Origin of the sequence: Capnocytophaga sp. oral taxon 326 str. F0382, assembly GCF_000318295.1 — a bacterium.
GTDB classification, from domain to species: Bacteria; Bacteroidota; Bacteroidia; order Flavobacteriales; family Flavobacteriaceae; genus Capnocytophaga; species Capnocytophaga periodontitidis.
In genome coordinates this window covers 10,855-68,525 of the sequence record NZ_KB291418.1, presented here as the reverse complement: position 1 = coordinate 68,525, position 57,671 = coordinate 10,855, and the positions used below count along the sequence as shown (strand labels likewise).

Here is a 57,671-nt window from a genome sequence, read left to right as displayed (position 1 = left end):
TTGCTCAAAAGATTGAGAGAGTAAAGGAACTCTTAGTATATGACGAACTGACGCTTAGTGAAATAGCTTATCAACTCAACTATTCAAGCGTAGCGCACTTAAGCAATCAGTTTAAAAAAGTTACAGGACTCACCCCTAGCTTTTTCAAGCAGATAAAAGATAACAAACGTAAGTCTTTAGATGAGGTTTAAAATCTTACAAATTAAATACAAAATTGTGTAATATCCAAGTAGATGTTTTGCTGTATCTTTGCAGCGTAAAACAAATAACTTTTTAACATTTACAATTTATGGAATACAATATAGAAGGTATGGAGTGCACAGGTTGTGCCAATACCGTACAAAAAAAGCTCTCTGAAGTAGCAGGCGTAACAGCTGTTACCGTAGATTTCGCTACTAAAAAAGCTACTGTCGAAACCGATAGAGAAATCCCTTTTGAAGCTCTTGAAAAAGCCTTAGAGGGTACTCATTATAGCATTCATCAGGCTTCAAGCTCTAAAGGTTCTGGTATTTTCTATTGTCCTATGCACTGCGAGGGCGATAAAACCTACGATCACCCCGGTGATTGTCCCGTATGTGGTATGGATTTAGTAGAGCAAGTAGGAGGAGCTCAACAACAACATCATCACCACGAAGAGTCTCCCAAAAAAGTTAAAGGCAATGGAGTTTTCTATTGTCCTATGCACTGCGAGGGCGATAAAACCTACGACCACCCTGGTGATTGTCCTGTATGTGGTATGCACTTGGTAGAACAAGTAGGAGGAGCTCAGCAACAACATCATCACCACGAAGAATCCCCAAAAAAAACTAAAGGCTCTGGTGTTTTCTATTGTCCTATGCACTGCGAGGGCGATAAAACCTACGATCACCCCGGTGATTGTCCCGTATGTGGTATGGATTTAGTAGAGCAAGTAAGTACAGAGGCTCCTGAAGGTGAAAGTGCGGAAGAGCAAAAACGAAAAAAGTTACGTCGTCATTTTTGGGGTGCTGTAGCCTTTACGCTCCCTATCTTTATCATCGCAATGAGCGGAATGTGGCACAACAATCCGCTGTATGAGCTAATGCCCATAAGTACTTGGAATTGGGTGCAGTTTGCGCTTTCTTTACCCGTCGTATTCTATTTCTGTTGGGTATTCTTTGAGAGAGCTTGGCGCAGTATCCGTACCTTGCGCTTCAATATGTTTACCCTCATCGGGATAGGTGCTGGCGTAGCGTGGCTTTTCAGTGTTGTAGGTCTCTTAGCCCCCGATATCTTCCCCGAGCAATTCAAAGAACACGGCTCAGTGCATTTGTATTTTGAAGCAGCTACTGTGATTCTTACTTTGGTACTTTTAGGGCAAGTGCTTGAAGCTGATGCCCATAGTCGTACGCAAGGGGCTATCAAAAAACTGTTGAATTTAGCCCCTAATGAGGCTACTAAAATTGTTCACGGCGAGGAAATAAGAGTCTCTATAGAAGAAGTAACCTTAGGCGATTTGCTTCGTGTAAAACCTGGTGAGAAAATCCCCGTTGATGGTGTAATTACCGAAGGCAATACAAGCATAGATGAGAGTATGATTACAGGAGAGCCTATTCCTGCTGAAAAAGAAGTAGGCAGTAAAGTGTCGGCGGGCACGCTCAACGGCGCTCAATCGTTTGTGATGAAAGCCGAAAAAGTAGGTAGTGACACCCTGCTTTCTCAAATAGTGCAATTGGTACAACAAGCCAGCAGTAGTCGCGCGCCTATTCAAAACTTAGCCGATAAGATAGCCTCCTATTTCGTGCCTATTGTTATCACCATTTCGGTAATTACCTTTATAGTATGGTCTGTATTGGGTAGTGAAAACGCTTACATATATGCCTTGCTCAATGCGGTTGCTGTGCTCATTATTGCCTGCCCTTGTGCGCTGGGGTTAGCAACTCCTATGTCGGTAATGGTAGGCGTAGGTAGAGGAGCGCAACATGGTATTTTGATACGCAATGCCGAAGCTTTAGAAGTGATGAACAAAGTAAACACTTTAGTCATCGACAAAACAGGCACACTTACTGAGGGGAAACCCAGTGTGAGCGAAGTATTTACCTTTGGCAACAGAAGTGAAAAGGACTTGTTACAAGTGCTCTATAGTCTCAATCAGCATAGTGAACACCCTTTAGCAAAAGCTACCAATGCATACACTCAAGCACAAGGTGCTACTCCCCTACCCTTTACTAACTTTGAAGCCTTGGCGGGCAGAGGGGTAAAAGCCTCTTACGAAGGAAAAAATTATTTCTTTGGCAATGAACGATTGATGGAAGAAATCGGTGCTCCTTTATCCGAAGAAATACAAACTGTGGTAAAAACAGCGCAAGCAGCAGGAAAAACCGTTTCACTTCTCGCCATAGAAAAAGAAATCATTGGTGTAGTTACCATTACCGATAAAATAAAAACTTCTACCGTTAAAGCCTTACAAGAGTTGCAAGGTTTAGGAGTAGAAATCGTAATGCTCACAGGCGACAACCCTATTACTGCCGCTGCGATAGCCAACGAAATAGGCATCAGCAACTACAAAGCTGGTATGCTCCCTCAAAACAAACAAGCTGAAGTAGCGCGTTTGCAAGCTGAAGGAAAAATCGTAGCAATGGCAGGCGATGGTATCAATGATGCGCCTGCTTTGGCACAAGCTAACGTAGGCATCGCAATGGGCACCGGAACTGATATCGCTATAGAAAGTGCTGAAATCACCTTAGTAAAAGGCGATTTAAATGGTATTGTAAAAGCCAAAAAACTCAGCAAAGCGGTAATGAAAAACATACGCGAGAATCTATTTTTTGCTTTGGTATACAACGCTGTAGGTATCCCCGTTGCTGCAGGAGTGCTATACCCTATCTTTGGCATTTTGCTCTCCCCTATGCTCGGAGCTTTAGCTATGAGCTTTAGCTCGGTAAGTGTCATTAGTAATGCTTTAAGATTGAGAAGAACCAAACTCTGACACCTGACACCTGCCCCCTAACACCTAATAATACAATGGAAATAACAAAAGAAAACAGAAAGTGGTTAGACAATTTACACCTCAACCACCCCGTCGTAATTGCGGGACCTTGTAGTGCCGAAACTGAAGAGCAAGTGCTAAAAATAGCACACAGCCTCAAAAATACCGATGTATCTTTCTTCCGTGCCGGAATTTGGAAACCTCGTACCCGCCCTGGTATGTTTGAAGGCGTAGGTGCCTTAGGACTCCAATGGCTACAACGTGTAAAAGATGAAACAGGTTTAAAAACCGCCACCGAAGTAGCTAATAAAGACCACGTGAAGATCGCCTTAGAACACGATATTGATATGTTGTGGATAGGCGCGCGCTCTACCGTGAGCCCTTTTATCATTCAAGAGATAGCCGATGAATTAGAAGGTACTGATAAGATTATCTTGGTAAAAAACCCCGTAAACCCCGACCTCGCTTTGTGGATAGGAGCTTTAGAACGCCTGCAACGTGCGGGCATTAAGAATTTAGGGGTGATACACCGCGGTTTCTCTACTTACGAAAAAACCAAATATCGCAATATTCCTGAATGGCAATTGGTGATTGAACTGCAAAACAAATACCCTAATTTGCCAATTATCTGCGACCCTTCACATATCACCGGCAAACGCGATTTGATTTTCGATGTATCGCAAACGGCTCTCGACCTCAATTTCGATGGCTTAATGATTGAAACACACTGCAATCCTGATACCGCGTGGAGCGATGCCGCCCAGCAAGTCACCCCCGAACGCCTTGTTAAAATAATGAATGATTTACGTATTCGGAAAACATCTACCTCTGAAGAAGATTATGTGAGTCAGCTGGGAAATTTGCGTTCACGTATCGATATTATTGATGAACAATTATTGGATTTACTCAAAAAACGAATGGATATCGCCGATGAGATTGGCACTTTAAAAAAAGCCAACAACGTAGCCATTTTGCAAAATACCCGTTGGCACGAAATCCTCGGCAAAATGATTTTAGAAGGCGAACAACGCAACCTCAGTGAAGAGTTTGTTATTCAGGTATTCAAAGCTATTCACCAAGAGTCTATCAATAGGCAAGCTAGAATCGTGAGGTAATTTGCTAATTTGCTAACAACTAAAAATAAAAATAATGAATTATCAAAATGTAACTGATTTGCCTAATAACAATACTGTATTTTTGGTATGGGCATTTAAGAAGAATATAACAAAAAAACTGCTAAACAGCACTTTTGAAAAAGTATGTGGGTTGGTAGGCAACCTCAACAACTCAGTAGCCGACCGCTTTCCCGAAGGTCGTGCCAGTGTAACCATAGGCATTAGCCACAGCGCGTGGCTTGCTTTGGGGCTACCCAAACCGCTCCCAAAAGAACTCAAAGATTTTCAGCCTATCAAAGGAAGTAAACACACGGCTGTAGCCACTAAAGGCGACTTGCATTTTCATATCCGCGCGCACAACCAAAGTTTGGCTTACGATATGGCAGCTGCCATTAGTGAGGTAATGCAACCCATTGCCGACTGTATTGTAAACGTACAAGGGTTTAGATATTGGGATGGGCGTGCTATCATTGGCTTTGTAGATGGCACCGAAAACCCTCGTGGTGCAGAACGCGAACAGTTTGCCGTAGTAGGTGATGAAGACCCTGATTACCAAGGAGGAAGTTACCTATTCGTACAAAAATACGTACACGATATGAACGCTTGGCGTGCGCTCCCCGTTAGCGAACAAGAAAAAGTAATAGGGCGTAGCAAAGAAATGGACATAGAAATGGATGACGATACCAAACCGTCAAATTCCCATTCAGCACTTGCTAATGTAGGCGATGACCTAAAAGTAGTGAGAGACAATATGCCTTTCCACGACCCTATAAGTCACCAAATGGGTACTTACTTCATCTGCTATGCCAATACGTTTAGTACAGTAGAAAAGATGCTTACCAATATGTTTATAGGCAATCCCGCTGGTAATTACGACCGTCTATTAGATTTCAGCACAGCCGAAACAGGAACACTTTTCTTTGTACCATCTTTGGATATGTTAGATGAATTTGCAGGATAAAGGGAACTATTCTACTAATTATCTTTAACTATATACCTAAAAAACTATGAATATACTAGTACAACCTTTAAACACAGAAGAGCTACTTTTAGTGGAAGAATGGCTCAAGGAACAACAAATTTCTTTTAAAAGGAGTGAAACACATTTCACTGAAGCTCAATTATCTTCCATAGAAAGAGGTATTGAACAAGCTAATAACAGATTGTTAAAACCTTATACTGAAGTTAGAAAAAAAGCGCGTGAAATAGTATGTGGAAATTAGAATGGACACCAGAAGCAGAAATGCAGTATTATGATATTTTGTCTTATTGGACAAACCATAATAAATCAAACTCTTATTCTATGAAAATTATGAATGAAGTGGAGAAAAGTGAGGATTTGCTTATATATAATCCCTTTATTGGACAAGAGCATTATTTGAGCACTCCATATTTCAAGATAAGAAGTCTATTAGTTCTTAAAAACTTCTCTATTATTTACCGCATAACTGAAAAAATCGAAATACTTTCTTTTTGGGATAATAGAAATGACCCTACAAAATTAGAAAGATTAACACTATGAAACTCCTTTTTACAACCTTACTATTAGTTTATTTTATGACCACTACAGCGCAAGAAGTAGTGCCTGAAACTCCTTTGGATACGATTGTGCTCAGTGAGGTAATTGTAAAAGCACAGCGCAAAACACAATATACCGATAAGGCGAGTTTTACCTTTGAAAAGAAAGCTGTGGAACAAGCACGCTATGCCAAAGACCTCTTGCGCAGTTTGCCCAACCTGCACCTCAATCCTGTAACCAACCAGATTGCTACCCTTAAAAGGGGTACGCTCTTGGTATTAGTGAACGGTGTAGAGGCAACTGACTTGCAAATACGCGGTATTGCTCCTCAAAACGTAGCACGCATAGACTATTACGATATTCCGCCTGCGCGCTGGAGCAATAGGGCTGACACAGTGGTGGACATCATCACACGTTCGGCTGAAGAGGGGTATTCGGTAGGGGTAGATGGGCTTTCGGCACTTACTACGGGTTTTGTAGATGCTTCGGCTTATGGTAACTACACCAAAGGCAAGCATACGTTGGGAGTGGAATACAAATTGGAGTTTCGCAATTACAACGATAGATACTATGAAAAACACTCCGATTATGAACTATCGGGTGTCCGTTATGCAAACGACCAACTGTCAAAATCAGGGTTTAGCTATAATGCACACAACGCCTCAGTGCGTTATAGCGCAGTAGTACCACAAAACTACAATTTTCAAGTTAAAGCAGGAATGGAGCTTTTGAATCGCTCTGCACATAGCAATGGCATAAACCTATTTACACAAGGTACAACAGTTAGCCATCACACATTATCAGGTAAAAGTCACGACCACTGGTTGCGCCCCAAAGTAGACCTATACTTCTCTAAAAAATTAGGCAAACGTGATGAATTGAGCGTAAACGCCGTGGGGAGTTATTACAACACTACCAGAGAGAACCTCTCAAAAGAATGGGAGACCACAACTGCACAAAATGTATACAACGATGATATGGATTTGAAAGTAAAACAACGCGGTTGGGTAGGTGAAGTAGCACATACTCATCAGTTTACTATAGGCAAACTCAATTCAGGCTACCGCATTAGCAGTACTTTTATCGACAACGACTTACGTAACTTAGCAGGTACTTCGGCTTACGATGTTACCTATACCAATCAGTATTTGTACACCGAGTTTGTAGGCAAAAAGGCTAATTTTATGTACAGAGCCAGTGCTGGGCTTACCCACACCCACAACCGTAGTGCCGAAAATACTTTTACCGAATGGGTATTTACCCCAAAAGTAGTGTTGGGTTATGAACTCGCTAATAACCAGAGTTTGCGCCTCACAAGTTACTATGTACCCCGCAGTCCGCGTAGTGCAGAACTCAGTAGCAATATAACACAACAAGCGCCGAACATTTTGGAGACAGGAAATCCTTACCTAAAATCACAACATATATTTTGGACTGGACTCTCTTATACTTTCAACAATGAGTACACCGATTTTAACCTTCAACCCTTCTACAAAAACACCCAACGAGTAATTACTGATATTTATATCAAAGACCCCATACGCAACGGACTACTCAGCACTTATGAAAATAGTAAATATCACGAGGAATTTGGTTTTTCATTAGATGGCACTTTTAAACCATTAAGAAATGATTTATTTGTATTTTCAGCTAATATAGCCCCTACACGTGAAACTTTGGTTACTGATGCTGGACTACGTGCCCGCAATGATTATATCGACAACAACCTATCACTTACTTTCACCTATAAAGATTTGAGGATTGATTACAGTTTCAACTTTCCTATTTATTACATAGATGGGAATACGATGAGCACTTATGAAAATAACAATGATATTTTTGTAGAATACCAGTTAGGTAATTGGACACTTAAAGGTGGCGTGTTTTGGTTAGGAATGCCTTCGGAATACAAGATGAAGAGCAGTTACGAAGGTTTGGTAAACCAACATAGCTATACCCACATAGAGAACAACCGGAATATGTTAGTCTTCGGTGTTAGCTACGATTTCTCTAAAGGAAAAAACAACTCTATAGACAAAAAACTCAATAATGATACTGCTCCTGCAGCACAGTTTTAACAATTAACAAATGACTGAACCAGCAAATTATACTATATACAACGCCTCGGCAGGCTCTGGAAAAACCTATAGCCTCGTAAAGGCTTACTTGCAAATTATCCTCAGCAGCAAATACCCCGATTTGTTTAGGCAATTGCTCGCTATTACTTTCACCAATAAGGCGGTCTTTGAAATGAAGAACCGCATCATTGAACTTTTAGGCGTATTCAGTGAGGACAAAATGCTCACCAATCCTCACCCTATGTTTAGCGAGTTAGCAAAGGATTTGAAGCTCCCCGATGAGGAACTGAGAATGCGTTCGGCTAAAACTTTGGAGCATATACTGCACAACTATGCTGCTTTTAATATCAGCACCATTGATGGCTTCAACCACCAACTGATACGCCGCTTTTCACACGATTTGCACCTCAATCCTTTCTTTGAAGTGCAATTGGATAGCAAGGCTTTACTGGAGCGCGCGGTAGATAATTTGATGAGTAGAGCAGGAAATGACAATGAACTCACCCAACTACTCATCGATTTTGCCAACGAAAAAATAGACGACGACAAGAATTGGGATACTACTAAAGAACTGCTTGACGTAGCCGAAATGCTCACTAACGAGAACTATTATGAGCCTTTACAATTGCTGAAAGACAAGGAAATATCTAATTTTAAAGCCCTCAAAAACACCCTACTCAACCAGCGCAACAATGCCCTAAAAACGATTAAAACTTCCGCCGATGACTTTATGCAACTGATGCACGACCACAGTTTAGACAGAAGTGCTTTTAACAGAGGTTATTTATACGATTTCTTCGATAAACTCACCGCCAACAACCCTAAGGAGCCCTCGTGGGGCGTTGGTTGGCAAAACAATCTATTACAAGGCGAACCACTTTATGCTAATTCGGCAGCTAAGAAGTACGATACCGCCCTTATTGATAGTTTGCAAGATACGATTGCCAACCTGTTTTTGGCTATCAAAGAGGCTTTTGGCACCCTTGCCTTTGCAAACAACGCGTTGAGATATGTTGTGCCTTTGGCTTTGCTCAACCGCATACAAAAAGAAATAGAAAACATTAAAGAAGAAGAAAACATCTTGCCTATATGGGAGTTCAACGGGGTGATTTCTTCAGAACTCAGCAACCAGCCCGTACCTTTTATCTACGAGCGTATTGGCGAGAAATTCCGTCACTATTTCATCGATGAGTTTCAAGATACCTCAGTGCTGCAATGGCAGAACTTTATACCGCTTATCCTCAATGCAGTACAAAGTGAGGTAAACAAACAACGCGGGTCGGTATTGCTTGTGGGTGATGCCAAACAATCGATTTATCGTTGGCGAGGAGGCAAGGCTGAACAGTTTATGAGTCTGTATAACAATGAAGTAAACCCTTTCCTCATCAAAGGAGAAGTAAAAGACCTCGACAAAAACTTCCGAAGTTTAGAAGCTATTATCGATTTCAATAACCTCTTTTTCAACTTTGCAGCAGACCTTTTCCAAAGTGAGACTTACAAAAACCTTTACAAAAACGCTGCTCAAAAATATCCCAAAAACAAAAAAGAACAATCCTTACCCAAAGGTTATTTCAATCTCACGTTTATCACTACAGAAGAAGAGGATATGTTTACGGAAGAGGATAACAACAGCAATGCCGTTATACTCTCACCGCGCGAACACAGCTATTGTGAAGCTATTTTAGAGAAAATAGAACACGCTAACCGCGCAGGGGCTGCCGATAAGGATATTACGATATTGGTGCGCACTAACCGCGAAGGAGCTGCCGTTGCCTCTTTCCTTTCAGAACACCAAAGAAATGTGATTTCCCCCGATTCGCTATTGCTGAAAAACGTGGCATCGGTACAGTTTCTCGTCACCCTATTACGCTTGCTTTATCACCCCGAAAGTGAAGAACTCAAACTGCAATTACTCTTTGATTATCTGCGTTTTAAATCGACTAAAGACCCTCACTTATTCCTCAGCAAATATGTAGAGGAACCCGTAAATACTTTTCTTGCCGATTTTCAGTTTTCTATAGAGTTGTTCAACCAATATTCTCTGTATGAAGGAGTCGCTTTGGCAGTAAATTGCTTTGACCTTGCCCGTCCATCTGATGCTTATCTCACTCATTTTATGGATATTGTATTCGATTTTAAGAATGCGCGCAAAGGAGGTTTAGCCGATTTTCTGGAGTTTTGGGACGACCAGCAAGAAAAACTCAGCATCAGCTCACCCGAAGGGTTAAACGCTATTACCGTGATGACAGTTCACAAGAGCAAAGGGCTTTCTGCCCCCGTGATTATCTACGCTTTTGCCGATAGCAAACTCATTGATACTCACACTGAAAAACTTTGGTTTCCCGTAAACCACGAGCAGTTTAACGGTTTTGACTATCTGCTGGTAAACAGCAATAAAAGTTTAGTGAACTACGACCCGCAAGCCGAAGAACTGATGACACAATTGCACGAACAAAACCTCCTCGACCAGCTAAATGTGCTATATGTAGCAATGACGCGCCCCGAATCGTTTCTTTATGTAATCACCTCACTCCCCAAAGGCAGTGCTGGAACGTATGGCACGCTCTTTAAAGAGTTTTTAGAAGAAAACAAACAGTGGAATGAGAATGTAGTGGAATATACCTTTGGAAACCCCGTATTTCCTGAGAAGAAAGAGAAAGCAGCAGCTGAAGAATCACCTATTCCTTTTCAAAAAGGTTGGCAGCAGCCGAACTACAAGATTGCGACGGGAGCTTCCTTGCTATGGGACACTCACCAACAAGAAGCCTTGGAGCGCGGTAACCTCATTCACGAGTTATTCTCAAAAATCACTTACGCCACCGACCTCAATACTGTGCTCAACGATGCGTTACAAGAGGGCACACTCACTGCCGAACAATACAAGCTATTGCACCCCCAAATGGCGCGATTGCTTAGCAACAGCACTTTAGCACCCTTCTTTAGCAAAGACTACGAATACTTTATGGAACGCGAGTTTATAGATGCTAACGGCAACTATTTCCGTCCCGACCGACTTGCCTACAACCCCACCACTCGTGAAGTCTATATCATAGATTACAAAACAGGACAACCCAACGACCAATACCGCACCCAACTACAGTATTACCAACAAAACCTAACAGCCATAGGTTGGCAAGTAAAAGGAAAATACTTAGTATATTTGGACTTGGGAAAAGTGGTAAGTGAAAAGTGATTTTGTTGATTGACAATTATTTCGTATTTTTGCCAAAAATTCTAACTAATAATTCTATAAAAGATGGCAACAAGTATCCAACCTACTCCCACCTTACTTGGAAAAGAAGCCGAAGCTTTTTGGGAGAAAATAGCTAATTACGACAATTATCTTAAAGAAAAAGGTATTGTTCTAAACCGTAAAAAAATAGAAGAAGAAGCCGCACGCTTTAGAGAACTTTTTAAAAGAAAAGATGATGATGACAAATAACCCTAATAATGGCGGTATTTTGTTACTCACAGAAAACCATACCATTAAACCTTTTGATTGTGAAGACGATGATTTGAACGACTTTCTGTTTAATGAAGCCATACCATACACTAAAGAAATGCTCGCGACTACATTCATTATAGAAAATGATGAGAGAACTTTAGGTTATTATAGTCTTTTAAGTGATAGTTTTCGAGTGGAAGAAACAAATTTTGTTTCTAAAACACAATATAAAAACTTCTTACGCGAATTAGTACCACATCCCAAACGTCATTTAAAAGGTTTTCCTGCTATTAAAATAGGACGTTTAGCAATTGACAAGACTTTTAAAGGAAAAGGACTTGGAGCATTGATTGTCAATGCAATTATTGCAGATTGTATTCATATAAACCAGAAACACGCCTGCCGATTGATTACTATTGATGCTTACAAGAAAGCTATTCCTTTTTATGAAAGATTTGGTTTCCAATTCCTAACAGAAAATGATAAAGACCTAAATATACGCCAAATGTTCCTTGACCTCAGCAAGATAAAGGATTTCTAAACACTCTTACCAACTCTTCTTTCCCACTACGCCCCTCATATTGTGTAATAGAACGATTCCACCACGCACTATTAGGGTGGGCTTTGGCAAGTAGTGTTGTAATTATTTCTGATATTTTTCATCAATGTACTTGTTTAATTCTTTCATTCGTTTTTTTTCAATACCGAGTGCGGAAGCAAGAGAAGAAAGTTCCTGCTTTAAATCTATTGAGCTAGTTGATACTGATTCCTCTTGGGTTGGAGATTCTAATTCCTCTTGAGCAGTAGATGCTGATTCCTCTTGGGTAGTGGGTGCTGATTCCTCTTGTTTTGAAATATCTATTTTGCCTAATTCTACTAAATATCTATAAGCATCAAGGTAAATTTCTTCTCTTTCTGTAAATAATGGTGGTACTTTACCCTCTGTTTCATATATATTCCGTAAACATTTTAAAAGATCAAAATTATTATCCATAATTTCTTCTATATATTCTCTATCCTTATCTTTTCCTTTTACTATTTTTTTAGATTTTTCTTTACTAACAATTCTAAGAAGCTCCCTTATATATCTTTCTTGATTACTTGGAGATAGATAAGAACTTTTTATATACTTATGACAAAAGAAAATCAAAATTAAAACCGATATTCCAATAATAAAAGAATATCCACTCAATATATTATTTATTATTTTTAAATCAATAAGCATATGAAAAATAAAACAAACAATCCACAACCATAAACTCACTTGTCCAATTAGAATATTGATTTTAGAAGGAGAAAATTTACCTGCTTTAGTACTTAACGGATTATCATCAAATTCTATTTCATTATACCTCAATGTTCCCATTGCATAACCATAAGGAATGTTTAATTCTCTTTGTTCATAATTAGCAATAGCTCTCTCGCAAAGTTCATATTGTGCTTTTGACCCTTTAAACATATAAATCCACAACATAGAGAATATAGCACTAACAATGGATAGTGCTATACATAGTATATTTGTTTTGAGTGAAAAACTCTCTCCTTGAAATAATTTATCCAATAGAAAACCATACCCAGTAAAACACAATATCAAAAAAGGTCCTAAAAATATACTTTTTTGCCACAGATTATTGAGTTCTAAATCTCTACATCTATAGAGATTTTCTAAGATCATTTTTTCTTTATCACTTAAATCTTTACTCATTTTTAAATCTTTTATAAATGATTATATGAAAAAAGTTTAAACACGTTTATGATAATGATTTGTAGGAGCAAAATAATTTGCCCCTACAAAAAATTACTTCACTGACACATTCCCCCTTCTATTTTCTTCTATAGTTTTATAAGAAGAATTGTTGTATTGACTTTCACCATACCATTTTGTTTCTACTTTATCAGTAGGCACTCCTTCAGCAATAAGGCTGTTTTTGATGGCTTCAGCACGGCGTTCTGAAAGGCGATCATTGAGTTTATCGGTACCTAAATCGCAAGTATAGCCCTCTACTAAAAGAACTGCCTCCTTGTTAGTTTGTAGGTAAGTTTTAGCAAACTCTTTTAGTAAATCTTGGGTTTCTTGTTTTAGGACATAAGAACCTTTTTCAAACAACATTCCAATTGACGGAATAGCTATTTGGGCACTCTTATTTGCCTCAGCATTTTTTAGATTCTCTTCCATTTGGCGTTTAAAAGAATCTATGTTGTCTATTGTACCTCCTACATTAGTAAGCGGACTACTAATAGCTAAAGAAGTTTGCCAATTGAAGGTAGGTTCTTTTGGAGTTTGAGCATCTATATTATCATCAGCTTCTCCTGCTCCTACATAGTCATTAGAAATGTTAGGTTGTTCTTGTGTGTTAGTCTTCTGCTGACTATTGTAATACCAATATCCTCCACTACCTAACAGCGCAACGGCTATTAAAGCACCTGCTATTATTCCACCTTTATTTTTGCGACTACAATTCGCACATACAAACCCTTGTGGAGTTTGTTTTCCGTTTGACACCTGCTCATCTGGTATCATTTTAGAGCATTTGATGCATTTTTCTGACATAATATTTAAGTTATTTAAAGATTCTACTTAAAATTGATTCTTTTTTTATTTCACAAGGTTCAAAATCTATTCCTATAAAATGGTTCTCTTTAATAAATTCTGCAAAACTTGTTGTTACAAAAATAGAGGTATACATTTCAGGGATTTTAAACATACTTGCTCCTATTTCATTAGGATAAAATACATATTTTGAAACCCACATTATTTCTCCGTTAGAAAAATAATCAATCTTAGATTTCTTTTTATTAAGTATCCCCTTTATAGAAAGACAAGGATTCATAATATAATACAATTTATTTTCTATCTTAATAGGAAGAAATTCTATACCTTCTAAATTGAGTTTTTCTTGTAGTTTATGATATACTTTTAAACTGCATAAAGGTATTGTTCCTAACAGAAAAGGAAAATCACAAATAAGATCTCCTCTTTCTTGGTGCCATTTTGCCTCTACTTCTTTCCATTTATTAGATAATTGTGTTCCAAAGTATTCCTCTAAAAGAGATAAAACATCTTCGTCTTCAATTAATGGCTCAACACAATCAATATCTTGTTTTTTTACTAAAAAAATACTCATAATTTTATCGTCTTATATTATTAAAAGAGTTCCAAAGCCTATTCACATAATGTTTGTCTTTTGATAGGAGCTGTACATTCCCTTTATACAAGTCACGTTTTATATTATCAAGAGCTTCTTCCACTCCTTTTTTTCCAGTTTTTTTATAGGCTTCTAAAATCCTCTGATAAACTATTTCGTCATATTGTCTGATATGATTCCCGTGAAGACTACCTTTAAAAATACTTTTAGGATGCATTGGTAAGAGTATACCATTTCGAGCGTCATTTATATCAATACCACATTTCTCTAACATTTTTCTTGTTTCTTTTGCTGTTGGGCTATTTCCTGCTACTATATGGTGTGCTTGAATACCTTTTTCTCCTAATTTTCTACTTAATAATTTTTCTTTTAGTATAGCTCTTTTTTCTTTGCCACTCATAAAAGACATCAAATTTTTTAGTAAAATTGTTCCACTTGCAGACTTCCCTAAATCTTGATTTTTGACAAACTCAGCATTACGATCATATCGAGATTGTGTAATAAATTGATTATCAAACTTCTTAGCCAAACGTTCTGTAAAAATGTGAAGTTTTGAATTGATCCATACTTTATCAACAATTTGAACCCATTGTTTTTCAATCGCTCCACTACTATTCTTTGCTAATTTTACTACTTTTCCAAAAGTCTTGTTTTTAGCAAAATATATAGTTGATTTGCCTACTTGTCGGGCAACAGTACTAAGTTTGACAATACTTTTCCTAATAGGAGATGTTTTAGGTAATTTTACATTTACTACAGCTCCTGCTACCACAGCCCCAGCCGTAAGTAACATTCCATTTTTATCCTTTTTGATAACAGCTTCAGTCATATCAATAACATCTTGTCCATCAATATTTCTGAGCATATTTTTTCCAGCAGTTTTTAAACCTTGCTTTGCACTTGTTTTCATAACTCCTTTTGCAGAAGTCTTTCCTATTTCAGTAGTAGCTCTGGCGCTACTTGCATAACCTACTGTTAAAGCAGAAGCTATATTCACACCATTATCTAAAAGTTCTGCATTTCGTTCTGCTTTTATCTGTGCTATTCGTTCCTTATCATCACCTGCATTTTTAATTTCTATTTCGGAATGAGCTACAGCAACTCCTGCATCTGCTACATTTATTACTACAACTGTTGCTACTGCTGCTACAGCTATAGGCGTTACCGCTACTGCTGCTACAACTATAAGAGCTGTACTTGTATAATTAACAATATTATTCCAAGTGTTTTTATGTTTCTTATAAAACTCATTAGCTTTATCTGTATTAGAGATTTGTTTTTCTCTATCCTGAGCTGTTGTCCAAGTTCCATTTTTGGTAGGAAAACCATTATTATCTAATTCTCCTTCATAAAGATCACCATTTTCAAAGAGTATACTTGCTTTTTTAGGAAATTTGGAAGAACCATCCCAATTAGCAGTAATGGCAATTGTTTCTTTACCTTCTTTTAAGAAAAGTGTACCATCTCCTTTTATTTTACCATCTCTAAACTCCCCTTGATACCTACTACCATCTTTAAAAGTAAAAACCCCTAATCCATTGAATTTATTATCTACAAATTCACCATCATAAGCATTACCATCCTTGAAATGATAATAACCTATTCCATATTTTTGGTTTTCTACAAAATCACCTTCATAATAATCACCATTTGGGTAGGTTATCTTACCCTGCCCATTAATCCATCCTTCTGCCCAATTACCAACATAAGTAAACTCTTTACAAATGTATTTACCTAAACTATCTTGTTGTCCGTTTTTCCAATGTCCATCATATATTTCTCCTGTGTGGTAAGTATAACGTCCTTCTCCACTATATTGGTCATTTTCCCAACTCCCCATATAAGTATCGCCATTGCTAAGGGTTATATCACCATAACCACTTTTTTTACCCTTAGCCCAAGTGCCAGAATAAAAAGTTGAATCAGATAAAAGCATATATCCTTCACCATTCAGATTATGATTCTTAAAATTACCTTCTAAAAGAACATAAGGTGTTTTATAGAGTCCATAACCATTGAGTTTCCCTCCTGCCCATTCACCTATAATAGTATCAGTAGCCGATGTAAAAGAACCCTCACCGTGCCATTTGCCTTTATCCCAATTACCACTATATTGACTACCCGAAAAATAATTTAATTCTCCATACCCTTGAGGTAAACTATTTCTCAATAACCCTCTATAAATTCCATTAGTTGTAGTAATTGTAGTATCAGCTTCAAATATTTTGTTGTCTTTCCAAATTCCTGATACTACTTTTCCATTTTCTTTATAATTAGTACCTCTGCCTGAGCGCTTTCCTTTTTGCCATTCTCCTTTGTATGATAGTTTTCCATCTTTATAATAAGATAAATAGCCGTTGGGCTGACTTTCTAAAAATTCGCCTATATAGATTTCTTCAGGACGTACCCATACTCCAAAACCAACAAATTTTTCTTCTTTTACATTCCCTATATACTTATGATTATTGCTTTTCACGATGTCTTGCTGAGAAGTCGCACCATAATAGGCTTCTATAACACTTGAACTTACCTTTTTTCCGTTGTAATAGGCAGAAAGAGTTCCTTTTCCGTGAATTACATTTTCAAAAACACCTCCTTCCCAATGATAAGAAAGACTATCATTAGGTTGAGTAAGTAGTAAGTAATTATTATCTGTAGTTACCCACTTCTTCTCAATACTTATTTTTTTATTACAAGAAAACAGACTGATAATAACTGATAGTATGAATATATACTTTTTCATAAGTTGTTTATTTTTCTGTAGAAAGAATACTATTTGTTTTTTAAGTATTCAAAATTACACCCTCACTCTGCCAAAAGCAACAGTGTAAAAATTTTCTTCTTTTTCAGGCGACAAATGTAAAAAAATATTCTTTAATAATTCCTAATAAAATCTTAATTTTAACATTTTAAGCAATTTGCCATTCGTATTTTGTATTTCGTCATTCGTAATTATCCAATGCTTGTTTGAGTCGCATCACAATATGTTCGCGATACCACTGTGGTTCAATTACTTGTATACGGTTACCTAACGATAATAACTTTTGGTCGAAATCGTAGGAGGGGGTAAGATGTAGGCGTATTACGAGCTCTTCAGCGTTGTCAGTAAGGATTTCTTGGGAGGGATGCAAAGGGCGTACTTTGGCATAATTACCTTGATGACGGTCAAAACGGAGAATAATATCTTCAGGTGGGTCAGGTAAGGCTATCACTCCATAGGCATTGCGAAAATGTTCCTCTACATTAAAAGGTGCAGGTGTGAATGTTTTTTTGAGAATATCAAGGTCGGTAATGCGGTCGAGTGCAAAAACACTTATAGAGGGTAAGTCGTTATTAGGCGCAGTATCACAAGCGAGGAGATACCAATGGTAATCAAACTCTTTGAGAGCGTAGGGTTGTACGGTATGAGACAAATAGGTATCTTCGCGAAATTTGTGATAGGTGAATTGCAGCAGTTGGTGATTATCAATAGCATAGATAAGTCCGTAGAGCCAATTGAGTCCGCGTGTGGGACGTTTTTCAAAGTGTATAAATTGTTTTTGATACGGATTTTGGCGAAGCGCTTCTTGTAGCCAGTCGTTTTCGATCTGGAAGTTTTGTTCCTCGCTAAGCTCGTCCCAATTGATGGTATAGATATTGCTAGAACGAGTGTAGTTAAGCTGTATATCGCGTTCAGTGAGAAGGTCGCATTTGTCGCGTTCAAAGGTGCGTTCCTTATAATCGTAAGGAATATCCTTATCCTCGAAACGGCGTTCGATATAATCTTTAATATCAGCGAAAGAAGCTCCACTATCGCCTCTGTTTTTTAAGAGCTCCAATAGGAATTGAAAACGGAGATTTTTGTAATTTGCCATAATGTTAATGTATTAAGTTGTCGGTACATTAATAGGTACAAACAAAAATAATTTATAATGATTGTTGAAATTCGGTTTGGTATTTATTGAAAATTTGGAAATAGCGTTTCATATTCTCAAGTTCCCACCATTTAGATAAACTTACAGGGTGGGTATCAAGATTGTATATTTTTGCATTGGGGATAGAAAGCAAAAAGGGCGAATGTGTTGCAATAATAAACTGTGTATTAAAAGCACGTGCTGAAAGCTCAATGAACTCTACTAATTTGAGTTGCGTTTCGCACGACATACTGTTCTCTGGTTCGTCTAATAAGTACAACCCTGGGTCGGCTATCTGCTCCATAAGGTACATTAGCCCTGTTTCGCCATTAGAAAATGAAGGTTCTACTCTGCCTATCGTTTTTTTGAGGTATTGGGTATAGCTACTTTTCCGCATAGTGTAAAAATCATTAAATTGCTCTACACTTCTCTCATCTTTCAAATTAATAGATTTAGGTACTACTCCTTTTGCTACTGTCTTTTCTTTAATAAGCATCTCGCTTTTAAAGCGTTTTTGGTCCTCTTTAAGGCGTTTGTCTATCATTTTTTTAAACACATCATCGCTGGTAATCATCTTACTAATTTCTAAAATATCGTATTTGTGATTAGTCCTATCTACAAGGTCTAAATCTTCATCTGTATGGCGAAAATCAGTCTTAAAAGAACACATTTTTACGTATTTTTCCATTAAATAAGACGAATTATAAGGAGCCTCTCTTGAAATATTCAATTTGTTTGAAATTACATTTAAAATTGTAGACTTACCTGAACCATTACCCCCATATAGAATAGTGATAGGTTCAAAATCCAAGCAGGTAAGGCGATGGGCTAAAAGGCTAAATGGATAAACTTTTTCAGCAATGTAATTAAGGGCTGGCTCTATAGGACGCCTATCTTCTTTACTATAGAAAAACCTCTGTAGTTCTTCTTCCTCTTCTTCTACTGAAGGAAAATAAAAAGTTTCTAAGTATACCATTTTTTATTAGTTTTTTGGTTTCACGGTGCAAAGGTAAGGCGCTACTCTGACAAATAGCGTCAGTGATAAAAAAACACATCCTTTTTTTGTTATTCCAAGCAAAAACATTATCTTTGCCTTTGTTTATCACTGATGTATGAAACATATTGCTATTATTTTTATATTGTTTTGTCTTGGGGCGTGTAAGCACTCCAATCCTTATAAGGACACTACTATCAAATTGGTAGAAGTAAAGTCTTTTCCATTGGAGAAAATAAGCGTGCGTGCAATGGTGCTCTTAGAGAAAAACGTGGCTTTTGCAGGCTCCGACGCTACCTTTGGTTTTATCAACACTCAAAACCAAACTATTGCAACTTCTAACTTGAAGAATCGCGGGGTGATTTCCGATTTCCGTGCGGTGGCAGCTACGAGTCAGAACTTTTTTATGCTCTCTATCGGCAACCCTGCATTGCTCTACAAAGCTGAACAAAGTGGTATGGAGGAAGTGTATCGCGAGGAACACCCCGATGTTTTCTACGATGTATTGCGCTTTACGGACGACCAATTTGGCATCGCTATAGGCGACCCTATCGACAATCGCCTATCGGTAGTAACAACACTCAATGGCGGACAACAATGGACGAAACTCACGTGGTCACAATCACCTAAACTTGAAGAGGGTGAAAGTGTATTCGCCGCTAGCAACTCGGCTTTGGCACACTATGGCAACAAACTATGGGTAGTAACAGGCGGCAGTAAGAGTAGGGTGTTGTTCTCGGACAACAAAGGCTATAAATGGCAAGACCTTGCTACCCTACCTCTCACCCAAGGTTCGGCTACTCAAGGGGCTTTCACCATAGCTTTCTACAACGACCAGCAAGGCATCGTTCTCGGTGGTGATTACAAACAACCTACAGAGCGCAAGGGCTCTGGCGCACTCACTTTTGATGGAGGTAAAACTTGGCAGCCTATCGCAACCGATAAGGCTATTGGCTACGCGAGTTGTGTGCAATACATTCCTGATAGTGAGGGGAATGCTTTGGTGGCAACTTCGCCTAATGGTCTTTTCTTCTCTAACGACCAAGGCAAGAGTTGGCAACAACTTTCGGATAAATCCTATCACGCACTCCTTTTTATAGATGAGCAAACTATGGTTGCTTCGGGCAATGAGAAAATCACCCTTTTTAGAGTTGTAAAGAAATGATGGTAAGTGAGGTAACAGCTTTGCGAAAGGCAGGTGAGTTGGATGAAGCATTGCGTATCGCTTTGGAAGAATTTAAGGAAAACGATAGCAGTATCAACAAATATTCGTTGGGCTGGGTGTATTACGATTTTTGCAAGAGGGCAGTAACCGAAAACGACTTAGATGTTTTCCTGCAATATGTACAAGCCCTGAAAGACCTGCATTTCAGTTCTGAAGAAGTACTCATCACCGACCAACTGCTTTGGCAATATGTAAAACTCTTCGCTCAGTTGCGCAAAACGGGAAGAATAGCACTCATTGATGTACTCTACGAGAGTTTGAAAGGTATGTATTTCACGATGCCTTCTGAAGCGTTTTCTGCCTTAGCGGAGCAGTTGCACAAAGTTTATAAAGACCGCGATGAATATTTAGAAGTAATTACTGATGTAATGCCTTTTCTGCGCGCTGAGGATTTGGCACCTAAATCATACCAAGGTACACTTATAACGCCTTTAGCAGAACAAATTTACCGAACTTATAGCAAACATATATTAAAAAGTGGCGATAAAGAAATTATCACCACCTTTATACCTATCTTGCATCAGTGGATGCAGGCACATCCTGAATACAATTCACTTATTTATTACTATGTGGAAATGTGCAATTTTGCCAATATACCAATGTAATAATTATTAGTTGTTCATTGCCGAACATTGGTTGTAGAGTTCACGCCACGATGCTCCGCGTTTCTTCATTACATTTTCAAGGTATTCCTTCCACACCATTTTATCTTTATCTTCATCTTTCACTACAGCGCCTTGCAATCCCGATGCTAAATCTTCATCGGTAACAGTGCCGTTGCCAAAACTACCTGCTAATGCCATACTATTGGTGATAAGCGAAATAGCTTCGGCAGTAGAAATAACTCCACTAGGCGATTTGAGTTTTTGTTTTTCGTCTAAAGTAGCTCCTTTGCGCAATTCGCGGAAAATTGTTACAATCTTCTCTATAGCTTCATTGCTTGGCAAGGCAGCTTTCAGCTTGTAGTTGTTAGAAATTTCGGCTACGCGCTTGGTTACGATAGATACTTCAGTTTCTAAAGTAGCAGGAGCCGGTAGCACGATGATGTTGAAACGTCTTTTAAGTGCTGATGACATTTCGTTTACACCACGGTCGCGGGTATTAGCTGTGGCAATAATAGAGAAACCACGCTGAGCAGGCAGTTCTTCACTGAGTTCAGGAATGGCTATATTTTTCTCCGATAGGATAGAAATCAATGCATCTTGTACTTCGGAAGCACAACGCGAAATCTCCTCAAAACGAGCTACAGTTCCTGTCTCCATTGCGCGATAAATAGGTGATTTAAGTAAGGCTTCGTGCGATGGACCGTTAGCCAAAAGCATTGCGTAGTTCCACGAATAGCGTATATGCTCCTCACTGGTACCCGCAGTACCTTGAATCACTTTGCCTGAGTCGCCACAAATGGCAGCTGTAAGGTTTTCGGAAAGCCACGATTTGGCAGTTCCTGGCTCACCTATGAGCAACAAAGAGCGGTCGGTAAGGAGTGTAGCTATAGCGATTTCCACCAAGCGATTATGACCGATGTACTTAGGAGTAATTTCCACCCCGCAGGCAGTACCACCAGTTACAAATTTCAGCACAGCTTTAGGCGACAATTGCCAGCCTATAGGCTTTTCTTGTTTTTTATCCTCTTCTTTTAAAGCCTCTAATTCCTTAGCGTAGAGTTGTTCCGCAGGAAGGCGTAATACATTTGACATAAGCTCTATAATCCTCCCCACCTCCTCCCAAGGAGGGGAGAATGCAATATAAATAGTTAAAAAAATATATTATCCTACCCCCTCCCCTTGGGGGAGGGAAAGGGGAGGGGATACTAATTAACAAACGCGTGTTTATAGCCTTTTTGTTTATTCCAAGCACCACGAGTAAAATCAGGGATTTCTACTGGAGCACTACCGTTTTCAAGTGACAGTTTGGAAAGAGGTGCTAAGCAGCACCATTCGGCTAAATCGTACACGTCCATATCTAAAGGCAACCCATTGCGCAAACAGTAGATAAGACGGTAATCCATAATGAAATCCATACCGCCGTGACCACCTACTTTTTTAGCTTGTTCTTCCAAATCTTTCAATATGCGTGGTTTGTATTTTTCCATCAGTGCTTTTTTAGCATCCTCAGGCATAAAATTGTGAGCCGATAGATTTTCGTGATTAGGCACTTCGGCTTTTGCCACACTTTCGGGCTGTAACAAATAGCCTTCCATAGGGTATTTATTAGCAAAACCTTTAGTACCAGTGAGTTGATACATACGTGAATACGGACGTGGTGTTACTACATCGTGCTGAATTTGAATAGTTTTGCCTTGTTCGGTTTTAATCATTGTAATGGTAAGGTCGCCATTTTGGAAATCAGCACCGTCTTTACCTGTTACTTTTTGGTATACTTCCTTACCTCTAAAAGGTTTAGTATCTATCGAAACCAAGTAGTTCATCTTGTCGCCGCGGTGGATATTTAATGCCTGACAAACAGGACCTATACCGTGTGTAGGGTATACATCACCACGGTGTTTATGGTTATAATCAAGACGCCAATTATTCCAATATTCTGTCCAAAACTCATCGAGATTGTGGATATAAGAGCCTTCACCGTGAATCACCTTACCTAAGAGTCCTTGTTGTACCATATTAAGAGTTGTAATCTCAAAGTAATCGTACACACAATTTTCGAGCATCATACAGTGGCGGCGTGTTTTTTCACTTGTATCAATAAGTGCCCAAATCTCATCCATATCAAGCGCTGCGGGCACTTCTATAGCCACGTGTTTGCCGTGTTGCATTGCGTAGAGTGCCATTGGGGTGTGGTGCTTCCAGTCGGTTACTATATAAACAAGATCAATATCAGGACGTTCACAAAGGGCTTTCCAAGCATCTTCACTGCCAGTATATTGCGGCACACGTGGGCGACCTGCTTTTTCAATTACTTGCTGGGCTTTTTCTACCATCTCAGGACGGATATCACAAAGGGCGGTGATTTTAGCCCCCTCAATGTGCATATAACGTTCCACGGCACTATAACCGCGCATTCCCAGACCGATAATCCCCACACGTACTGTATCTAACTTATTGGTCGTGAGGTTCAACACATCAGTTTGACCTTGAGCGCGCTGAGGTGTTTCTAACTTGATAGGTGCATTAGAAGTTTCAGATTTAGAGTTGGTTTGAGATTGATTGCAAGCGGTAAAACCTGCTGATAGAAAGATGCCGAGGAGCATCGAATACAATTTTTTCATAAAAGTTAAAGGTTAAAAGTGATAAGTTAAAATTTTACAATGGGCAAAGTTATAAATAATTTGTTAATTAGCAAATTAGAGAATTAGAAAAGTTTGTTTTTTCATTCGGGCATTCCAGGGTACCAAGTACCGCCATAACGCGTATCTTCCCACACTTGTTTAAAATCAGAGATATTGTAGTAGTTGTGTTTTTTAAATTCGCGATCGTAATCGAGTTCACTACCTTCGTATCCTTCAGCTTGAAACCCTAATTTAACAAAATATCTAAAATTCATATTGAGAGGTTCAGCAATTTTTTCGGAATAATAAGCTAATTTTCCAAGTAGTTCTGCTTGTAATGCAAAATCTAACCCACTATCTTTGCGCATCATAAGAATATAATCAGCTATTTTACTCAAACAGAGTTTTTTATCATCTTCTGAAGCACGCTCAACAGCCTCTATCATTTCAGTGTGAAACACCAATTTACCGTCACATTGCAAATGCCAAAACAGACTTCCAAAGTGTTTAATCAGTTGATCTTCATTGATATTTTTGTGAAGCACAAAATCGTTCAGTTCTTTATCTTTCAGATAATTGTAACGCACCAAATACTCCAAAAACGATGCATCGTGTTCTTGAAGCCATCGAAAACTCTCTCGACTATCGTTAAAAAGGTATTTATTGCGATGCACCAATTCTGTAATGTTGTTTTGGCGTTGTTCAGGTAAATATTTCTCTTCACACCATTTATACAACTTAACAGGTTCACCTTCCATTTGAATTTTCTTAGGGGTATTTTGTTCTTTTTGAAGACATTCAGGACAAAGTTTTTGATAATTGATAAGTTCAGGTAACGCGAAGAGTTCAGTAAAAAATCGTTCCTTTTTAACAATATAATAAGAATAAAAGTAAACCTCATCAGTATTTTTTCGGTAGTAACGTATTTGTCGGTCACAAGGTTGCCAATTGTTTAAGAAGAGATAATCAGTAGGTTTTGAAGGGTCAATAGTTCGACCAAAAATTCGTTGTACTTTTGCAATAAATTCAGTTTCTGAAGGTCGTTGATATCCTTCTTTAGCAAGAATTTCGCGCAGTAACGGAATGGTTGCATCTAAATCGGATTTTGAATAGGTATAAGTTTCAATATCTGTATCATATATTTCTCCTGATATACCTTTTGAGAGTTGTTTATTGAGCACTGCAATTTGTTCAGCCGAAAGCTGAAAATCGTATTTTTCTTCTATCGAATTATCAGTATCATTTTGAGTGGTAGTTTCTTGGCAACCTACTAAAAGAAGTAATAATAAAAGAAAATGGTATTTCATTGTTGTTAAAAAGTTTAGAATGTGGCAAAGGTAACAAATTTTCGTCATTCGTAATTCGTAATTCGTCATTATTTTCTACTTTTGCAATATGAAACACATCCGAGAAAAATTAACTGAACGCCAAAAGAACAATGCCTTGCGCAAACTTAGTGAACGATCGTTTGCTATTGATTTCTACTCTAATGATTATATAGGTTTTAGCACAAATCCCACTATCACTGAACGTGTTAGCCAACTGATAAGCGACACAACACCTCACGGGGCGACAGGATCGCGATTGCTATCGGGGAACTCTCATTTATTCACAGAAACTGAACGTTATATCGCTGATTTTCATAACGCTGAAGGGGCTCTTTTGTACAATTCGGGCTATGATGCCAATGTAGGTTTTTTCTCTTGCATCGTAGGTCGTGGCGATGTAATTTTATATGATAGTTATAGTCACGCTTCTATACGCGATGGTATTTCACTCAGTTTAGCACATTCGTACAAGTTCAAACACAACGATTTAGACGATTTGGAGAAACTGCTTAAAAAGTTTGCTACGGGTGATAAAACAGTGCTCATCGCTACTGAAAGCGTTTTTTCAATGGATGGCGACAGCCCAGATTTAGTGCATTTGGTAGCTTTAGCACAACAATATGGCGCTTATATAGCAGTGGATGAGGCACACGCTATAGGTGTTTTTGGCAAACACGGCTGTGGGTTAGTACAAGCCTTAGGATTAGAAACAGCAATCTTCGCGCGCATTGTCACCTTTGGCAAAGGCTTAGGGGCTCACGGAGCAGCAGTGGTTGCTAATGATGAGGTGATACAATATTTGGTAAACTTCTCACGCTCATTTATTTATACAACAGCTATGAGTCCGCATAGTGTGGCGACTATTCGCGCAGGTTACGAACAATTGCAACAAACGGAGGCAATGAACGTACTTCACCACAATATAGAATATTTCAAATCGTTGATAAACCAATACGGCATTGAAGGATTTATTCCTTCCGATTCAGCTATCCAAGCAATGGTAGTAAGTGGCAACGATCGCGTGAAATCTCTTGCCGAGCGTTTGCAAACCCAAGGCATAGGGGTATTGCCTATTTTAGCCCCTACGGTACCTGCAGGACAAGAGCGTTTAAGGGTGTGTTTACACAGTTTTAATACCGAAAAAGAGATCAAACAATTAGTCAATTTGACAATTCAGCAATTTAGCAATTAGCTTCTAATTTTTAACTTCTAAAATTTGTTAATACCTTACTTTCAGCAAATAACTTTCTTCTTCTTTTTTAAATCGAATATAAATTAATGTTTTTTGTATATTTTTTGTTGTATACATAATTAAAAAACCTTACTTTTGTAGCGAAATTATTTAACGTAAATATATAAAAAAACTATAAAACGAATGGCAGGATTATTTAAAACATCTGTTGCAAGAAAGGTGGCGATGGCTCTCTCGGCACTCTTTCTCATTCTCTTTCTAATCATTCACTTGGCGGTAAACCTTACTTCAGTGATTAGTGAGAGTACTTTCAACGAGTTATCCCACTTTATGGGTACTAACCCGCTAATTCAGTTTGCTATGCAACCTGTATTGCTCGCTGGGGTGTTGTTCCACTTCATTATGGGATTTGTCTTGGAAATCCAAAACAAAAAAGCTCGTGGTAGTGAGGCATATTACAGCTATAATGGGGGAGCTAACTCCACTTGGATGTCTCGTAATATGATTATTACTGGGGTGATGATTCTACTCTTCTTAGGGTTACACCTCTACGATTTCTGGGTAAGCGAAATGAACTACAAGTACATTGAGCAATTAGCTCCAGACCCTACCCGCTACTACGATGAATTGGTAGAGAAATTCCACGACCCTCTACGTGTGGGATTCTATGTATTATGCTTTGTTTTCCTTTGCTTGCACTTGTTGCACGGATTCCAATCTGCTTTCCAATCTATGGGCTGGAAAGACGATGCTCGCAAAAAGCTCATCAGCAGTGTAGGTAATTGGTATTCTTACATTATCTGCGGAGGCTTTATTTTTATAGCCCTCTTCCATTACATTAAATTTTTAATAAAAGCTTAATCTTATGAGTACATTAGATTCTAAAATTCCTGAAGGTCCTATAGCGGACAAATGGACGAAATATAAAGACCATATCAACCTCGTAAACCCTGCTAACAAGCGTAATATCGACGTGATTGTGGTAGGTACTGGCTTGGCTGGTGGTTCGGCTGCAGCTACCCTTGCTGAATTAGGCTACAACGTAAAAGCATTCGCTTACCAAGATTCTCCTCGCCGCGCGCACTCTATCGCTGCTCAAGGGGGTATCAATGCCGCTAAAAACTATATGGGCGATGGCGACTCTAACTATCGCCTGTTCTACGATACTGTAAAAGGGGGTGACTACCGCGCTCGTGAGGCTAACGTATATCGCCTTGCTGAAGTATCTGGCAATATCATCGACCAATGTGTGGCGCAAGGCGTACCTTTCGCTCGTGATTATGGTGGGCTACTTGATAACCGCTCTTTCGGGGGGGTATTGGTTTCTCGTACTTTCTATGCCAAAGGCCAAACAGGACAACAGCTTTTGCTCGGTTGCTATGCTGCGATGAACCGCCAAATTGCTCGTGGTAAAATTGATATGTACAACCGCCACGAAATGCTCGATGTGGTAATAGTAGACGGCAAAGCTCGTGGTATCATCGCTCGTAACCTTGTTACTGGTGAAATTGAACGCCACTCTGCTCACGCTGTAGTTATCGCCTCTGGTGGTTATGGTAACGTATACTTCCTTTCAACCAATGCGATGGGCTCTAACGCTACCGCAGCTTGGAAAATCCACAAAAAAGGTGCTTACTTTGCTAACCCTTGTTTCACTCAAATCCACCCTACTTGTATCCCTCGTTCAGGCGACTATCAGTCTAAATTGACTTTGATGTCTGAATCTTTGCGTAACGACGGACGTATTTGGGTGCCTAAGAAAATGGAAGATGCAGTAGCGATACGCGAAAAACGCAAAAAACCTACTGAAATTCCCGAAGAAGACCGCGATTACTACTTGGAACGCCGTTATCCTGCCTTCGGTAACCTTGTGCCTCGTGACGTAGCTTCACGTGCTGCTAAAGAGCGTTGCGATGCAGGCTATGGTGTAAACGAAACAGGTGAAGCTGTTTATTTGGATTTCTCTTCTGCTATCGAACGTTACGGTAAAGAACAATGTAAAATCCACGGTGTAGAACCTACTAAAGAAGAAGTTACAAAACGTGGTGAAAAAATCGTAGAAGCTAAATACGGCAACCTTTTCCAAATGTACGAAAAGATTGTAGCCGAAAACCCTTATAAAACACCTATGATGATTTATCCTGCTACTCACTACACTATGGGTGGTATTTGGGTAGATTACAACTTGATGACCACTATCCCTGGTTGTTATGCTATCGGTGAGGCAAACTTCTCCGACCACGGGGCTAACCGCTTAGGAGCTTCTGCCTTGATGCAAGGTTTAGCCGATGGTTACTTTGTATTACCTTACACTATTGGCGATTACTTAGCCGCTGATATCCGTACCGGTAAAATCCCTACTGATACTCCTGAGTTTGACGAAGCAGAACGCATCGTAAAAGAGCGTTTAGCTTACTTCATCAACAATAAGGGTACCCACTCTGTAGATTACTTCCACAAGAAACTTGGTAAAGTGATGTGGGATAAAGTAGGTATGGCGCGTAATGCTGAAGGCTTGAAAGAAGCTATCAAAGAAATACGCGAAATACGCGAAGATTTCTGGAAAAACGTAAAAGTACCTGGTGAACTCACTGGTATGAACGTAGAGCTTGAAAAAGCGGGGCGTGTAGCCGACTTCCTTGAACTTGGTGAGTTATTTGCTAAAGACGCTTTAGAGCGTAATGAGTCTTGTGGTGGTCACTTCCGCGAAGAGTATCAAACTCCTGATGGTGAAGCCCTCCGCGACGACAAAAACTATGCTTATGTAGCCGCTTGGCAATACACTGGTAATCCTAAAGAAGTAGTGAATACCTACAACCCTAGTGAAGAGGTAATGCATAAAGAACCTCTCGTATTTAAAGATATTGAACTTAAACAACGTAGTTATAAATAGAAAGATATGGCAACGATGAACCTAACACTCAAAGTGTGGCGACAAAAAAACTCGCAAGAGAAAGGTCGTATGGTAGATTATAAAGTAACCAACATTTCAGACCATATGTCTTTTTTGGAAATGTTGGATGTACTCAACGAACAACTCATTGAAAAAGGAGAAGAACCTGTAGCATTCGACCACGATTGCCGTGAAGGTATTTGCGGTATGTGCTCTCTCTTCATCAATGGGGAAGCTCACGGACCCGACCGTGGGGTAACTACTTGTCAGTTGCATATGCGTATGTTCAAAGATGGTGATACCATCACTATTGAACCTTGGCGCGCTACTGCTTTCCCTGTTATCAAAGACTTGATGGTAGATAGAACTGCTTTTGAACGCATTCAACAAGCAGGGGGATATATCTCTGTGAACACTTCTGGTAATACGCAAGATGCCAACGCTATTCCTATCCCTAAACGCGATGCCGACCGTTCTATGGACGCTGCAGCTTGTATAGGTTGTGGAGCTTGTGTGGCTACTTGTAAAAACTCTTCAGCTATGCTGTTTGTGGCTGCCAAAGTATCGCAATTTGCCCTCCTTCCTCAAGGTCGTGTAGAGGCTACTGAGCGCGTACTCAATATGGTGAACCAAATGGAACACGAAGGTTTTGGTAACTGTACCAACACTGGTGCCTGCGAAGTAGAATGCCCTAAAGGTATTTCACTTGAAAATATCGCACGCCTTAATAGAGAATACCTCAAAGCAAGTATTCGTTAATTAGCAAATTTGAAAATTAACAAATAAAAAACTGCCTCAATTTGTTTGGGGCAGTTTTTATTATCTCTTATTTACTTCCTCTCAGTACTGGGTTCAACTCATCATCATTGTACATTTTCATTTGTTTATAGACCTTCATATATTTGCGACCTGCAGCAATATCGTCTAAAAGTTGGTTGAGAGCGGTAGAGAGGTCTTTTTTCTGTTCGAGGAGAACATTCAGTTTTTCTTGGCATTTAGCGCGATGCTCAGGAGTGGCATCGGGGCGGTTTACTTCTTCCTGCATATGATAAATTTTCAGTGCTAAAATTGAAAGCCTATCCACTGCCCACGCAGGGCTCTCGGTGTTGATAGTAGCTTCAGGAAGCGGTTTCACCTCCTTATACAAGTCTAAAAAATAACTATCTATATACTCTACCATATCGGTGCGATCTTGGTTAGAAGCGTCGATTTTGCGCTTGAGGTCAAGGGCAGCCACTGGGTCGATATGTGGGTCGCGAATAATATCCTCATAATGCCATTGCACGGTGTCAATCCAGTTCTTGCGATAAAGCAAGTGATTAAGCAGGTCGGTTGATGGATAAGGGTTTACAAAAGGCTGATATACATCGTCCGCAATGTGGTATTGCGCGATACTTTCTTCAAATATTTTAAAGGCTTTTTCTGAAAACATAGTCATTAATTTTTTGGCAAAAATAAAGTTTTTCTTTAATAAATCAAACCTTTTGCGTAACTTTGCCACAAATTTTAACTTTTCTATGAAACACTTCATTTTTATTATCACTTTATTATCCTTCACTATGGAAAACCTACAAGCACAAAACAGCACTGATAATCAAACTATTTATCAGTTTACTGTAGAAGATATCAACGGTAAACCCTTTGCTCTTGCCGACCTCAAAGGCAAGAAAGTAATGATTGTTAATACTGCCTCAAAATGCGGTCTCACCCCCCAATACAAAGAACTCGAAGCACTTTATCAGCAGTATAAGGACAAAGATTTTATCATTATAGGATTCCCCGCTAATAATTTCTTAGGACAAGAGCCTGGTAGTAACGAACAAATTGCTTCATTTTGCAGTATTAACTATGGAGTAACATTCCCGATGATGAGCAAAATATCGGTAAAAGGAAAGAATATGCACCCTCTATATCAGTTTCTTACCCAGAAATCGAAAAACGGTGTAGAAGATTCTAAAGTAAAATGGAATTTTCAAAAATACCTCATCGGGCGAGACGGTAAATTAGAAAAGATAATCGACCCTAAAACCTTACCTTCTAGCGATGAAGTGAAACAATGGATTGAAAAATAACACTGATAACAATGCTGAAAAGACTATTTGCAAATTACCGCTTTATCACAATACTATGGTTTGCCCTTGCGCTGGCGACTGTAGTGCAGAACGTATGGATAGCAGGCAAGTTCAACAACTACCTAATTTTTGACGGGGTATTTTGGCATACCTTCAAGCAATTGCCCTTATACCTCCCCTATCCTGACGAGTATTTTGATACAAACCATTACGGTATCTTATTCAGTGCGGTTATCACTCCTTTTGCCTTGTTACCCAAGTGGATAGGTTGTACTTTGTGGATAATGGCAAATGCAGCTTTCTTATATTGGGCAATTAGGCAATTGCCTCTCTCTAAAAAGGCAATTATAGCGGTACTGCTCATTGCTGCTCACGATATGTATACCGCAGCAGCTATGCAGCAGTTCAATATCAGTGTGATAGCACTATTAGTAGGTGCTTTTGTGTTTATAGAACGCAGGCAGAGTCATTGGGCAACCTTGTTCATTGTAATAGGCACACTCACTAAACTCTACGGCATTGTAGGCTTAGCATTTTTCTTCTTTGCTAAGGACAAATGGCGATTTATTTGGTCAGGGTTATTTTGGCTCATCGCTTTATTTTGTTTGCCAATGCTCTACTCTTCACCCGATTATGTAGTTTCACAGTATTTTGATTGGTATGCTTCTTTGGCTGAAAAGAATGTATCCAACCTAAATACCACCATTTACAACCTGCAAAACCTATCACTTTTAGGTTTTTTACAACGCACAGGCATTTATAACAACAACAGTATAGTCATTCTCATCGGGTTAGGGCTATTTGCGCTACCTTATTTACGCATTCGGCAGTATAAAAATCTCAATTTTAGATTGCTTTTATTAGCTTCAGTGAGTATTTTCCTCTGTTTGTTTAGTACAGGTACTGAAAATAGCACTTATGTAGTAGCTTATGTGGGAATTGGGATATGGTTTATGGTAAGCGAGCTTCATCCTAAACTCAAAATCACTCTATTGGTATTGGCTATGTTAGGCTCGTTATCACCTACTGATTTATTCAAACCGCTGAAAGAACCTTACATTATCCGATATTCACTAAGAGCTGTACCCGTAACCTTGGTTTGGCTTGCAATAGTGTATGAAATGTTATTTATTCAGGTAAGAGATAAGAAAGATGAAAACAATAGAAATAATAGTACCGTGTTATAACGAAAGTGAAAATATACGTCCACTATATGAAGCTATACAGAGTGTTTTTGCTGAAAAACTCCCTGATTATAGCTATACTTTACTTTTTGTAAACGACGGTAGCAGCGATAATTCTCTTGAGGTGCTCAAATCTTTAGTTGAAAGTGATGTGCGCGTGAAATATCTATCGTTTTCGCGTAACTTTGGTCACCAATTAGCAGTAAAAGCAGGATTAGACCACTCGTTTGCTGATGCTGTTATCTCTATGGATTGCGATTTGCAACACCCTCCTGCCCTTTTACCCGAACTCATTGCCAAATGGGAAGAAGGCTATCAAGTAGTGGCAACTTTGCGCACCTATCCCGCTGATACCCCTAAAAAGAAACAAAAAAGCTCTCAACAGTTTTACAAACTTCTCAATCTGCTTTCGGATATAGAAATCAAAGAAGGTTCAGCTGATTTTAGACTCTTAGACCAATCGGTAGTAGAGGTTATTCGCTCTATGAAAGAGAACGAACCTTTCTTGCGAGGCATCGTACCTTGGGTAGGATTCTGCCAAACTTACATCCCTTATACTGCGGCTTCTCGTTTTGCAGGTGAAAGTAAATACACGGTTAAGAAGATGCTACAATTAGCAATTACAGGCGTTACTGCTTTCAGCATCAAACCCTTATATTTCGCTGTATTTTTAGGCTTTGCATTCTCTGCCCTATCACTATTGTATATTCCTTACGTGATATATGCCTTTGCGAGTGGTACTGAAATATCGGGCTGGGCTTCACTGATTATGACGATTGTTTTCTTTGGTGGGTTACAACTCATCATTTTAGGTATCATAGGTATTTACATAGGAAAAATCTTTAAACAAACTAAAGACCGACCTTGTTATATTATTCAAGAAGAAAAATTGTAAATAAAAACACATAAAATGAGAAATCCGATTCTAATATTGCTAATACTTTTTAGCGCATTTATCCAAGCACAAGAGAAATATCAATTATCAAGTCATATTTTAGATATTTCACAAGGTAAACCTGCTCCAAATGTAAAGATAGCTCTATCTAAGCAAGATAAAAATCAAAACTGGGTGTTGATAGATGAGAAATACACAGATAACAATGGGAGAATTAAAGATTTTTTGAAAGAAGAATCTAATAAAAATAATAATGGGGTTTATAAACTCACTTTTTATATCACTCCTTATTTTGAAAAATTGAAACAAAAAACATTTTATCCCTTTATAGAAGTAGTTTTTGAGATAAAAGATAATCAACATTATCACATCCCGATTACATTATCTCCGTATGGTTATTCTACTTACAGAGGAAACTAATAACTATAAAAATGATTTACCTAAGTTTCGACATAGAAGAATTTGATATGCCCAAAGAATACGGCTACGACATTGCTTTCGAGCGACAAATAGCCATTTCACGCGAGGGGCTTACCGTTATATTAAACCTACTCAAAAAACACAACGCCAAGGCTACTTTCTTTTCAACAGTAGTCTTTGCTCAGCAAGTCCCCGACCTTATAGAGCAACTTCTCAGCGAAGGGCACGAATTAGCCTCACACACTTATTATCATTCCGAGTTTGAGAATGCACACCTCAAAAGCTCTAAAGAGGCTTTAGAAAAGCAATTTGGGTTAACTATTGAGGGATTGCGTATGCCGAGAATGCTCGAAGTAAGTACTGAGGAGGTAAAAAAAGCCGGTTATCAATACAATTCATCAGTAAATCCTACATTTTTACCAGGGAGATACAACAAATTACACGTACCAAAGCGATTTTTCAACGAAAATGGCTTATGGCAAATCCCTACAGCAGTAAGTTGGTTTAGGATTCCTCTATTTTGGTTATCATTTCACAATTTTCCTTTGTGGATTTATAAGTTTTTACTAAATAGATGTGTAGCCTCTACTGGCTATGCTACTTTGTACTTCCACCCTTGGGAATTTACAAATTTACACCAAAAAGAATTTAATTTTCCTGCTTATGTAATGCGTAACAGTGGTGAGCAGATGATAGCACGCTTCGAGCAGTTATTGCAATACATTGATAAAAAAGGCTGGAAAACGAGCCTCTATAAACAATTAACAATCGAGAATTAATGACGACAAGAGAACTACTACACGATGCTTTGGCTTTAACAGAACATAGTTTTGCCAACGAAAATCCTAAATACATCAAAAAACAAAAGAACAAGATACTCTTCCACACTTTGTTAAACATCCCATTTGCTAAAAAATGGTTCAGTTTGATACAATCAGAAGAGTATAAATGGGTGCTTTCACACCGTCCTCGTATTTATTTTAAGCCTTTTAGGGTGTATATGTCTACCAAATGGGGCAAGAAAGAACGAACTAAAGCCTTGCTGAGTTGTTATGCTTTTATCAAGCAACAGCCTTTTTTGACGCGTGTTATCCAAGAAGAAAAGCCTATCAAATTGGCTGAGTTCACAATGAAATACAACGGCGAAAAGGGACAAATATACCTCGGATACAATGAACGTTTCCGCAAAGAGGGGGAATTAGTGGTCTCGTTGCATTGTGATAGTTATCAGGAGGCTATCTGTGAAGCTTCTTTTGTGATTGATAAAGAAAATGAAGAATGGGTATGCCGTATAGGTTGCGTACAGGGCAATAAAGCTACTGAAACTGAAAATGCTATCAAAGAACTACAAAAACAAATGTATGCTCTTCGTCCTAAAGCCCTGATGATATTTATCATTCAGGAACTTAGCAAGCAATTAGGTTGTGCCACTTTGTATGGCGTAGGCAGTAAAATTCAAGCACATAACAAGAAACACTTTATTCATATAGATTGGTTGCACAAACTCAATTTTAGTTATGACACATTGTGGAAAGAAGCCGATGGCACTCCCGATAAAGATGGGTGGTTCAAGCTTCCTATTGAAATGCACCGCAAACCAATGGAAGAAATCAAATCGAGCAAGCGGTCGCTCTATCGCTATAGGTATGAGATGTTAGACAATATTGCAACAGAAATAAAAGAGACAATTAACAAATAACAAGATGAAATTAGATATATTAGCTTTTGGGGCACACCCCGATGATGTAGAATTAGGGGCAGCAGGCACCATTGCCAAAGAGATTAGCTTAGGCAGAAGTGTAGGCATTATCGACCTAACACAAGGCGAATTGGGTACACGTGGCAGTGCTGAAATACGCCACCAAGAGGCAACCAAAGCCAAAGAGCTATTAGGGGTAACCATACGAGAGAATTTGAAGTTTCGCGATGGTTTTTTCATAAATAACGAAGCTCATCAAATGGAGATTATTAAAAAAATACGTCAATATCAGCCCGAGATAGTGCTTTGCAATGCTGTAGACGACCGTCATATCGACCACGGCAAAGGTAGCAAACTCGTGAGCGATGCTTGTTTTCTCAGCGGTTTGCGACGCATCGAAACTACTCTCGATGGCGTAGCACAAACGGCTTGGCGACCTAAAGTGGTGTATCACTATATTCAGTGGAAGAACATAGTTCCTGATTTTGTGGTAGATATTACAGGATTTATGGAAGCCAAAGTGAATGCTGTGTTGGCTTACAGCTCTCAGTTTTACGACAGTAATAGCAATGAGCCCACAACTCCAATTTCTGACAAGAACTTTTTAGATAGCGTTACTTACAGAGCACGCGATTTGGGTAGGCTAATTGGTACAGATTTTGCGGAAGGTTTTACGTGTGAGAGAGTTCCCGCCGTGGAATCTCTTTTTAATCTTAAATAACTGAAAAATGAAATTAATATTATTAACTATTGGTATATTACTGCTATGTGTAGCAGGTATGGCAATTAAGATTTGGGGTAAAAAAGGCGGTAAATTTGCTGGTACTTGTGCGAGCCAAAATCCACATTTAAACCCTGAAGGGGAACCTTGCAGTTTCTGCGGTCGCTTACCCGACGAACAAGAGTGCAGAAATAAATAATGGCAGAAGCACTTGCTGAAAATATAGTCGCTGCAAAAGCAGGTAAACAACGAGCTTTTAGTTGGTTGTTAGACGAGTTTTGGACTGATGTGTACAACTTTCAGCTCAAGCGTGTGAATGATGAAGTTGAAGCAGAGGATATTAGCATACAAACATTTGCTAAAGCATTCGACAAACTCCATACTTACGACGAGCAATACTCTTTCCGCACTTGGTTAATTGCTATTTCTAAAAATATTCACATAGATAACCTGAGGAAGCAAAATGAGTCGCTATTGCACTTAGATCGAGAGGAAAAGCAATCTAAAACGCTGATAGATGAGACCCCCATCATAGAGGATAGCCTCATTATGGAACAGCAGTTCGACTACTTGTTAAAGAGTATAAAACAACTAAAAGAACCTTACCGAACGGCAATACAACTGCGCTATTTGCACGAAAAAAGCTATAAAGAGATTGCCGAAGAGATGCAATCACCGATGAGCAGTGTGAAGATTACTCTGCTAAGAGCTAAGAAAATGCTGGCAGAGATATTAAAGAAAAACAGATGAAGCCTCAAAAGATTTCATCTGTTTTTTTATGTTTATAACGCTACATTTTTGCGGTGAACATCTATTACTTCAGAGATTCCGTTTTCGTCGAAAAGGTTGAGTAGCTCGTCAACCCCTTCTTCTAATTTTAAATCCATTTCTTCTGGATAAATAGGCAAAATACAATAGAAATTGATAATCGTACCATCTTTAGTGTGTAACTTTAAGAAGTCTTGTGGTGCCGATAAGTAAGGGGGCATCAGCAGGATACAACCGAAATCGGTATTGGCAATAGGTTCAGCATCGGGGCCGTTGGGGATAGTGTGTCCTTCAGCCATCCACGTTTTGTACTGATGCGGGAAACGCGCTATCATCTTGAGGAAGTACACAGGCCAATAGTTATCATCGTCTTTAAAAGCTTCATCGCTGATAGGCCAATCGGCAGGAAGGTAGACCATTAGCTCAGCGTGGCTGTAGTCGTTCGGATTTTCCAAGCCTTCGGGCAAGTACATAGGATAATCACTCATACCGGTAGTGAAGAGCACATTATAAGGCGTTTCGGGGGTAGGTTTGATCCAATGTACATCTATATGCACATATTCTGAGAGAATTTCGTGGAATACGCTGTCTATTTTGCCGATATATTTTTCAAAATGGTCACAAATTTCGTCCATATACACACAAGTGCGGTCAGGCAATACAAAATTGCTTCTGTCTTTTTCGGAATAGTTATAAACGTTAGAGCCTCCTTCTGAGACATAATCGGGAGTAGGGGCGAAAATATTAGGCAAATCATCTTCTTCGTTATAATCAATAGCATCGATGAGCGAGTGCATTTCGTTATCGTAATACACGATTCCTTTTTCAATATCGTCAGTAAGAAATTCGAGCCAATCTTCCATAGAGTCGTAGTGTAAATCCATAAATGAATCTTCGATAGAATCGAGCACTAAGTCTATTTCGCCTATTTGTCCAACAACACCTTCTTTATCGGGGTCAAGGTCGATGAACATAAAGCGTGCTCCATTGGAGAGGAATGGAATCCATTTAGGGTTATAAAATTGGTTTTTTAACACTTCATCCCAACACATATCAATGGCTTCTTCTTTATCGAAGTGAAGAGATTGCCAATTAGGAACGCTTTGCAATTGTTCTAACCAATGTTGTTGCGTGCGTTTGATTTCTTCTAAGGGTATAAAGCGCAAACCATCAAGGAAGAAGACATCGTTTTCACCTTCTTTTTGTCCGTTGAAAGTTTGGTATAATTGTTTTACCTCTGCAGGGAGGGCAATGCCCATTTCAGCTTCAAATTCAGTTATTTGTGACTCGGACACCCCTTTGTTAAGACTTGCGATAAGAGGAGTAGCTTGATCGAGGATAACGTCTAAGAATCGTTTGACTGTTTTTTCCATAGTTGTTTTTATACAATTATTTTTTCGCTACAAATGTACAACTTTTCATTTAGAAAGCAAAGAACTTTCATATTTTTTTGTTTTTATTTTTAATATTAAAAATATTTCACCTTTGCCTAATAATTATCTTAAATAATAAAAATTCATCTCTTATTTCAAGAAAATCGTTTGAAGGTTTTGACTTCATCAAATAAGTGGTAACTTAAAAACACAAAAAAGGCTATTCATTTGCGAACGAATAGCCTTTTTTTATTATCTCATAATGGTTTGTGTTCTATCAGGTCCTACAGATACTACTTTGATAGGCACTTCTAATTCTTTTTCTAAGAAACTGATGTACTCTAATAGTTCTTTAGGCAGTTGCTCGTAGGAGTTGAGCTGGGTGAGATCTTGACGCCAACCTTTGAGTTCGGTATAGATAGGGGTTACGTTCTGTTCTTCGATATTATAAGGCAGGTGCTTGATTTCTTTTCCTTTATAGAGATACGAGGTACATACTTTTAGAGTTTCAAAACCGCTGAGCACATCGGCTTTCATCATTGTGAGTTCGGTTACTCCGTTCACTTGTACAGCGTATTTGAGGGCTACCAAATCGAGCCAACCACAACGGCGGCGGCGCCCTGTTGTAGCACCAAACTCTCGACCTACTTGAGTCATTGTTTCGCCTATTTCATCGAAGAGTTCAGTAGGGAAAGGCCCGCTACCCACACGGGTTGTATAGGCTTTGAAAATACCTATCACCTGACCGATGCTACGAGGTGCAACACCTAAGCCTGTACAAGCACCAGCAGCGGTGGTATTAGAGGAAGTTACAAACGGATAAGTACCAAAATCGATATCGAGCATAGAGCCTTGAGCACCTTCAGCAAGTATTTTTTTACCTGCTTTGAGGGCTTGGTAGAGGTATTCCTCACTATCAATAAATTGAAACTCTTTGAGTACTTTCACAGCCTCGAAAAACTCAGCTTCTAATTCTTTGAGGTTATACTGTATATCTACCTTGTAGTTTTCGAGCATTTCTTCGTGTTTATCGGTGAGATTGCGATAGCGTTCGTTGAAATCGGAGAGTTCTATATCGCCTACACGCAAGCCATTACGACCTGTTTTATCCATATAAGTAGGGCCTATTCCTTTGAGGGTAGAGCCTATTTTTGCTTTGCCTTTAGCAGCTTCGGAAGCGGCATCTAAGAGGCGGTGGGTAGGTAAAATAAGGTGCGCTTTTCGCGAAATCAGTAAGTTTTTTTTCAGATTGACTTCATAAGGAGCGAGTGCTTCTATTTCTTTTTTGAAGATGATAGGGTCTATCACCACCCCATTACCGATGATATTTACGGCACCTTGGTGGAAAATACCCGACGGAATGGTGTGTAACACGTGCTTGATACCATTGAACTCGAGAGTATGCCCCGCGTTAGGTCCTCCTTGAAAGCGTGCAATGATATCGTAGTTTTGAGTGAGGACATCCACGATTTTACCTTTTCCTTCGTCTCCCCACTGAAGACCTAATAATAAATCTACTGCCATTTTGTTTGATTATTTAGTTGTACTCTCTTTGGATTCAGGTTGTTGGGTATCAGTTTTGCGTGTACCGTAGAAATAAAGAGAGTGATTGGTAATATTGATATTAAATACTTCTTCTATTGTTTTTTGTATAGTTTGGATGCGCGGGTCGCAGAACTCCATAATTTCACCTGTATCGGTAAGGATAATATGGTCGTGCTGACGATCAAAATACGATTTCTCGTAGTAAGCTTGGTTTTGCCCGAATTGGTGTTTGCGCACCAAACCACATTCGAGAAGTAGTTCGATAGTGTTGTAGAGGGTTGCACGACTTACGCGGTATTTCTTTTTCATATTGGCATAGAGTGTTTCTATATCAAAATGGTCGTTATACTCGTAAATTTCCTTTACAATAGCGTATCGTTCAGGGGTTTTACGATGCCCATTATCCTCTAAGTATTTGGTAAGTACCTTTTTAACAATTTCTAAGTTTTCTTCTGATGTGGGTGTATTCATAGTTCAACTTGTAATCTTTTGTGGCAAAGGTAGTTTATTTTTTTTATATTGCAAAATATTTTATACTTTTGTGCTCATAAAACTATATCAGCCCAAACAAGAGTATGGAAGAGCGCATTCTTACACTTATCAACGAAACCAATAGAAATATATTTTTAACAGGGAAAGCAGGGACGGGAAAGACGACTTTACTACACAAAATCATAGAAACCAGCTATAAAAATACGGTGGTTGTTGCCCCCACGGGGATAGCGGCACTCAATGCGCGCGGGGTTACCATTCACTCGCAATTTCAGTTACCCTTTGCTTCATTTTTACCTACTTTTGACAGCCCGCCTATTGCCAATGAGTTTTTTAGATTTGAAAACCGACAATCATTAAAAAAACACTTTCAAATGCATCGCAACAAGCAGCAAGTTATCAAAAATATGGAACTGCTAATTGTAGACGAGGTGAGTATGCTACGCGCCGACGTATTAGATGCGATGGATTTTATGATGCAATTCATTCGCAAAGATAGGCGACCTTTTGGAGGTGTACAGGTGCTCTTCATAGGTGATTTGCTACAATTGCCTCCTGTAGTGAAACAAGAGGAATGGGAGGTGCTAAAGCATTACTACACAGGAATGTACTTCTTTCAATCACAAGTTATCAGCCAGTATCCACTGTTGTATATAGAGCTTGAAAAGATATATCGGCAAACCGATGGGGTGTTCATTTCTATACTCAATCACCTAAGAGACAACAAGCTCACCCAAGAAGATTTGCGACAATTGGCTTCACACGTGCGACCAGAGTTCGCTAAACAACACAAAAACGAGTACATCACCCTCACCACTCACAACCACAAAGCCGATATGATGAACCAAGAGGAATTAGAAAAACTTACCTCTCCCCTATTCAGTTACGAAGCTGATGTGGTAGGCGATTTTCCTGAATATCTTTACCCTATTGAGAAAGTTATTCAGTTAAAAGAAGGTGCCAGAGTGATGTTTATCAAGAACGACCCCTCGGGAGAACACTTGTTTTTCAACGGAAAAATGGGAACCGTGGTAGCTCTTGGTGAGAAGGAAGTGAGCGTTGCTTTAGACGACGGCATCACTATTGATGTAGAGCGTTACGAATGGGAAAACGTGCGCTACAAAGTGAACGACACTAGCAAAGATATTGAAGAAGAACGCTTAGGCACTTTCACTCAATACCCTTTGCGATTGGCGTGGGCGATTACGATACACAAAAGTCAAGGGCTCACTTTTGAAAAAGCAGTGTTAGACCTGGCGAGTGTATTTGCTTCAGGGCAAGCATACGTAGCGTTCTCACGCTTACGTTCGTTGGATGGGTTAGTACTCTTGTCGTCGGTAACACAAAACGGCATTGACAACGATGAAAAAGTAATAGACTACGCCGACAACAAAGCTACTGAAGAGGAAATGCTACAAGCCTGCCGTGAAGGGAGAATAGACTTTTTGAGAGAATGCATACTCAAAACTTTTGATTGGCAATCTCTTTTAGAAGAATGGTACACCCATAGCCATAATTATATAGGTGATTTAGGCAACAAAAACGCCTATAAAAGCTGGGCAATGCAACAATACGCACGAGTGAAAGCGATGGTTGCTGTATCAGAGAAATTTAACAAGCAATTATTAGGATATTTCCAAAGTCCTACCCCCATACCAACCATTTTTGAAAGAATACTGAAAGCCGTCGCCTATTTTAGTCCGCTATTAGAAACAATATGGTACGAGTTGTTATATGTAGAGACCAAAGTAGCAGGTTTAAAGAAAGTAAAAGAGTTCAGCAAAGAGCTGAAGGAGTTAGACGACAGTCTCACAGAAGTTATTAAGAAACTGTTTCGTTTAGAACAGATGGTAGTATTACTACAAAGCCAAACGCCTTTCAGCAAAGAGAATATACAGCCCAAGAAATTAGAAGCAATGCGCTTTAGACTGATAGAACGCGTACTCACTGCCCTAAAGAACGAACAGCTATTTGCAAATCCGCCTAAAGTAGGCATTCCTGAAGAGAAGACTAAAAAAGATAAGAAAGAAAAGATTTCCACTTATGATATTACATTGCAATTATGGCAACAGAACAAAACGGTAGCCGAGATAGCCAAAGAGCGTATGTTCACAGAAGGGACTATTTATGGGCATTTAGCCAAGCTGATAGAAAGAGGTATTTTATCAACGGAAATTATAGAAGCAATTTTCACCACTGAAGAGATTAATGAATTGGAAGCACTTTTTGAAAGTGAAGAAGATCTAAGCACCATAAAAGGTATTTATGAGAAAGCGAATGAAAAATATGATTATGGGCGATTGCGGTTGTTTAAAGAGTATTTTTTAAGTAAGAGATAGAGAGTTTTATAATCAACTTTGCCAAAGTCTTTAGACTTTGGCAAAGTGTATAAGTGGTTTTTAGAATCTATAGGTAACCCCTACTTTGAAACCAGCAGCAGCAAAGGAATTGTGTTCTACAAAAAGTTCAGCATTTACACCAAAGTTTTTGTTAAAGAAGTAACGACCCCCACTTTGCAAGCGCAATGCAAAGCCAGAATCGTAGTAAGGAGTCCAATCTCTATAATCGGAGTCGTTAGACCAACTGTAATAGCCTAATGATAGCCCCCCATATAAATCTACATTGGAAGGGATTCCTTTGATGTGTTCGCCAAAGTGATAATTACCATTAGCTAAGAAGCCTACACTGGTATATCTTACATTACTATAAGTTCTGCCGCGGTAAAAAAGTTCACCTCCGACAGATATTTTATCGGCAACACCGAAATCGGCGGCGGCATATACCATAACACCAGGTCCTGAGATACCTACCCCTCCGTTGATTTGAACATCACCAGGTTTAAAAGATTGTGCAGAAGCTACTCCTGCTGTGAGGAGCAAGCCAAAAAATAAGATAATTTTTCTCATAAATATTTACTATTAAAATGTTTCAATAGTGCAAAGGTAATATTAATTTTGAGAATAACAAAAAAAGACACATAGATTTATGTGTCTTTTTTATGATAGAAAGTTTAAAATGTTTCTATTTTTGATTCAAAGGAGAACCTTGACGAGCGATATAGTTGAGTTTCAAAGCATTTATTTCTTGTAATTGCTCACGGATATCACTCACGAGCCCCATATTAGTATCAGCATCTACTTTCAAGGCGGTGATATAAACATCTTTAAGGGCGTCGCGCAAGCCTTCACGATAGTTAAGGATATAGTGGCTTACTTCTGAAACGTCAATAAATTTATCATTTACCTGAATTTTGGCATTAACCCCGAACTTAGATTGATATTTAGGAAGGGGTTTACCAGCGTAGATATAGACTACAGGGTCTTTTTTATCTAATTTTTGAATTTGATCGGCTACGGGCAACTTATTTTGCACCATCAAGTCACTATCTTTTGATTCTGTTACAGTCATAAAGAAAAACAAAAGCATAAAGATAATGTCAGGCAAAGAAGCCGTAGAAACAGGAGGTACTTCACCACTTTTCTTTTTAGTAAATTTTGACATATTCTCTTTAATTTTTAGTGCTTTTTAGGCGCGGTTTCTATAAGTTTTCTTGGGAAGCGTTTTTGTAGTTCCAAGATAATAGGTTCAAGGTGGTCTTTACGTGCTTGAGGAGTACGAGCCGCATTGAACTCTTCTTCAATTTGAACATAAGGAACCTCATTAGGGAATTTCTTTTGACGTTCACGTTCGCGTAGTTCGTTATAAGCTGCGATCAATTCATTTTGTACAGCTATATAGGTTTTGTACGAAGTTTCGCGGTCGTTACGCAAAGAGATAACAGCTTTATCTGGGTTATCAGAAGACAATGGATCTTTTTTACCTTTACAGTAATTACAAGAGAGATCACCATTGTTATCCAAGAAGTCAATAGCTGTTTGTTTAACGTCTTTAAGTTCCTTCAACTGGTTGTTTATTAACAACTGATTGTTTTTATTCACTACCCCAACCAATACGTTTTTCTCTTTTACTGGTGGAGGTGGAGGCGTATTTTCTTGTGGTTTAGGAGGTAGTTTTACAGTGATCCCTGTATTGCTTTCGATAGTAGTTGTTACCAAGAAGAATATCAACAAAAGGAAAGCGATATCGGCCATAGATCCTGCGTTTACCTCAGGTATTGAACGTTTTGCCATAATTTTTTATCTCATTAGTGCTTTTTTCACATTGGAAGCGATAAGTGCTACAACGGCAGCGGCCACCAATATATACAAAGCGATTAGACCTGTGCTTGTCCATTTTCTTACAGATTCGCTGGCTTTTTTCACTTCTTCACTAGCGTTAGCTTCAACAGCTCCTGAAGAGAAGATGTAGGCTACGAGGAGAATGACAACAAAACCACCTGTATAGATAAGCGTTTTTTTGAGTGCTTTTGGTGAAGACAAGATATTTTGTGCTGCTGAAATCACTACTGCAACGAAAGCAATAGCTAATAATATATAGGTAAGCACAAATAAAGCTTGCATAGCACCATTATTAGGGTCTTCGGCATTAGTAGAAGATAATACTCCCCATAGGATTACCCCAATGACACCTAAAGCAAGAGCTACATATTTTGCTATTTTATACATACTAAAATTTGTTTAATGGGTGAGTAAAATTATTTAATTTTTCTTGCTACTAAGAGGTCGATAAGAGAGATAGAAGCATCTTCCATATCGTTTACGATAGCGTCGATTTTAGCGATAATGTAGTTGTAGAATACTTGGAGGATCATCGCAACGATCAAACCGAACACGGTAGTAAGCAAGGCAACCTTGATATCACCAGCGATCAAAGAAGCATCCAAACCACCAGCAGAACTAATTTTATCAAAAGCTTCAATCATACCGATTACGGTACCCATAAACCCTAACATCGGAGCGATAGAGATAAAGAGGGAAATCCAAGAAACGTTTTTCTCTAATTGTCCCATTTGGACACCGCCGTAAGATACCACTGATTTTTCGACCATATCAATACCTTCACCAGCGCGGTCTAAACCTTGATAGAAGATAGAGGCAACAGGGCCTTTTGTATCGCGGCACACTTCTTTAGCAGCTTCAATACCTTTGCTATCGAGGGCTTGTTCGATGTCGGCGATTAATTTTTTAGAATTGGTAGTTGCCATATTGAGGTAAATAATTCTCTCAATAGCTACTGCCAAACCAATGATCAAGCAGAGCAAGATAGGCGCCATATAGGCAGGCCCCCCTTCGATGAAACGCTCTTTAAATACTTGGTGGAGCCCTTTACTTTGTTGTGCTGCATCAGCGGCTTCCTGAGCACTAACCATAGCTACGTTTAAAATTAACATTGCTACTAGAAGTAGCTTAGATGACATTTTTTTCATTTGTTTAATCTTTTAATTTGTTAGTTGATAATTTAATGTTTAATAATATTTTTTAGAAAGAAAGCAGAGAGGAAGGGATTCGAACCCTCGATACGCTTGTGGCGTATATACACTTTCCAGGCGTACTCCTTCGACCACTCGGACACCTCTCTTTATGCTGTTTCTGAATGCCAAAGTAACAAAATATTTTTTTATCTCGCAAGTTTTTTCTTAATTTTTTGCTAAATTTCTCCAGCTATATTTTCTTCAAACTTGATTTTGAACATTTTAGGAGAAATATTTTTTCTAAGTAAAAGCATTAATTTTGTGATTGCTGACTCGGTTGTGAGGTCTTTTCCGTCTATGATTCCCATCTTTTTGAGGGCTTCACTTGCCTCATATTTGCCCATCATCACGCTACCTCCGGAACATTGGGTTACATTCACTATGTATATTCCTTTATCAATTGCTTTTTGCAAACTTTCTACGAACCAGCTATCGGTAGGGGCGTTGCCTGATCCATAGGTTTCGAGTACTACCCCTTTGAGATTAGGAATATTAAAAAAGTCATTGAGCACGGCGGGGGTAATTCCTGGGAACATTTTAAGAATAGCTACATCAGTTTCAAAATCTTTCCAGACTTCTAAGGTAGTGCCTTGCTTGCGCGGCAGGAGGTTTTCCTTCATCACCTTTAGATGTACGCCACTCTCTACCAATAATGGGTAGTTGAGAGAGGCAAAGGCTTGAAAGCGTTCGGCATTTATTTTAGTTGTGCGATTGCCGCGATAGAGTTTGTACTCGAAATAGAGTCCTACCTCTTGTATTACAGATTTTCCATTTTCTTTGAGGGCTGCCAACTGTATGGAGGTAATAAGATTCTCTTTGGCATCGGTGCGCAGGTCACCTATGGGGAGCTGAGATCCGGTAAAAATCACAGGTTTGGTAAGCCCTTGTAGCATAAAGCTCAAAGCTGAAGCTGAATAACTCATTGTATCGCTACCGTGGAGCACTACAAAACCATCGTAGTTGTTGTATTCCTTTTCAATGACCTCAGCGATTTCAATCCAATGTTGAGGGTTCATATCGGAGGAGTCGATTACTTTTTGAAAGGAATGTACCGAAATATTACAATCTAAATGAGACAATTCGGGGATGCGTTTATAGAGATTATCGAACTCGAAAGCGCGCAAAGCCCCCGTTTGGTAGTCCTTTATCATTCCGATAGTTCCTCCGGTATAGATGAGGAGTACTTTTGAGTTATTGGTTTCCATCGAATTTATTCTTTACAGGATTGGCGTACATTTCTAAAAATTTTTCTTGAGAAAGGTCTTCAGATTTGCTTCGGTTGTTCATTCGTCGTTCAAACTGTCTAAATTCTTTTTCGTTGTAGCAATCTTTATATATAGAGGTGTTGTTGAGCAAATCATAAGCAATGTAATTGGCGGGGAACAATTTGTACTGTTGATGGATAGCGCGGTCTAAGCACTCAGCTAAGGCTTGTAGTTGTTTGTTCAGGTGTTGATGAGCAGCTTCTATAGTATCGATTTGTTCATAAAAAGGTTGCCCTACTGAGATATGTACACGTCCTTTTTGTCCTATCAGCCCTTGAATGATGTTCTCAAAATCTTCTTTTTTAGATTTCACGTACTCTACGCCGTTGTGTTGAGCGATGAGTGCGGGCAACTTCAGTACATCGGTGGGGTCGAACTCATAGGAGATAGACATAGGCACGATGTTGAGGGTTTTGAGGTATTGCAGAGGGGTTACGCTTTGGGGGGTATTGAGGGTAAGCATTTTCAAGACGCCTTGCTGGGTGCGGTCATCACCGTTTTTGGTACGCCCTTCGCGTTGGGCAATCCACACATTGCGATGTTCTTCACTGATGCAGTGATGTATATACTCGGATACCAATTTAGAGTGTTCTAAAGCCTCACGAGGGGGGAGACTTCTATATATAACAATGTTTCTGTTGAGCATTGCCAATATTTTGAGGTATTTTTTTTTGAGTAGATTGTCGCCCATAGCCGAAGCGGTCATTGAGAGATGATTGTCGTGCAAAGCAACATTTAGCAAAGAAGTATCTAAGATAATATCGCGGTGGTTAGAAACGAATACATAACCTTTTTTAGGATCTAAAGCACTAAAGCCATCGCAAGTAAACTCGGTGATACTTTTTTCAATTGCTTTAGTCACCACTTGGTACATTATATCCACCTGAAAATCGGATACTTTTTGGCAAGCGAGGAGTCTTTCCACTCGCTGTGCAGGCGTATCTTCAGGAAATGCATAAGCCATCATTGCTTGAATCAAAGGGGTATCTTTGATTTGTAACAAGGCTTTAGGCACTTCGTTATCATTGAAGGGGCGTATAGATTTGAAATAATCGGTCATTTCAGTGGTTTTGTATGCTTATTCTTTGTATACGAAAGGCAAAGTAACGAAATATATTTGATAACACCTAATTAAATGTTAAATATTTTTGTAGCATTGATATCGGTAAGGCGGATTATCTCACTTTCTGGAAGTTGATATATATCCGATAATTTTTCTACAACTTTCACAATATAAGCACTTTCGTTACGCTTTCCACGATAAGGTACGGGCGCCAAATAAGGGCTGTCGGTTTCCAAAACTATATGACACAAATCAATATTTTTTAAGAATTGGTCGATTTTTCCATTTTTAAAAGTTACTACTCCCCCTATTCCTAAATGCAATCCGTAACTGATAGCGCGATGGGCTTGCTCTTCTGTGCCCGTAAAGCAGTGGAAAATACCAAAGAGGTCGTCACTTTTTTCAGTTTCTAAAACCTCAAACACTTCGTCGAAAGCCTCTCGACAGTGAATAACAATAGGCAACTGATGTTTTTTAGCCAACTGTATTTGCCAAGCGAAAGCCTCTTGTTGTTCTTTGAGAAAGGTTTTATCCCAATAGAGGTCGATACCTATTTCGCCTATCGCACAAAAAGGGTGCGCAGACATTAGGGCTTCTACGTGAGCGAGTTCTTCTTTATAGTTCTCTTTCACACTACAAGGGTGCAAACCATTCATCAGGGAAACATAGTTGGGGTATTCATTTTTTAGTTGGAACATCCGCTGGGTATAACTCGCATCGATAGCAGGAATAAAGCAATGGGTTACGCCTGCTGCTTTTGCGCGAGCCATCATCTCGGTACGGTCGAGATCAAATTCTTCTGAGTATAGATGGGTGTGAGTATCTATCATTTTATTAGTCGTTAGGGTGAGAGGTGCGATCCGCACGGGCGAAAATGAGAGCTATGGGAGGTGCGAGAGCTGTGAGAATTTGTAATATTTTAGTCCCTACCTCTTTTTAACTCTTACCTCCTAACTCTTAGTCTTAGCTATTATAAAACGCTGCTGCTGATGTTACGAAACGATTAAAGGCTTCGGTTACTTGCGGGGCATTTTTGGTGGTGAGGGCAAAGGGGTTCATATGAGTATAAGGATAATCGTAATCGTCTATCTGTACCTCTATATTGATATTGCGATAACCGCCCTTTAGGGTATTGAGAGCTTCGATAGGAGGTGTTACTTCATCTTTTTCTAATACTAAGGCTTTGATTTGATTTTCAAGTTGTGAAAAACGTTGTTCACGTTCTTTCTGGTAATAGTTATAGCGCAACATCGTTTTGAACCAGCCTTCATCAAAATGAAGCTCACTATCTTGATAATGCCTTAGGCGATCGTCGTTCTTGAAGTTGGTACTCAGTAACTCGGCAAAGGTTTTTTGCATCGTTATGGCAGCACGACCGTCCATTATGTATTTAGAAATAGGGAACATACGGTCGATGGTCATTCCCCCGCAGAAGCAGAAGAGTTTGGCATTAGCAAAATATCCCTTAGGGTTTGCCATCATCAGTATTACTGAGAGGAAAGAGCCTATAGAATAGCCAAAGAGGTCTACTGTAGCAGTTGGGGCAATGGTAGGAAAAACTCCCGCCTTTAGATCGGTGATGAACTGCACTATATCGTTATAGGTTTGCAAACCCGACCAAAATAGTCGCTGAGGAAAAGCATCTAAACGTGTAGAGGTCGCTGCATTCACATAGGAAGTTTCGGAATTATCAGGAAACTCACTCATACGCTTTTGAGCAATAGCGTACATCTCTTGGCGAGAACTCCAACGCTCAGGGGCACGACTCATATGAAATGCTATGGGGAAGAGCACCACAGCTTTGCCTGTTTGTGTTGCCAAACCATAAGCCCACGGGAGATATTTATCCCATTTTTTTTCGTTGAGCCCGTGAAAAACAATGATTACCCCGTTAGACTTTTCTGTATGAAGGGGTTGGACGATGTGATATTGGAAGTGGATATTACAATCCACATCATAGTCAGCCCAATGCAAATCGTCTTGAGCATCATTGAGTTGAGAGGGAAACGCTACCTTGTGTTCTTGGCAAAACAAATGCGGACTCCCTGGCAAATAGTGCTTAGCACCTTCTGAAAAGAAGTTGTTATGCAAAATACGAATACCCAATTCAGGCACTTCAGTATCGCGCTGGGTATCGAAAATCTTTTTTAGTTTGTTGTACAATTCGTAATATTCCATAAGATTAGGAGTTAGAGGTTAGGGGTTAGAGGGCACGAGCTACAAGCTCGCGCCAGCGGGGGTTACCAGCCTAGGTTTTGTTGCCAACGCCCTTTCTCGTGATTAATTAATTTCTGTGGGATAGGCCATACCATTTTATAATGACCAGCAGGTAGATTTAATTGAGTAAGTTCGTTAGCAGGAGTATCTAAAACGAGATTGAAAGAGAGGGTTTGTGGAGTACCTCTCTGTACGCCTAATCCCCAACGATTCAAGTCGAACAAGCGGAAACCTTCAAAGCAAAGTTCGCGATTGCGTTCGTTTTGAATGTCGGTAAAAAGGGCGGTACCACTGCTTGTAATATCGTTGGCGGAGGTGAGTCCGCGAGCGTGGCGGAGGGTATTTAGATAAGTTTTTGCTTTAGTTTCATTAGCAGCTTTATAGGCAGCCTCGGCAGCAATAAGGTAAGTTTCGGCTATGCGAAAGAGTGTAGGTTTGTGTCCATAATACAGAAAGAAATCATTTTCAATACTCAACTGTTCATTGCGAGGGTATTTGTTCACTACATAAGCTAAATTTTCGTCGGGGCAGTCGTAAGTAAAGAAGTCGGGCATATCGACTGACAAATCTATTTGTTTTATATACACTGATTTTCGCCAGTCGTTATTATCGAACAAATTAACGAGAGTGCCTGTGGGCACGACATTAGGATCGGCTAAGTAAGGTCGATTTCCACCACATACGGGAAAAGGCGGTACTGCGGGGAAAGGGAAGGTCATATTTTTATCTTCAAAGAGATACAAATCGTTGTGATTAGCAGGTCTTTCGATATTGCTTCCGATAACTCCTGAGGTCAATTGAGTAATCGTTTCGTTAGTAGCATCATTTTTCCAAACAGACTCTAAGTCGGTTTGAGTGTTCACCAAAGGATATTTACCAGAGTTAATAAGATCTTCGGCTACCTGCAAGGCTTGAGCCCAATCGGTTTTATAGAGCAATACACGCGCTTTAAGGGCTTTAGCGGCATCTACTGTAAAAGTGGTCGCCCCTACTCTACCCGTTTGGTTAGAGAGCAAATGTATAGCTTTTTCTATATCGCTTAGAATAAATTGATAGGTATCGGCAAGGCTACTGCGCAAGGGAGCTTCACGGGAGTCCATTTTTTCGATAACCAAAGGCAGACCTAAATCATTAGCAGCATTGGTGGCATTATAAGGTTTGCAAAAATGCGTTACGAGATAGCTGTAACAATAAGCGCGACTCAAAAAAAGTTCACCACGCAAAGGTTTTATTTCCTCTTGATTTTCTTTATTTTCTGTACCTTCTATAGCTGCATTGATATTGGCTATGATGTTGTACTGAGTATCCCATATATTGAGAATATTGCCATTAGAGCTATTCAGTTCACCATAACGTTGAAAATCTCTTATCACATCCCTTCTGTTATTGATTGTTAGGTTCAGATAATCGGCTTGAAGGTCGGTGAGGTACATAGTTTCACCTTGATGATTGTTGCGAATAGCGCTGTATATGTTGTTCAACCAAAAGCGTACTTCTTTAGGGGTGTTGAACGTATTTGTCGCTTTGGTTTCATCATAAGGTTCTTGGTCAAGACTAAAACAGCCGTTTAGCAACAGTGCTACAATTAATAATAAGTATATAGAATTGATTTTTTTCATTGTTTTTTTTATAATTTAAGTTCAACACCTAAGGTATATTGTCGTGTAGGAGGATACCCTCCTATGATACCCATTGTATAATCGGGGTCAACGCCCGTGAATTTGGTAAAGGTAAATACGTTTTGAGCTGATAGTGAGAGCCTAACAGCTTTCACCACTTTCAGTTGATCGATAGTTTCTTGTGGGAGGTTATAGCTAAGACTGATATTTTTCATTCTCAGGTAATCGGCTTTTTCGAGCAGACGTGTATCCATTGTCATCATCACATCGCTATCGATACGGGGTATATCGGTATTATCGCCAGGTTGTTTCCAATAGTTAAAGATATCGGTACTGATATTTTTCACTCCGAAATATCCGGGGTTTAGTAAATCTCGTTTATCTCTATTGATATTGTATTTTCCTAAGGAATAAGAGAAAGTCATACTCAACGAAAAATCCTTATAGGTAATGTCACAACCCAAACCACCATTGATAGGGGCATATCGTTTTTTACCAGTGCTTTGGTCTAAAGCATCGGGGCTATAGACATTGGTAGTTTTAGTATCATCAGTTTGTTTTTCCATTTTATCATCGGCTGCTTGATACCACACTGCATTTCCGTTGTTATCAATTTCTTTAAAGATAGGCATCATCCACTCTATAGGTTTTCCCACTTTATACCCCATATACAAAGCACGGTTGTACGAATAATCCTTACCGTAAGAAATATTAGTAACCTTCTGTTGGTTGTAATTCATATTGAAATAAGGGCGGACAGAGATTTGTTTTTCTCTATTCTGATAGGCAGTGGTAGCCAAAGAGAAGTCAATTCCTCGGTTTTGCATATCACCTATATTATCGGGTATCATCGGGTAACCAAATACACTATTGATATCACGAGAGGAGAGTATTTTGAAAATCTTTCTGTCGTAATATTCGATATTAACAGAAGTATTTCCTGCTTTTAGCACAAAATTTAGCCCGAAAGTGCTTTTGCGTTGTTCTTCCCAATTTAAATTAGGGTTACCGAGCACTTGAGAGAGTTTGAAACTGAGTTGCCCATCATAGAGGTCGGTATTATCGGCACGGGCGAGTATCATATTTCTGTAATCACCTATACGAGCATTGCCTGATACCCCTGTGCTAAAACGCAAGTTCAGGTCGGTAAGCCAATCTATATTTTTTAAGAAACTTTCTTCTTTGAGTTTCCACATTGCTCCTACAGCCCAAAAGTTTTGATAGCGATGGCTTTTTATAAAAGCAGATGAGCCGTCGCGTCGGGCTGATAGGTCTAAGAAATAACGATTGTTATACGAATATTCTAAGCGAGAGAAAAATGAATTGAAAGTGCTGACACTTTTGTTATCGGAAGCATTTTTTTCTTGAGCTCCGTGAGAAAGCATAGTAAATACATCGGAAGGTTGCCCTTGTGAAGAAGCGCTAAATCCATAAGAAGTATTTTCTATAGATTCTTGACCTAACAAGAGGTCGAACAAGTGTTTTTGGCGTATATCGAATTTATATTCCAATAAGTTAGTATAGGTTTTTTGGATAGATTTATTGATATCGCGTCTCACCCGTCCTACCACTTGTGAACCGAATTTATAATCGGTGAAAGATGGCATAGGGGTTTTGGCTTCATTTTCGTATATGTTGTACTGTATCCCCACTTGTGATTTAAAAGTAAGGTTTTTAATAGGTTCAAACACGATGTAACCTATAGGGATAATATCGTCGTTAAAGCTATTGTTTATAAAGTTTTTAGCTATATAATCGGGGTGATAGAAGCCGTTGCGAGTGCCTCTAATGGAATTGATAAACTCTTTAGTTTTTCCATTATTGTCATAAGGAGTATAAAAAGGCAGGGACAAGAGCTCAGAATCTGAGGGGAAAGGATTGGTATAGATAGAATTGTCACTATGCGCGTAGGAGAGCGAAAGCCCTGCTTTGAGCCAATCAGTTAGTTGAGAGTCTAAATTCATCACCACATTGTAACGGTTGAACTTAGTACCACTTCTCATTCCTTGTTGGTTTAAATAGCCCGATGAAATATAGTAAGTAGTATTGTTATTACCACCAGATATAGTGAGATCGGTGCGTGAAGTAGGCACAAAATTGTGATACAACACCTTTTCCCAACGGGTGTTATAAGGATTTTCTCTAAGGATTCTATCGGCTATAGCTGTGGGGTCGGTTTCGGTGTAATTGAGTCGTCTACCCACTTCTACTATTTGATTAGGAGCTTTGAGTAGCCAAAAATCCATATATTCGCGAGGGGTTGCTAATTTATCGAAGTATTTACGAGTTACATTGTTGAGTGCAGAAACCCCCAATTGATGATTGATAGTAATGTTAGTCCGCTCGTTGTATTTACCTCTTTTGGTAGTAATGAGGATCACACCGTTGGCAGCACGAGCTCCATAGATAGAAGTAGAAGCAGCGTCTTTCAATACTGAAACGCTTTCAAAATCAGCGGGGTTGAGCGCCGTCATCACACTGCTACTCACGGGCACTCCATCTACTATATACAAAGGGTCGTTTGCCTGTGCTTGAGCCCCAGCTTTTTCAAAAGCCGAGGTAAAAGAGCTCAGACCGTGAATGAGCACAGATGAAGTAGATCCAGGCGCACCTGTACTGGTAGTTACGACCATACCTGCCACCCGCCCTTGTAGTGCATCAACAACGTTAGCTCCTGGAATTTCGGCAATATCTTTTCCTTTTACTGTAGCAACTGAAGCCACTGTACGACTGGCTACTTTTTTACCACCATAGCCTACTACCACGGTACCTTCGAGCTGTTGTACATCCTCTTGCATAGTAATATTGAGTTCTTTAGTGCTTGCAGTGAGTTTTTTCTCTACCGTTTTCATTCCTAAGAAAGAAAACTTGAGCACATCACCCACATTTGCTTTTAGGGAATAATGCCCTTCAAAATCGGTAGTTGCACCTCGTTGGGTACCTTTCACTAAAATAAAAACACCTAATAAAGGCTCATTTTTACTGTCCTTTACAGTTCCTGAAATTTCAATTTGCTGAGCGCTCATAGTACCTACTATCAGCAAAAAGAGCAACCAAACATAGCTTGGTGATAATTTTCCTCTCATAATTACTTAAAAAATGAGTGCAAAGTTTTCAAAAAAAAACTGAGATATGCAAATTAATTTGGTGATTTGTTAGCCCTGCCTCCGAAAGGGAGTTATCGATTTGTAAGGTAATTTATTTTGAAGATTTGGCAATTTGGCGATTTGATGTTTTATTTTTTGCCATTTCAAAAAAATGTATTATCTTTGCGCCCAGAAATCCTCAGAGAGACTATTTGAGGATTTTTTATTTTTATATAAACATAACAACATCTAAAAAGAATATTATGAAAAAAGTATCATACTACACTGCTGAAGGATTGAAAAAGCTCCGCGATGAGCTCAACCAGCTGAAAGATGTGGAGCGCCCTCGTGCTTCTCAAGCTATTGCTGAGGCACGTGACAAGGGAGATCTTTCAGAAAACGCTGAGTACGACGCTGCTAAAGAAGCACAAGGTTTATTGGAAATGAAGATTGCCAAACTCGAAGAATTGGTAGCTAATGCTCGCATTATCGATGAATCACAACTCGATGTGAGCAAAGTACTCGTGCTTTCAACCGTAAAACTAAAAAACCTCGCCAACAAGATGGAGATTACTTATACGCTTGTAGCAGAAAGTGAAGCCGACCTAAAAGCAGGGAAAATATCGGTAAGTTCACCTATTGGCAAAGGGCTCTTGGGCAAATCAGTAGGTGAAATAGCTGAGATTAAGGTACCTAATGGCACTCTTAAAATGGAGATTTTAGAAATCTCAAGATAGATAAGAGGTAAGAACATATACTAAATATAATTTTTTATTACTAAAATATGATTTTACCCCAATCAGAAGATAAACTTGCAACAAAGCAAGATTTAGCGCAAGCTAAATTAGATATCATAAAATGGGTGGTGGGATTATTTATTACTCTTGCCCTTATGATTATTGGTTTATACTTAAAGATTGGCTAAGTCCTAAAACCTGAACTAACAAATAAAAAAAATGAGTATTTTTACAAAAATTATCAATGGGGAAATTCCTTGCTACAAAGTAGCAGAAGACGATGAGTTTATCGCTTTTTTCGATATCAACCCCAATGCTAAAGGACATACCCTCTGTGTGCCTAAACAAGAAATTAGCTATATTTTTGATATGGATGACGACCATTATCTGCGCTTGATGGCTTTTTCAAAACGTGTAGCCAAAGCTCTTGAAAAGGTAGTACCTTGCGAGCGTATAGGCGTAGCAGTTGTAGGTCTTGAAGTGCCTCACGTACACGTACACCTCATTCCTATCAGCGAGATGAAGGAAATGACCTTCCAACACAAAGTAAAACTTACCGATGAAGAGTTTAAAGCACTTGCGCAGAAAGTAAGAGAAGCGTTTTAGCCTTAAAGAAGACAATACAAAAAAGGCTATCAACAATTACAATAAGTTGTTGATAGCCTTTTTTGTTGTAACACGACAAGCAATTAAGACAATAATCCGTCTAATGCATCGGTGTAGGTTTTTTTAGGAGCTACTCCCACTTGGCGACCTACTACCTCTCCATTTTGAAATACCAATACGGTAGGGATATTGCGAATGCCATATTTAGCAGCAAATTCTTGGTTGTTATCCACATCTACTTTGCCTACTACTACTCTACCTTCGTATTCTTTAGATATTTCTTCTATAACGGGAGCGAGCATACGGCAAGGACCGCACCACACTGCCCAAAAGTCTACTAATACAGGTTGGCTACTTTTAAGCACCAACTCTTCAAAATTTCCATCTGTTATTTCTAATGCCATACTAATATGTTTTTGTATTATTGTTAAATTTGAGGCAAAGATACGATTTTTATCGAATACACAAAGCCTCATAGTAATAGTTTTTCGTTATACTGTTATAACATTCATTATCTACGTACTGATTGCAAGAATTCCGAAAGTTTCTTTTTACCAGAGGGAAAAGTAAATTTAGCTTGCAACTGGTAGTAATTTTGAGGATCCACCACATTGGGGTAGGCTTCTTGAGCGATGATAAATTTATTGTCATCAAAAGAAAGTTCTTCCATCAATTGTCCTACTTGCTCGGTGGTAAATGAGACAATATTTTTTTGAGCGCGAAAGAAAGCGAGTTTGTCTTTATCGAAAGTTTCATCCTTGTACATTTTAAAGAAGTTGTTGAAATCGCTTTGACGCATCATAGGAGCACCTCCATAGCCTCCACCGTATGAGCGATTCCACACGTCATTCCACTGGCGACCGTGATAGGAAGGCTGGTTGTTGTTCAAGCTAATTTCGTCTAACAAATATAAGCCATCACGCGAAAAGAAGTCCATTATCATACGAGTATTGTCGCGCGGGTTAATCGTTACGCGATAGATTAATGTGCGCCCTTGCCAGATACTAAGCGGCTGAGGAGTAGCTGTTACATCAAAAAAGCGGTACATACCCGTAGTGCTGGTAATTTCTTGATCACCTATACTCACTGTAAATCGACCACGTTCAGGAATGCGGATAAACACTTCGGCATAACCACCATTGTAGTCGTATTCCCAATCAATATTCACCGAGATTCCACCACGTCCAATCACAGCACGTGCTTGTTTGTTTTGGTGGTACTCATTTTGTAATAAACGTCCAGCTGAGCCTACTTCTTGAGCCCAACTTACAGAGGCAAGAGCCCCTAAACATAGTAATAATAACTTTTTCATAAGGTATATAGTATTTTATTGGCAATAGGTAGCGAAATTCGTGCCAAAGGCATTTTTTAGGTAAGAGATAAGAGGTAAGAGATAAGATTTTGTACTACAAATATTAATAAAGAGATTGAACAAAAATAGATTAAGTGATATTTAACAATAATTTAACATCAATAAAAGGATGAATTTGTATCTTTGCACTGTTGAACTAATAAAAACAATGTAAGCAAATGAAAA

General features: G+C 39.1%; 55 protein-coding genes and 1 tRNA gene (1 of these 56 running past the window's edge). 29 read left to right on the top strand and 27 right to left on the bottom strand.

Annotated features, from left to right (window positions below; genetic code table 11):
- The 10 genes from HMPREF9073_RS09005 to HMPREF9073_RS08960 all read left to right on the top strand — a co-directional run.
- Positions 1–191 carry the end of an AraC family transcriptional regulator gene (locus HMPREF9073_RS09005; RefSeq protein WP_009421255.1) on the top strand. It extends 373 nt beyond the left edge of the window, so 191 of the gene's 564 nt are visible here — the last part of the coding sequence; its start codon lies off the left edge, out of view; it ends in the stop codon at positions 189–191.
- Between the two features lie 98 nt (positions 192–289).
- Complete coding sequence (locus tag HMPREF9073_RS09000) at positions 290–2,947, top strand: heavy metal translocating P-type ATPase (RefSeq protein WP_009750999.1); 2,658 nt, start codon at positions 290–292, stop codon at positions 2,945–2,947.
- A 35-nt stretch (positions 2,948–2,982) separates the two neighbouring features.
- Positions 2,983–4,062 carry a bifunctional 3-deoxy-7-phosphoheptulonate synthase/chorismate mutase type II gene (locus tag HMPREF9073_RS08995; RefSeq protein ID WP_009750998.1) on the top strand — a complete coding sequence of 360 codons (1,080 nt, stop codon included), beginning with the start codon at positions 2,983–2,985 and terminating at the stop codon, positions 4,060–4,062.
- 34 nt (positions 4,063–4,096) lie between these two features.
- A complete protein-coding gene (locus HMPREF9073_RS08990; protein ID WP_009750997.1) occupies positions 4,097–5,023 on the top strand; it encodes a Dyp-type peroxidase in 927 nt (308 codons plus the stop codon).
- 46 nt (positions 5,024–5,069) lie between these two features.
- Positions 5,070–5,285: a hypothetical protein gene (locus HMPREF9073_RS08985; RefSeq protein ID WP_009750996.1), complete on the top strand. Its 216-nt coding sequence runs from the start codon at positions 5,070–5,072 to the stop codon at positions 5,283–5,285.
- Positions 5,273–5,584: a type II toxin-antitoxin system RelE/ParE family toxin gene (locus HMPREF9073_RS08980; RefSeq protein ID WP_009750995.1), complete on the top strand. Its 312-nt coding sequence runs from the start codon at positions 5,273–5,275 to the stop codon at positions 5,582–5,584. Before HMPREF9073_RS08985 ends, HMPREF9073_RS08980 begins: the two co-directional genes overlap by 13 nt.
- Positions 5,581–7,659, top strand: a complete 2,079-nt coding sequence (locus HMPREF9073_RS08975; RefSeq protein ID WP_009750994.1) for a TonB-dependent receptor domain-containing protein — start codon at positions 5,581–5,583, stop codon at positions 7,657–7,659. Before HMPREF9073_RS08980 ends, HMPREF9073_RS08975 begins: the two co-directional genes overlap by 4 nt.
- A 10-nt stretch (positions 7,660–7,669) precedes the next feature.
- Positions 7,670–10,852, top strand: a complete 3,183-nt coding sequence (locus HMPREF9073_RS08970; RefSeq protein ID WP_009750993.1) for an exodeoxyribonuclease V subunit beta — start codon at positions 7,670–7,672, stop codon at positions 10,850–10,852.
- Positions 10,853–10,915: 63 nt separating this feature from the next.
- Positions 10,916–11,101, top strand: a complete 186-nt coding sequence (locus HMPREF9073_RS08965; RefSeq protein ID WP_009750992.1) for a hypothetical protein — start codon at positions 10,916–10,918, stop codon at positions 11,099–11,101.
- On the top strand, positions 11,085–11,645 hold the full coding sequence (locus HMPREF9073_RS08960) for a GNAT family N-acetyltransferase (protein WP_009750991.1): 561 nt from the start codon (positions 11,085–11,087) through the stop codon (positions 11,643–11,645). Before HMPREF9073_RS08965 ends, HMPREF9073_RS08960 begins: the two co-directional genes overlap by 17 nt.
- A gap of 102 nt (positions 11,646–11,747) precedes the next feature.
- Here HMPREF9073_RS08960 and HMPREF9073_RS15280 read toward each other — a convergent pair whose 3' ends face one another.
- The 6 genes from HMPREF9073_RS15280 to HMPREF9073_RS08930 all read right to left on the bottom strand — a co-directional run bounded on the left by HMPREF9073_RS15280 (position 11,748) and on the right by HMPREF9073_RS08930 (position 19,119).
- The gene (locus HMPREF9073_RS15280; RefSeq protein WP_009750990.1) at positions 11,748–12,809 is read right to left on the bottom strand and encodes a hypothetical protein; all 1,062 of its coding nucleotides are present in this window, start codon (positions 12,807–12,809) and stop codon (positions 11,748–11,750) included.
- A gap of 93 nt (positions 12,810–12,902) precedes the next feature.
- Positions 12,903–13,655 carry an OmpA family protein gene (locus HMPREF9073_RS08950; RefSeq protein WP_034555710.1) on the bottom strand — a complete coding sequence of 251 codons (753 nt, stop codon included), beginning with the start codon at positions 13,653–13,655 and terminating at the stop codon, positions 12,903–12,905.
- A 10-nt stretch (positions 13,656–13,665) separates the two neighbouring features.
- The gene (locus tag HMPREF9073_RS08945) at positions 13,666–14,229 is read right to left on the bottom strand and encodes a hypothetical protein (RefSeq protein WP_009750988.1); all 564 of its coding nucleotides are present in this window, start codon (positions 14,227–14,229) and stop codon (positions 13,666–13,668) included.
- A 4-nt stretch (positions 14,230–14,233) separates the two neighbouring features.
- Positions 14,234–16,993, bottom strand: coding sequence for an AHH domain-containing protein (locus HMPREF9073_RS08940; RefSeq protein ID WP_009750987.1), 2,760 nt, complete (start codon positions 16,991–16,993; stop codon positions 14,234–14,236).
- A gap of 199 nt (positions 16,994–17,192) precedes the next feature.
- A complete protein-coding gene (locus HMPREF9073_RS08935; protein ID WP_009750986.1) occupies positions 17,193–18,104 on the bottom strand; it encodes a YafY family protein in 912 nt (303 codons plus the stop codon).
- 52 nt (positions 18,105–18,156) lie between these two features.
- Positions 18,157–19,119, bottom strand: a complete 963-nt coding sequence (locus HMPREF9073_RS08930; RefSeq protein WP_009750985.1) for an AAA family ATPase — start codon at positions 19,117–19,119, stop codon at positions 18,157–18,159.
- A 136-nt stretch (positions 19,120–19,255) separates the two neighbouring features.
- On the opposite strand from HMPREF9073_RS08930, the gene HMPREF9073_RS08925 reads away from it, so the two are divergent.
- Complete coding sequence (locus tag HMPREF9073_RS08925; protein WP_009750984.1) at positions 19,256–20,302, top strand: sialidase family protein; 1,047 nt, start codon at positions 19,256–19,258, stop codon at positions 20,300–20,302.
- Positions 20,299–20,967: a hypothetical protein gene (locus tag HMPREF9073_RS08920; protein WP_009750983.1), complete on the top strand. Its 669-nt coding sequence runs from the start codon at positions 20,299–20,301 to the stop codon at positions 20,965–20,967. The genes HMPREF9073_RS08925 and HMPREF9073_RS08920 overlap by 4 nt, the downstream gene beginning before the upstream one ends.
- Before the next feature lie 6 nt (positions 20,968–20,973).
- Here the strand turns inward: HMPREF9073_RS08920 and HMPREF9073_RS08915 are convergent, their stop codons facing one another.
- The 3 genes from HMPREF9073_RS08915 to HMPREF9073_RS08905 all read right to left on the bottom strand — a co-directional run bounded on the left by HMPREF9073_RS08915 (position 20,974) and on the right by HMPREF9073_RS08905 (position 24,895).
- Positions 20,974–22,059: an AAA family ATPase gene (locus HMPREF9073_RS08915; protein WP_002677472.1), complete on the bottom strand. Its 1,086-nt coding sequence runs from the start codon at positions 22,057–22,059 to the stop codon at positions 20,974–20,976.
- A 113-nt stretch (positions 22,060–22,172) separates the two neighbouring features.
- Positions 22,173–23,588: a Gfo/Idh/MocA family protein gene (locus tag HMPREF9073_RS08910; RefSeq protein WP_009750981.1), complete on the bottom strand. Its 1,416-nt coding sequence runs from the start codon at positions 23,586–23,588 to the stop codon at positions 22,173–22,175.
- Positions 23,589–23,689: 101 nt separating this feature from the next.
- Complete coding sequence (locus HMPREF9073_RS08905; protein WP_009750980.1) at positions 23,690–24,895, bottom strand: hypothetical protein; 1,206 nt, start codon at positions 24,893–24,895, stop codon at positions 23,690–23,692.
- 88 nt (positions 24,896–24,983) lie between these two features.
- On the opposite strand from HMPREF9073_RS08905, the gene HMPREF9073_RS08900 reads away from it, so the two are divergent.
- The 4 genes from HMPREF9073_RS08900 to HMPREF9073_RS08885 all read left to right on the top strand — a co-directional run bounded on the left by HMPREF9073_RS08900 (position 24,984) and on the right by HMPREF9073_RS08885 (position 29,760).
- Positions 24,984–26,108, top strand: a complete 1,125-nt coding sequence (locus HMPREF9073_RS08900) for an 8-amino-7-oxononanoate synthase (RefSeq protein ID WP_009750979.1) — start codon at positions 24,984–24,986, stop codon at positions 26,106–26,108.
- Positions 26,109–26,291: 183 nt separating this feature from the next.
- Positions 26,292–26,969, top strand: coding sequence for a succinate dehydrogenase cytochrome b subunit (locus HMPREF9073_RS08895; protein ID WP_009750978.1), 678 nt, complete (start codon positions 26,292–26,294; stop codon positions 26,967–26,969).
- Between the two features lie 4 nt (positions 26,970–26,973).
- Positions 26,974–29,001, top strand: a complete 2,028-nt coding sequence (locus HMPREF9073_RS08890; RefSeq protein WP_009750977.1) for a fumarate reductase/succinate dehydrogenase flavoprotein subunit — start codon at positions 26,974–26,976, stop codon at positions 28,999–29,001.
- Between the two features lie 6 nt (positions 29,002–29,007).
- Positions 29,008–29,760, top strand: coding sequence for a succinate dehydrogenase/fumarate reductase iron-sulfur subunit (locus HMPREF9073_RS08885; protein ID WP_002673219.1), 753 nt, complete (start codon positions 29,008–29,010; stop codon positions 29,758–29,760).
- A 67-nt stretch (positions 29,761–29,827) separates the two neighbouring features.
- Here HMPREF9073_RS08885 and HMPREF9073_RS08880 read toward each other — a convergent pair whose 3' ends face one another.
- A complete protein-coding gene (locus HMPREF9073_RS08880) occupies positions 29,828–30,433 on the bottom strand; it encodes a DUF4254 domain-containing protein (protein WP_034555711.1) in 606 nt (201 codons plus the stop codon).
- Between the two features lie 85 nt (positions 30,434–30,518).
- On the opposite strand from HMPREF9073_RS08880, the gene HMPREF9073_RS08875 reads away from it, so the two are divergent.
- The 9 genes from HMPREF9073_RS08875 to HMPREF9073_RS08835 are packed head-to-tail and all read left to right on the top strand — an operon-like array spanning position 30,519 to position 36,742.
- On the top strand, positions 30,519–31,073 hold the full coding sequence (locus tag HMPREF9073_RS08875; protein WP_034555708.1) for a glutathione peroxidase: 555 nt from the start codon (positions 30,519–30,521) through the stop codon (positions 31,071–31,073).
- 11 nt (positions 31,074–31,084) lie between these two features.
- The gene (locus HMPREF9073_RS08870; protein WP_009750974.1) at positions 31,085–32,260 is read left to right on the top strand and encodes a glycosyltransferase family 87 protein; all 1,176 of its coding nucleotides are present in this window, start codon (positions 31,085–31,087) and stop codon (positions 32,258–32,260) included.
- Positions 32,226–33,152: a glycosyltransferase family 2 protein gene (locus HMPREF9073_RS08865; RefSeq protein ID WP_009750973.1), complete on the top strand. Its 927-nt coding sequence runs from the start codon at positions 32,226–32,228 to the stop codon at positions 33,150–33,152. Before HMPREF9073_RS08870 ends, HMPREF9073_RS08865 begins: the two co-directional genes overlap by 35 nt.
- Before the next feature lie 15 nt (positions 33,153–33,167).
- Positions 33,168–33,572: a hydroxyisourate hydrolase gene (uraH, locus tag HMPREF9073_RS08860; RefSeq protein WP_009418816.1), complete on the top strand. Its 405-nt coding sequence runs from the start codon at positions 33,168–33,170 to the stop codon at positions 33,570–33,572.
- 11 nt (positions 33,573–33,583) lie between these two features.
- Positions 33,584–34,351, top strand: coding sequence for a polysaccharide deacetylase family protein (locus HMPREF9073_RS08855; protein WP_009750972.1), 768 nt, complete (start codon positions 33,584–33,586; stop codon positions 34,349–34,351).
- Positions 34,351–35,271 (top strand): DUF535 family protein, encoded by a 921-nt coding sequence (locus HMPREF9073_RS08850; RefSeq protein ID WP_009750971.1) that lies wholly within the window; start codon positions 34,351–34,353, stop codon positions 35,269–35,271. Before HMPREF9073_RS08855 ends, HMPREF9073_RS08850 begins: the two co-directional genes overlap by 1 nt.
- A gap of 4 nt (positions 35,272–35,275) precedes the next feature.
- Positions 35,276–35,992 (top strand): bacillithiol biosynthesis deacetylase BshB1, encoded by a 717-nt coding sequence (gene bshB1, locus HMPREF9073_RS08845; RefSeq protein WP_009750970.1) that lies wholly within the window; start codon positions 35,276–35,278, stop codon positions 35,990–35,992.
- A gap of 7 nt (positions 35,993–35,999) precedes the next feature.
- Positions 36,000–36,191 (top strand): hypothetical protein, encoded by a 192-nt coding sequence (locus HMPREF9073_RS08840; RefSeq protein ID WP_002673203.1) that lies wholly within the window; start codon positions 36,000–36,002, stop codon positions 36,189–36,191.
- On the top strand, positions 36,191–36,742 hold the full coding sequence (locus tag HMPREF9073_RS08835; RefSeq protein WP_009750969.1) for an RNA polymerase sigma factor: 552 nt from the start codon (positions 36,191–36,193) through the stop codon (positions 36,740–36,742). The genes HMPREF9073_RS08840 and HMPREF9073_RS08835 overlap by 1 nt, the downstream gene beginning before the upstream one ends.
- Positions 36,743–36,774: 32 nt before the next feature.
- Here the strand turns inward: HMPREF9073_RS08835 and HMPREF9073_RS08830 are convergent, their stop codons facing one another.
- The 3 genes from HMPREF9073_RS08830 to HMPREF9073_RS08820 all read right to left on the bottom strand — a co-directional run bounded on the left by HMPREF9073_RS08830 (position 36,775) and on the right by HMPREF9073_RS08820 (position 40,149).
- Positions 36,775–38,133 carry a suppressor of fused domain protein gene (locus HMPREF9073_RS08830; RefSeq protein ID WP_009750968.1) on the bottom strand — a complete coding sequence of 453 codons (1,359 nt, stop codon included), beginning with the start codon at positions 38,131–38,133 and terminating at the stop codon, positions 36,775–36,777.
- 252 nt (positions 38,134–38,385) lie between these two features.
- Positions 38,386–39,657: an adenylosuccinate synthase gene (locus HMPREF9073_RS08825; protein WP_009750967.1), complete on the bottom strand. Its 1,272-nt coding sequence runs from the start codon at positions 39,655–39,657 to the stop codon at positions 38,386–38,388.
- 9 nt (positions 39,658–39,666) lie between these two features.
- Positions 39,667–40,149 carry a Fur family transcriptional regulator gene (locus tag HMPREF9073_RS08820; RefSeq protein WP_009750966.1) on the bottom strand — a complete coding sequence of 161 codons (483 nt, stop codon included), beginning with the start codon at positions 40,147–40,149 and terminating at the stop codon, positions 39,667–39,669.
- A gap of 104 nt (positions 40,150–40,253) precedes the next feature.
- Here HMPREF9073_RS08820 and HMPREF9073_RS08815 point away from each other — a divergent pair, with 104 nt between their 5' ends.
- Positions 40,254–42,509: a helix-turn-helix domain-containing protein gene (locus HMPREF9073_RS08815; protein WP_009750965.1), complete on the top strand. Its 2,256-nt coding sequence runs from the start codon at positions 40,254–40,256 to the stop codon at positions 42,507–42,509.
- Between the two features lie 60 nt (positions 42,510–42,569).
- Here the strand turns inward: HMPREF9073_RS08815 and HMPREF9073_RS08810 are convergent, their stop codons facing one another.
- From HMPREF9073_RS08810 to HMPREF9073_RS08755, 12 genes are all read right to left on the bottom strand, one after another.
- On the bottom strand, positions 42,570–43,076 hold the full coding sequence (locus HMPREF9073_RS08810; RefSeq protein WP_009413419.1) for an outer membrane insertion signal domain protein: 507 nt from the start codon (positions 43,074–43,076) through the stop codon (positions 42,570–42,572).
- Between the two features lie 115 nt (positions 43,077–43,191).
- A complete protein-coding gene (locus tag HMPREF9073_RS08805) occupies positions 43,192–43,671 on the bottom strand; it encodes a biopolymer transporter ExbD (RefSeq protein WP_009413418.1) in 480 nt (159 codons plus the stop codon).
- Between the two features lie 14 nt (positions 43,672–43,685).
- Complete coding sequence (locus HMPREF9073_RS08800) at positions 43,686–44,300, bottom strand: biopolymer transporter ExbD (protein ID WP_009413417.1); 615 nt, start codon at positions 44,298–44,300, stop codon at positions 43,686–43,688.
- A 6-nt stretch (positions 44,301–44,306) separates the two neighbouring features.
- Entirely contained in the window at positions 44,307–44,735 is a 429-nt protein-coding gene (locus HMPREF9073_RS08795) for a hypothetical protein (protein ID WP_009413416.1), read from the bottom strand.
- Positions 44,736–44,764: 29 nt separating this feature from the next.
- Positions 44,765–45,496 carry a MotA/TolQ/ExbB proton channel family protein gene (locus HMPREF9073_RS08790; RefSeq protein WP_009413415.1) on the bottom strand — a complete coding sequence of 244 codons (732 nt, stop codon included), beginning with the start codon at positions 45,494–45,496 and terminating at the stop codon, positions 44,765–44,767.
- 64 nt (positions 45,497–45,560) lie between these two features.
- Positions 45,561–45,648, bottom strand: a tRNA-Ser gene (locus tag HMPREF9073_RS08785).
- Between the two features lie 69 nt (positions 45,649–45,717).
- Entirely contained in the window at positions 45,718–46,746 is a 1,029-nt protein-coding gene (locus HMPREF9073_RS08780; RefSeq protein ID WP_009413414.1) for an asparaginase, read from the bottom strand.
- Positions 46,733–47,866, bottom strand: a complete 1,134-nt coding sequence (locus HMPREF9073_RS08775; RefSeq protein WP_009413413.1) for a 1-acyl-sn-glycerol-3-phosphate acyltransferase — start codon at positions 47,864–47,866, stop codon at positions 46,733–46,735. The genes HMPREF9073_RS08780 and HMPREF9073_RS08775 overlap by 14 nt, the downstream gene beginning before the upstream one ends.
- A gap of 71 nt (positions 47,867–47,937) precedes the next feature.
- Positions 47,938–48,699: a TatD family hydrolase gene (locus HMPREF9073_RS08770; RefSeq protein WP_009413412.1), complete on the bottom strand. Its 762-nt coding sequence runs from the start codon at positions 48,697–48,699 to the stop codon at positions 47,938–47,940.
- A 133-nt stretch (positions 48,700–48,832) separates the two neighbouring features.
- On the bottom strand, positions 48,833–50,047 hold the full coding sequence (locus HMPREF9073_RS08765) for a DUF6051 family protein (RefSeq protein ID WP_009413411.1): 1,215 nt from the start codon (positions 50,045–50,047) through the stop codon (positions 48,833–48,835).
- A 62-nt stretch (positions 50,048–50,109) separates the two neighbouring features.
- Positions 50,110–51,705, bottom strand: a complete 1,596-nt coding sequence (locus tag HMPREF9073_RS08760) for a RagB/SusD family nutrient uptake outer membrane protein (protein WP_009413410.1) — start codon at positions 51,703–51,705, stop codon at positions 50,110–50,112.
- An 8-nt stretch (positions 51,706–51,713) separates the two neighbouring features.
- Positions 51,714–54,791: a SusC/RagA family TonB-linked outer membrane protein gene (locus tag HMPREF9073_RS08755; RefSeq protein WP_009413409.1), complete on the bottom strand. Its 3,078-nt coding sequence runs from the start codon at positions 54,789–54,791 to the stop codon at positions 51,714–51,716.
- Between the two features lie 263 nt (positions 54,792–55,054).
- Between HMPREF9073_RS08755 and greA the strand changes: the two genes are divergently transcribed.
- From greA to HMPREF9073_RS08745, 3 genes are read left to right on the top strand one after another with little or no spacing between them, the layout of a single operon-like run.
- Positions 55,055–55,528 carry a transcription elongation factor GreA gene (gene greA, locus HMPREF9073_RS08750; RefSeq protein ID WP_034555703.1) on the top strand — a complete coding sequence of 158 codons (474 nt, stop codon included), beginning with the start codon at positions 55,055–55,057 and terminating at the stop codon, positions 55,526–55,528.
- Positions 55,529–55,575: 47 nt separating this feature from the next.
- Positions 55,576–55,716 (top strand): hypothetical protein, encoded by a 141-nt coding sequence (locus tag HMPREF9073_RS15955; RefSeq protein ID WP_009410099.1) that lies wholly within the window; start codon positions 55,576–55,578, stop codon positions 55,714–55,716.
- Positions 55,717–55,747: 31 nt separating this feature from the next.
- Positions 55,748–56,134, top strand: coding sequence for an HIT family protein (locus tag HMPREF9073_RS08745; protein ID WP_009410100.1), 387 nt, complete (start codon positions 55,748–55,750; stop codon positions 56,132–56,134).
- A gap of 83 nt (positions 56,135–56,217) precedes the next feature.
- Here the strand turns inward: HMPREF9073_RS08745 and trxA are convergent, their stop codons facing one another.
- Positions 56,218–56,538, bottom strand: coding sequence for a thioredoxin (gene trxA, locus HMPREF9073_RS08740; RefSeq protein ID WP_034555701.1), 321 nt, complete (start codon positions 56,536–56,538; stop codon positions 56,218–56,220).
- A 107-nt stretch (positions 56,539–56,645) separates the two neighbouring features.
- Positions 56,646–57,446 (bottom strand): DUF4476 domain-containing protein, encoded by an 801-nt coding sequence (locus tag HMPREF9073_RS08735; protein ID WP_009413406.1) that lies wholly within the window; start codon positions 57,444–57,446, stop codon positions 56,646–56,648.
- Between the last annotated feature and the right edge of the window lie 225 nt (positions 57,447–57,671).

Coding starts and splice junctions, on each gene's coding strand:
- HMPREF9073_RS08735 (WP_009413406.1), bottom strand. CDS start 57,446: ATGAAAAAGTTATTATTACTATGTTTAGGGGCTCTTGCCTCTGTAAGT.
- HMPREF9073_RS08995 (WP_009750998.1), top strand. CDS start 2,983: ATGGAAATAACAAAAGAAAACAGAAAGTGGTTAGACAATTTACACCTC.
- HMPREF9073_RS08760 (WP_009413410.1), bottom strand. CDS start 51,705: ATGAAAAAAATCAATTCTATATACTTATTATTAATTGTAGCACTGTTG.
- HMPREF9073_RS08975 (WP_009750994.1), top strand. CDS start 5,581: ATGAAACTCCTTTTTACAACCTTACTATTAGTTTATTTTATGACCACT.
- HMPREF9073_RS08865 (WP_009750973.1), top strand. CDS start 32,226: ATGAAAACAATAGAAATAATAGTACCGTGTTATAACGAAAGTGAAAAT.
- HMPREF9073_RS08900 (WP_009750979.1), top strand. CDS start 24,984: ATGAAACACATCCGAGAAAAATTAACTGAACGCCAAAAGAACAATGCC.
- HMPREF9073_RS08915 (WP_002677472.1), bottom strand. CDS start 22,059: ATGTCAAATGTATTACGCCTTCCTGCGGAACAACTCTACGCTAAGGAA.
- HMPREF9073_RS08885 (WP_002673219.1), top strand. CDS start 29,008: ATGGCAACGATGAACCTAACACTCAAAGTGTGGCGACAAAAAAACTCG.
- HMPREF9073_RS08910 (WP_009750981.1), bottom strand. CDS start 23,588: ATGAAAAAATTGTATTCGATGCTCCTCGGCATCTTTCTATCAGCAGGT.
- HMPREF9073_RS08780 (WP_009413414.1), bottom strand. CDS start 46,746: ATGGAAACCAATAACTCAAAAGTACTCCTCATCTATACCGGAGGAACT.
- HMPREF9073_RS09000 (WP_009750999.1), top strand. CDS start 290: ATGGAATACAATATAGAAGGTATGGAGTGCACAGGTTGTGCCAATACC.
- HMPREF9073_RS08875 (WP_034555708.1), top strand. CDS start 30,519: ATGAAACACTTCATTTTTATTATCACTTTATTATCCTTCACTATGGAA.
- greA (WP_034555703.1), top strand. CDS start 55,055: ATGAAAAAAGTATCATACTACACTGCTGAAGGATTGAAAAAGCTCCGC.
- bshB1 (WP_009750970.1), top strand. CDS start 35,276: ATGAAATTAGATATATTAGCTTTTGGGGCACACCCCGATGATGTAGAA.
- HMPREF9073_RS08840 (WP_002673203.1), top strand. CDS start 36,000: ATGAAATTAATATTATTAACTATTGGTATATTACTGCTATGTGTAGCA.
- HMPREF9073_RS08950 (WP_034555710.1), bottom strand. CDS start 13,655: ATGTCAGAAAAATGCATCAAATGCTCTAAAATGATACCAGATGAGCAG.
- HMPREF9073_RS08880 (WP_034555711.1), bottom strand. CDS start 30,433: ATGTTTTCAGAAAAAGCCTTTAAAATATTTGAAGAAAGTATCGCGCAA.
- HMPREF9073_RS08800 (WP_009413417.1), bottom strand. CDS start 44,300: ATGGCAAAACGTTCAATACCTGAGGTAAACGCAGGATCTATGGCCGAT.
- HMPREF9073_RS15955 (WP_009410099.1), top strand. CDS start 55,576: ATGATTTTACCCCAATCAGAAGATAAACTTGCAACAAAGCAAGATTTA.
- HMPREF9073_RS08855 (WP_009750972.1), top strand. CDS start 33,584: ATGATTTACCTAAGTTTCGACATAGAAGAATTTGATATGCCCAAAGAA.
- HMPREF9073_RS08970 (WP_009750993.1), top strand. CDS start 7,670: ATGACTGAACCAGCAAATTATACTATATACAACGCCTCGGCAGGCTCT.
- HMPREF9073_RS08775 (WP_009413413.1), bottom strand. CDS start 47,866: ATGACCGATTATTTCAAATCTATACGCCCCTTCAATGATAACGAAGTG.
- HMPREF9073_RS08890 (WP_009750977.1), top strand. CDS start 26,974: ATGAGTACATTAGATTCTAAAATTCCTGAAGGTCCTATAGCGGACAAA.
- HMPREF9073_RS08815 (WP_009750965.1), top strand. CDS start 40,254: ATGGAAGAGCGCATTCTTACACTTATCAACGAAACCAATAGAAATATA.
- HMPREF9073_RS08830 (WP_009750968.1), bottom strand. CDS start 38,133: ATGGAAAAAACAGTCAAACGATTCTTAGACGTTATCCTCGATCAAGCT.
- HMPREF9073_RS08945 (WP_009750988.1), bottom strand. CDS start 14,229: ATGAGTATTTTTTTAGTAAAAAAACAAGATATTGATTGTGTTGAGCCA.
- HMPREF9073_RS08765 (WP_009413411.1), bottom strand. CDS start 50,047: ATGGAATATTACGAATTGTACAACAAACTAAAAAAGATTTTCGATACC.
- HMPREF9073_RS08940 (WP_009750987.1), bottom strand. CDS start 16,993: ATGAAAAAGTATATATTCATACTATCAGTTATTATCAGTCTGTTTTCT.
- HMPREF9073_RS08985 (WP_009750996.1), top strand. CDS start 5,070: ATGAATATACTAGTACAACCTTTAAACACAGAAGAGCTACTTTTAGTG.
- HMPREF9073_RS08790 (WP_009413415.1), bottom strand. CDS start 45,496: ATGAAAAAAATGTCATCTAAGCTACTTCTAGTAGCAATGTTAATTTTA.
- HMPREF9073_RS08965 (WP_009750992.1), top strand. CDS start 10,916: ATGGCAACAAGTATCCAACCTACTCCCACCTTACTTGGAAAAGAAGCC.
- HMPREF9073_RS08805 (WP_009413418.1), bottom strand. CDS start 43,671: ATGTCAAAATTTACTAAAAAGAAAAGTGGTGAAGTACCTCCTGTTTCT.
- HMPREF9073_RS08980 (WP_009750995.1), top strand. CDS start 5,273: ATGTGGAAATTAGAATGGACACCAGAAGCAGAAATGCAGTATTATGAT.
- HMPREF9073_RS08755 (WP_009413409.1), bottom strand. CDS start 54,791: ATGAGAGGAAAATTATCACCAAGCTATGTTTGGTTGCTCTTTTTGCTG.
- HMPREF9073_RS08905 (WP_009750980.1), bottom strand. CDS start 24,895: ATGAAATACCATTTTCTTTTATTATTACTTCTTTTAGTAGGTTGCCAA.
- HMPREF9073_RS08930 (WP_009750985.1), bottom strand. CDS start 19,119: ATGGTATACTTAGAAACTTTTTATTTTCCTTCAGTAGAAGAAGAGGAA.
- HMPREF9073_RS08960 (WP_009750991.1), top strand. CDS start 11,085: ATGATGATGACAAATAACCCTAATAATGGCGGTATTTTGTTACTCACA.
- HMPREF9073_RS08770 (WP_009413412.1), bottom strand. CDS start 48,699: ATGATAGATACTCACACCCATCTATACTCAGAAGAATTTGATCTCGAC.
- HMPREF9073_RS08935 (WP_009750986.1), bottom strand. CDS start 18,104: ATGGCAAATTACAAAAATCTCCGTTTTCAATTCCTATTGGAGCTCTTA.
- HMPREF9073_RS08795 (WP_009413416.1), bottom strand. CDS start 44,735: ATGTATAAAATAGCAAAATATGTAGCTCTTGCTTTAGGTGTCATTGGG.
- HMPREF9073_RS08920 (WP_009750983.1), top strand. CDS start 20,299: ATGATGGTAAGTGAGGTAACAGCTTTGCGAAAGGCAGGTGAGTTGGAT.
- HMPREF9073_RS08990 (WP_009750997.1), top strand. CDS start 4,097: ATGAATTATCAAAATGTAACTGATTTGCCTAATAACAATACTGTATTT.
- HMPREF9073_RS08850 (WP_009750971.1), top strand. CDS start 34,351: ATGACGACAAGAGAACTACTACACGATGCTTTGGCTTTAACAGAACAT.
- HMPREF9073_RS08835 (WP_009750969.1), top strand. CDS start 36,191: ATGGCAGAAGCACTTGCTGAAAATATAGTCGCTGCAAAAGCAGGTAAA.
- uraH (WP_009418816.1), top strand. CDS start 33,168: ATGAGAAATCCGATTCTAATATTGCTAATACTTTTTAGCGCATTTATC.
- trxA (WP_034555701.1), bottom strand. CDS start 56,538: ATGGCATTAGAAATAACAGATGGAAATTTTGAAGAGTTGGTGCTTAAA.
- HMPREF9073_RS08745 (WP_009410100.1), top strand. CDS start 55,748: ATGAGTATTTTTACAAAAATTATCAATGGGGAAATTCCTTGCTACAAA.
- HMPREF9073_RS08895 (WP_009750978.1), top strand. CDS start 26,292: ATGGCAGGATTATTTAAAACATCTGTTGCAAGAAAGGTGGCGATGGCT.
- HMPREF9073_RS08820 (WP_009750966.1), bottom strand. CDS start 40,149: ATGAATACACCCACATCAGAAGAAAACTTAGAAATTGTTAAAAAGGTA.
- HMPREF9073_RS08870 (WP_009750974.1), top strand. CDS start 31,085: ATGCTGAAAAGACTATTTGCAAATTACCGCTTTATCACAATACTATGG.
- HMPREF9073_RS08925 (WP_009750984.1), top strand. CDS start 19,256: ATGAAACATATTGCTATTATTTTTATATTGTTTTGTCTTGGGGCGTGT.
- HMPREF9073_RS15280 (WP_009750990.1), bottom strand. CDS start 12,809: ATGAGTAAAGATTTAAGTGATAAAGAAAAAATGATCTTAGAAAATCTC.
- HMPREF9073_RS08810 (WP_009413419.1), bottom strand. CDS start 43,076: ATGAGAAAAATTATCTTATTTTTTGGCTTGCTCCTCACAGCAGGAGTA.
- HMPREF9073_RS08825 (WP_009750967.1), bottom strand. CDS start 39,657: ATGGCAGTAGATTTATTATTAGGTCTTCAGTGGGGAGACGAAGGAAAA.